52 protein-coding genes (1 of these 52 only partly in view) are annotated in these 56223 nt (G+C 64.9%); 26 read left to right on the top strand and 26 right to left on the bottom strand.

Annotated features, from left to right (window positions below):
- On the top strand, positions 1-809 hold the 3' portion of the coding sequence (locus tag V0R62_RS21585) for a FecR family protein (protein ID WP_330105163.1). Its footprint begins 163 nt before the window's first position; 809 of the gene's 972 nt are visible here — the last part of the coding sequence; its start codon lies off the left edge, out of view; its stop codon occupies positions 807-809.
- Between the two features lie 90 nt (positions 810-899).
- The gene (locus V0R62_RS21580) at positions 900-3296 is read left to right on the top strand and encodes a TonB-dependent siderophore receptor (RefSeq protein WP_330105162.1); all 2397 of its coding nucleotides are present in this window, start codon (positions 900-902) and stop codon (positions 3294-3296) included.
- Between the two features lie 32 nt (positions 3297-3328).
- On the opposite strand, the gene V0R62_RS21575 is transcribed toward V0R62_RS21580, so the two are convergent.
- Together V0R62_RS21575 and V0R62_RS21570 are read right to left on the bottom strand one after the other, a co-directional pair.
- A complete protein-coding gene (locus V0R62_RS21575) occupies positions 3329-3970 on the bottom strand; it encodes a DUF1109 domain-containing protein (RefSeq protein WP_330105161.1) in 642 nt (213 codons plus the stop codon).
- A complete protein-coding gene (locus V0R62_RS21570) occupies positions 3957-4544 on the bottom strand; it encodes a sigma-70 family RNA polymerase sigma factor (protein WP_330105160.1) in 588 nt (195 codons plus the stop codon). Before V0R62_RS21570 ends, V0R62_RS21575 begins: the two co-directional genes overlap by 14 nt.
- 214 nt (positions 4545-4758) lie before the next feature.
- Between V0R62_RS21570 and V0R62_RS21565 the strand changes: the two genes are divergently transcribed.
- Genes V0R62_RS21565 through V0R62_RS21550 form a run of 4 tightly spaced genes read left to right on the top strand, consistent with a single transcriptional unit; the run spans position 4759 to position 7114 of the window.
- Positions 4759-5034, top strand: a complete 276-nt coding sequence (locus V0R62_RS21565) for a BufA1 family periplasmic bufferin-type metallophore (RefSeq protein WP_186734545.1) — start codon at positions 4759-4761, stop codon at positions 5032-5034.
- 16 nt (positions 5035-5050) lie between these two features.
- Positions 5051-5884, top strand: coding sequence for an MNIO family bufferin maturase (gene bufB / locus V0R62_RS21560; RefSeq protein ID WP_330105159.1), 834 nt, complete (start codon positions 5051-5053; stop codon positions 5882-5884).
- The gene (locus tag V0R62_RS21555; RefSeq protein WP_330105158.1) at positions 5881-6636 is read left to right on the top strand and encodes an HvfC/BufC N-terminal domain-containing protein; all 756 of its coding nucleotides are present in this window, start codon (positions 5881-5883) and stop codon (positions 6634-6636) included. The genes bufB and V0R62_RS21555 overlap by 4 nt, the downstream gene beginning before the upstream one ends.
- A gap of 10 nt (positions 6637-6646) precedes the next feature.
- Positions 6647-7114, top strand: a complete 468-nt coding sequence (locus tag V0R62_RS21550; RefSeq protein ID WP_330105157.1) for a DoxX family protein — start codon at positions 6647-6649, stop codon at positions 7112-7114.
- A gap of 49 nt (positions 7115-7163) precedes the next feature.
- Here V0R62_RS21550 and V0R62_RS21545 read toward each other — a convergent pair whose 3' ends face one another.
- From V0R62_RS21545 to V0R62_RS21525, 5 genes are all read right to left on the bottom strand, one after another.
- Complete coding sequence (locus tag V0R62_RS21545) at positions 7164-9356, bottom strand: OsmC domain/YcaO domain-containing protein (RefSeq protein WP_330105156.1); 2193 nt, start codon at positions 9354-9356, stop codon at positions 7164-7166.
- A 345-nt stretch (positions 9357-9701) separates the two neighbouring features.
- Positions 9702-10892: a cysteine desulfurase family protein gene (locus V0R62_RS21540; protein ID WP_330105155.1), complete on the bottom strand. Its 1191-nt coding sequence runs from the start codon at positions 10890-10892 to the stop codon at positions 9702-9704.
- A gap of 50 nt (positions 10893-10942) precedes the next feature.
- Positions 10943-11704 (bottom strand): sulfite exporter TauE/SafE family protein, encoded by a 762-nt coding sequence (locus V0R62_RS21535; RefSeq protein WP_330105154.1) that lies wholly within the window; start codon positions 11702-11704, stop codon positions 10943-10945.
- A 9-nt stretch (positions 11705-11713) separates the two neighbouring features.
- A complete protein-coding gene (gene selD / locus V0R62_RS21530) occupies positions 11714-12763 on the bottom strand; it encodes a selenide, water dikinase SelD (RefSeq protein ID WP_330105153.1) in 1050 nt (349 codons plus the stop codon).
- Positions 12764-12970: 207 nt separating this feature from the next.
- Entirely contained in the window at positions 12971-13315 is a 345-nt protein-coding gene (locus tag V0R62_RS21525) for a hypothetical protein (RefSeq protein ID WP_050706379.1), read from the bottom strand.
- Positions 13316-13453: 138 nt separating this feature from the next.
- Here V0R62_RS21525 and V0R62_RS21520 point away from each other — a divergent pair, with 138 nt between their 5' ends.
- Entirely contained in the window at positions 13454-14158 is a 705-nt protein-coding gene (locus V0R62_RS21520; protein ID WP_330105152.1) for a phytanoyl-CoA dioxygenase family protein, read from the top strand.
- On the opposite strand, the gene V0R62_RS21515 is transcribed toward V0R62_RS21520, so the two are convergent.
- The 10 genes from V0R62_RS21515 to V0R62_RS21470 form a co-directional block, all read right to left on the bottom strand.
- A complete protein-coding gene (locus V0R62_RS21515; RefSeq protein WP_330105151.1) occupies positions 14121-14324 on the bottom strand; it encodes a DUF1289 domain-containing protein in 204 nt (67 codons plus the stop codon). The genes V0R62_RS21520 and V0R62_RS21515 overlap by 38 nt on opposite strands.
- A gap of 218 nt (positions 14325-14542) precedes the next feature.
- Positions 14543-15301, bottom strand: a complete 759-nt coding sequence (gene fabG, locus V0R62_RS21510) for a 3-oxoacyl-ACP reductase FabG (RefSeq protein ID WP_330105150.1) — start codon at positions 15299-15301, stop codon at positions 14543-14545.
- 20 nt (positions 15302-15321) lie between these two features.
- Positions 15322-16743, bottom strand: a complete 1422-nt coding sequence (locus tag V0R62_RS21505; protein WP_330105149.1) for an FAD-binding oxidoreductase — start codon at positions 16741-16743, stop codon at positions 15322-15324.
- A gap of 1 nt (position 16744) precedes the next feature.
- Positions 16745-17641 (bottom strand): fumarylacetoacetate hydrolase family protein, encoded by an 897-nt coding sequence (locus V0R62_RS21500; RefSeq protein WP_330105148.1) that lies wholly within the window; start codon positions 17639-17641, stop codon positions 16745-16747.
- Between the two features lie 13 nt (positions 17642-17654).
- Positions 17655-18134 carry an acyl-CoA thioesterase gene (locus tag V0R62_RS21495; protein ID WP_330105147.1) on the bottom strand — a complete coding sequence of 160 codons (480 nt, stop codon included), beginning with the start codon at positions 18132-18134 and terminating at the stop codon, positions 17655-17657.
- Positions 18124-19938 (bottom strand): acyl-CoA dehydrogenase family protein, encoded by a 1815-nt coding sequence (locus V0R62_RS21490; RefSeq protein WP_330105146.1) that lies wholly within the window; start codon positions 19936-19938, stop codon positions 18124-18126. Before V0R62_RS21490 ends, V0R62_RS21495 begins: the two co-directional genes overlap by 11 nt.
- Before the next feature lie 35 nt (positions 19939-19973).
- A complete protein-coding gene (locus V0R62_RS21485; protein WP_330105145.1) occupies positions 19974-21191 on the bottom strand; it encodes a beta-ketoacyl-[acyl-carrier-protein] synthase family protein in 1218 nt (405 codons plus the stop codon).
- Entirely contained in the window at positions 21191-21421 is a 231-nt protein-coding gene (locus V0R62_RS21480) for an acyl carrier protein (RefSeq protein WP_330105144.1), read from the bottom strand. The genes V0R62_RS21485 and V0R62_RS21480 overlap by 1 nt, the downstream gene beginning before the upstream one ends.
- 45 nt (positions 21422-21466) lie before the next feature.
- Entirely contained in the window at positions 21467-22495 is a 1029-nt protein-coding gene (locus V0R62_RS21475) for a beta-ketoacyl-ACP synthase III (RefSeq protein ID WP_330105143.1), read from the bottom strand.
- Between the two features lie 55 nt (positions 22496-22550).
- Positions 22551-23447, bottom strand: coding sequence for a DMT family transporter (locus V0R62_RS21470; RefSeq protein ID WP_330105142.1), 897 nt, complete (start codon positions 23445-23447; stop codon positions 22551-22553).
- Positions 23448-23605: 158 nt separating this feature from the next.
- Between V0R62_RS21470 and V0R62_RS21465 the strand changes: the two genes are divergently transcribed.
- The 3 genes from V0R62_RS21465 to V0R62_RS21455 all read left to right on the top strand — a co-directional run bounded on the left by V0R62_RS21465 (position 23606) and on the right by V0R62_RS21455 (position 25902).
- The gene (locus V0R62_RS21465) at positions 23606-24187 is read left to right on the top strand and encodes a helix-turn-helix domain-containing protein (RefSeq protein ID WP_330105141.1); all 582 of its coding nucleotides are present in this window, start codon (positions 23606-23608) and stop codon (positions 24185-24187) included.
- A 285-nt stretch (positions 24188-24472) separates the two neighbouring features.
- The gene (locus V0R62_RS21460; RefSeq protein WP_330105140.1) at positions 24473-24961 is read left to right on the top strand and encodes a sigma-70 family RNA polymerase sigma factor; all 489 of its coding nucleotides are present in this window, start codon (positions 24473-24475) and stop codon (positions 24959-24961) included.
- Positions 24958-25902 (top strand): FecR domain-containing protein, encoded by a 945-nt coding sequence (locus tag V0R62_RS21455; RefSeq protein ID WP_330105139.1) that lies wholly within the window; start codon positions 24958-24960, stop codon positions 25900-25902. The genes V0R62_RS21460 and V0R62_RS21455 overlap by 4 nt, the downstream gene beginning before the upstream one ends.
- Positions 25903-25921: 19 nt before the next feature.
- On the opposite strand, the gene V0R62_RS21450 is transcribed toward V0R62_RS21455, so the two are convergent.
- Genes V0R62_RS21450 through V0R62_RS21440 form a run of 3 tightly spaced genes read right to left on the bottom strand, consistent with a single transcriptional unit; the run spans position 25922 to position 33213 of the window.
- Positions 25922-28729, bottom strand: a complete 2808-nt coding sequence (locus V0R62_RS21450) for a M16 family metallopeptidase (protein ID WP_330105138.1) — start codon at positions 28727-28729, stop codon at positions 25922-25924.
- Positions 28719-30443, bottom strand: a complete 1725-nt coding sequence (locus V0R62_RS21445; RefSeq protein ID WP_330105137.1) for an ABC transporter ATP-binding protein/permease — start codon at positions 30441-30443, stop codon at positions 28719-28721. The genes V0R62_RS21450 and V0R62_RS21445 overlap by 11 nt, the downstream gene beginning before the upstream one ends.
- On the bottom strand, positions 30433-33213 hold the full coding sequence (locus tag V0R62_RS21440) for a TonB-dependent receptor plug domain-containing protein (protein WP_330105136.1): 2781 nt from the start codon (positions 33211-33213) through the stop codon (positions 30433-30435). Before V0R62_RS21440 ends, V0R62_RS21445 begins: the two co-directional genes overlap by 11 nt.
- Before the next feature lie 253 nt (positions 33214-33466).
- Between V0R62_RS21440 and V0R62_RS21435 the strand changes: the two genes are divergently transcribed.
- Genes V0R62_RS21435 through V0R62_RS21425 form a run of 3 tightly spaced genes read left to right on the top strand, consistent with a single transcriptional unit; the run spans position 33467 to position 35777 of the window.
- A complete protein-coding gene (locus V0R62_RS21435; protein ID WP_330105135.1) occupies positions 33467-34222 on the top strand; it encodes an ABC transporter permease in 756 nt (251 codons plus the stop codon).
- Positions 34223-34224: 2 nt separating this feature from the next.
- Positions 34225-34980: an ABC transporter permease gene (locus V0R62_RS21430; protein ID WP_330105134.1), complete on the top strand. Its 756-nt coding sequence runs from the start codon at positions 34225-34227 to the stop codon at positions 34978-34980.
- 11 nt (positions 34981-34991) lie between these two features.
- The gene (locus tag V0R62_RS21425) at positions 34992-35777 is read left to right on the top strand and encodes an ABC transporter ATP-binding protein (protein ID WP_330105133.1); all 786 of its coding nucleotides are present in this window, start codon (positions 34992-34994) and stop codon (positions 35775-35777) included.
- On the opposite strand, the gene V0R62_RS21420 is transcribed toward V0R62_RS21425, so the two are convergent.
- Positions 35764-35964, bottom strand: coding sequence for a hypothetical protein (locus V0R62_RS21420; RefSeq protein WP_330105132.1), 201 nt, complete (start codon positions 35962-35964; stop codon positions 35764-35766). The genes V0R62_RS21425 and V0R62_RS21420 overlap by 14 nt on opposite strands.
- Before the next feature lie 327 nt (positions 35965-36291).
- On the opposite strand from V0R62_RS21420, the gene nhaA reads away from it, so the two are divergent.
- A complete protein-coding gene (gene nhaA / locus V0R62_RS21415; protein ID WP_330105131.1) occupies positions 36292-37494 on the top strand; it encodes a Na+/H+ antiporter NhaA in 1203 nt (400 codons plus the stop codon).
- 32 nt (positions 37495-37526) lie between these two features.
- On the opposite strand, the gene V0R62_RS21410 is transcribed toward nhaA, so the two are convergent.
- On the bottom strand, positions 37527-38942 hold the full coding sequence (locus V0R62_RS21410; protein ID WP_330105130.1) for an aminotransferase-like domain-containing protein: 1416 nt from the start codon (positions 38940-38942) through the stop codon (positions 37527-37529).
- 148 nt (positions 38943-39090) lie between these two features.
- Here V0R62_RS21410 and V0R62_RS21405 point away from each other — a divergent pair, with 148 nt between their 5' ends.
- A complete protein-coding gene (locus tag V0R62_RS21405; RefSeq protein ID WP_330105129.1) occupies positions 39091-39561 on the top strand; it encodes a RidA family protein in 471 nt (156 codons plus the stop codon).
- A gap of 29 nt (positions 39562-39590) precedes the next feature.
- On the opposite strand, the gene V0R62_RS21400 is transcribed toward V0R62_RS21405, so the two are convergent.
- From V0R62_RS21400 to vasI, 4 genes are all read right to left on the bottom strand, one after another.
- Positions 39591-40355, bottom strand: a complete 765-nt coding sequence (locus tag V0R62_RS21400; RefSeq protein WP_330105128.1) for an SDR family oxidoreductase — start codon at positions 40353-40355, stop codon at positions 39591-39593.
- A gap of 102 nt (positions 40356-40457) precedes the next feature.
- Positions 40458-44048: a type VI secretion system membrane subunit TssM gene (tssM, locus tag V0R62_RS21395; protein WP_330105127.1), complete on the bottom strand. Its 3591-nt coding sequence runs from the start codon at positions 44046-44048 to the stop codon at positions 40458-40460.
- Positions 44049-44054: 6 nt separating this feature from the next.
- Positions 44055-45512, bottom strand: coding sequence for a type VI secretion system protein TssA (gene tssA, locus V0R62_RS21390; protein WP_330105126.1), 1458 nt, complete (start codon positions 45510-45512; stop codon positions 44055-44057).
- On the bottom strand, positions 45500-46120 hold the full coding sequence (gene vasI / locus V0R62_RS21385; RefSeq protein WP_330105125.1) for a type VI secretion system-associated protein VasI: 621 nt from the start codon (positions 46118-46120) through the stop codon (positions 45500-45502). Before vasI ends, tssA begins: the two co-directional genes overlap by 13 nt.
- Positions 46121-46480: 360 nt before the next feature.
- Between vasI and tssB the strand changes: the two genes are divergently transcribed.
- The 11 genes from tssB to V0R62_RS21330 form a co-directional block, all read left to right on the top strand.
- Complete coding sequence (gene tssB, locus V0R62_RS21380; protein ID WP_330105124.1) at positions 46481-46984, top strand: type VI secretion system contractile sheath small subunit; 504 nt, start codon at positions 46481-46483, stop codon at positions 46982-46984.
- Positions 46985-47034: 50 nt separating this feature from the next.
- Entirely contained in the window at positions 47035-48525 is a 1491-nt protein-coding gene (gene tssC / locus V0R62_RS21375) for a type VI secretion system contractile sheath large subunit (protein WP_330105123.1), read from the top strand.
- Positions 48522-48920 carry a type VI secretion system baseplate subunit TssE gene (tssE, locus tag V0R62_RS21370; protein ID WP_330105122.1) on the top strand — a complete coding sequence of 133 codons (399 nt, stop codon included), beginning with the start codon at positions 48522-48524 and terminating at the stop codon, positions 48918-48920. Before tssC ends, tssE begins: the two co-directional genes overlap by 4 nt.
- 3 nt (positions 48921-48923) lie before the next feature.
- Positions 48924-50690 (top strand): type VI secretion system baseplate subunit TssF, encoded by a 1767-nt coding sequence (gene tssF / locus V0R62_RS21365; RefSeq protein ID WP_330105121.1) that lies wholly within the window; start codon positions 48924-48926, stop codon positions 50688-50690.
- A complete protein-coding gene (tssG, locus tag V0R62_RS21360; protein WP_330105120.1) occupies positions 50654-51670 on the top strand; it encodes a type VI secretion system baseplate subunit TssG in 1017 nt (338 codons plus the stop codon). Before tssF ends, tssG begins: the two co-directional genes overlap by 37 nt.
- Positions 51667-52248, top strand: a complete 582-nt coding sequence (locus V0R62_RS21355) for an FHA domain-containing protein (RefSeq protein ID WP_330105119.1) — start codon at positions 51667-51669, stop codon at positions 52246-52248. The genes tssG and V0R62_RS21355 overlap by 4 nt, the downstream gene beginning before the upstream one ends.
- Positions 52245-53033: a type VI secretion system lipoprotein TssJ gene (gene tssJ / locus V0R62_RS21350; RefSeq protein WP_330105118.1), complete on the top strand. Its 789-nt coding sequence runs from the start codon at positions 52245-52247 to the stop codon at positions 53031-53033. Before V0R62_RS21355 ends, tssJ begins: the two co-directional genes overlap by 4 nt.
- A 46-nt stretch (positions 53034-53079) precedes the next feature.
- Positions 53080-54417, top strand: a complete 1338-nt coding sequence (gene tssK, locus V0R62_RS21345) for a type VI secretion system baseplate subunit TssK (protein ID WP_330105117.1) — start codon at positions 53080-53082, stop codon at positions 54415-54417.
- Between the two features lie 46 nt (positions 54418-54463).
- Complete coding sequence (icmH, locus tag V0R62_RS21340) at positions 54464-55255, top strand: type IVB secretion system protein IcmH/DotU (RefSeq protein WP_330105116.1); 792 nt, start codon at positions 54464-54466, stop codon at positions 55253-55255.
- 121 nt (positions 55256-55376) lie between these two features.
- Positions 55377-55892, top strand: a complete 516-nt coding sequence (locus V0R62_RS21335) for an Hcp family type VI secretion system effector (RefSeq protein WP_062574481.1) — start codon at positions 55377-55379, stop codon at positions 55890-55892.
- 74 nt (positions 55893-55966) lie between these two features.
- On the top strand, positions 55967-56223 hold a 257-nt coding region (locus tag V0R62_RS21330; RefSeq protein ID WP_330105115.1), incomplete at its 3' end, for a contractile injection system protein, VgrG/Pvc8 family.

Here is a 56223-nt window from a genome sequence, read left to right as displayed (position 1 = left end):
TCAGCCAGCGTTTCGAGCCCCTGCAACTGCAGGCCGATGCCTCGCTGCAGGCGCTGGGCAGTGTGCGGCGCGGCGAGCTCGGCCGCCGTCGTGCCCTGGGCATGCTCGCGCTGCTGTGCGGCAGTGGCGTGCTGGCCTGGGCCGGATGGCGCTTTCCGGCGACGCAAAAGCAACTGCTGGCCCTGGGCGCCGACCAGCACACCGCCACCGGAGAAATACGGGCGATGCGCCTGCCCGATGGCGGCCAGCTGTGGCTCAACGCCAATACCGCGTTGAACATCGACTACCGCGCCGACTTGCGCCGCCTGGAGTTGCTGACCGGGGAAGTGCTGGTGGCCACTGCCCAGGATACGCGCCCGTTTGTGATCGACACCCGCCAGGGCCGGCTGCAGGCCCTGGGGACCCGCTTCAGCGTCTGGCAGCGCGATGCCGATGCCCGCCTGAGCGTGTTCGACGGCGCGGTTCGCCTGCAGCCCAGTGACGGCACCCGCGACCTGGTGGTGCAAGCCGGTTGGCAGGCAGACTTCGACCGCCATCGCGCGCAGGCCCCGCAGCCGGTCGACGAAGCCCGCCAGGCCTGGCGCGACGGGCGCCTGCTGGCCAACAACATCACCCTCGAGGCCTTTGCCGAACAACTGCGCGCCAACCTGCCCGGCTACCTGGGCCTCTCCCCTGAGGTGAAGCAGCTACGGGTCATGGGCAGCTTCCCCGCCAACGACCCGGCCCGCACCCTGGCCATGCTCGAAAGCGCCCTGCCGATTCGCGTGCGCAGTCCCTTGCCCTGGTGGCACAGCATCGAGCCGCTCTAGGCGAAACAAGAATATTTTGCAGAGGTGTTCCGATTTTTCCGTCCTCGCTCGGATTAGCAGATGAACCATCTGCCCTCACAAGGAACCCCCATGCCTCTGCTTTCGCTCCCGGTGCGCCTGCGCCCCCTGCTGCTGGCCCTGCCCTTGCTGGCCGCCAGCCCCGCCATGGCCGACGAGGGCCCGCGCCGCTACGACCTGCCGGCCGGGCCGCTGGCGCAACAGCTCAATCGCCTGGCCAGCGTCGCCGGCATCTACATCGTCGGCGACGGCCACCTCAGCCAGGGCAAGACCAGCACCCCGCTGCAAGGCGACTTCACCCCTGACCAGGCCCTCGAACGCCTGTTGCAAGGCAGTGGCCTGGTCGCCGTGCCCAGTGGCGAGCGCCAGTACCGGCTGATGCCCCAGGCGCAAGGCGCCGCGCTGCAACTGGCCCCGACCGCCGTGGATGCCCGCACCGACAGCGCCTATGGCGCCGTGGACGGCTACCTGGCGACCCGCGCCAGCAGCGCCAGCAAGACCGACAGCGCGCTGATCGAGACGCCGGCGTCGGTCTCGGTGGTCACCCGCGAGCGCATCAGGGCGCAAGGCGCGCAGACCATCACCGAGGCCCTGGGCTACACCGCGGGCGTGCACACCAATGTGTCCGGCAACAACCCCACCGACAACACCCTGATGGTGCGCGGTTTCCAGCAGATCAACAGCGATGCCTACACCGACGGCCTGCGCAACAACAACACCGGCTACTACGCTCCCGAGCCCTACGGCCTGGAACGCATCGAAGTGCTCAAGGGCCCGGCCTCGGTGATCTACGGCCAGGGCGAACCCGGCGGCATGGTCAACCTGGTGTCGAAGAAGCCGCTGTTCACCGCCCACCGCGAAGTCGGCCTGTCATTGGGCAACCATGACCGCCAGCAGCTGAGCCTGGACGTTGGCGATACGCTGGACGACCAGCGCACCCTCGCCTATCGCCTGGTGATGCTCGGCCGCGACGCCGACAACGAGATCGACGGCATCAAGGATGACCGCCAGTACATCGCCCCCAGCCTGACCTGGGCACCCTCCGAGGACACCAGCCTGACCCTGCTGGCCTCCTACCAGAAGAACACCAACCTGTTCACCTCGAACATGGCCTATTCGCTGTTCGACGGCTCCAACCCCAACGGGCGCGTGCCGCGTCACCGCTCACTGAACGAACCCGGCTTCGACCGCGAGCAGTCGGAATTGAACAACCTGGGCTACGAGCTGACCCATCGTTTCAACGAGACGTTCAGCTTTCGCCAGAACTTGCGCTACAGCCACATGCACGGTTACCAGGACCAGCTGTTTCGCAACAGCGGCGTGATCAACGGCAACACCCTGGCCCGCTACTACGAGCTGCGCGATTACGACAGCGACAACTACACCCTCGACAACCAGCTGCTGGCCAACTTCGCCACCGGCCCCGTGCGCCACGACCTGCTGCTGGGCGCCGATTACCTGCGTGGCCATCGCAGCCAGGACGTGCGCCATGGCGACGCGCCGTCGATCAATATCTACGACCCTGCACGCGGGGTGAACATCGACACCTCGCGCTACACCTCGCTGCTGTCCAGCGCCCGGGATGACCGGCAGCTGGGGCTGTACCTGCAAGACCAGATCCACCTGGACAACTGGATCGCGACCCTTGGCGTGCGTCACGACTGGGCACGCCAGGACAGCACCAACCGCATCGCCGACAGCCACCAGGTGATCACCGACGAGGCCACCACCACCCGTGCCTCGCTGGGCTACAACTTCGACCTGGGGCTGTTCCCCTATGTCAGCTACAGCGAGTCGTTCAAGCTGGCCAGCGGCAACAGCTTCGATGGCTCCCCCTTCGAACCGGAGACCGCCAAGCAATACGAGGTCGGCATCAAGTACCAGCCTCCCGGCACAGAAAACTACGTCACGCTGGCGGCCTTCGACCTGCGCCGGCAGAACGTCGCCACCTCGGACGTCGCGCATCCGGGGTTCAGCGTGCAACAGGGTGAAGTCACCTCCCGCGGGATCGAGCTGGAAGGCGTGGCCAAGCCGGTCGATGGCCTGAACCTGATCGCCGCCTACACCTACAACGATGTCGAGGTGAGCAAGGACAATCCCAATGCGCAGGGCGTAAGCAACAAGGGCAACACGCCGGTGCGCGTACCCCGCCACCTGGCCTCGCTGTGGCTCGACTACACCCTGCAGGGCGGTCCGCTGGCCGGGCTGGGCGCGGGGCTCGGCGTGCGCTACACCGGCGCGACCTACGGCGATGCGCAGAACACCTTCGAGGTACCGGGCTATACCCTGGTCGATGCGATGCTGTCCTACGACTTCGGCAAGGCCGACCCAGGCCTGGAGGGGCTGTCGGCCCAGGTGAACGTGAAGAACCTTACCGACAAGTACTATGTGGCGGGTTGCTTCGCCACGGTAGCCTGCCTGCTCGGCGCCGGACGCACGGTGACTGCAGACCTGACCTATCGCTGGTGATGGCGCGTCCCGGCCTGCTCGGCCGGGGCCGTTCACCAACGCAGCAGTCGTGGCCCTGCCAACGCCCCGATTACGGTCGGCAACAACATCCCCAGCAGGTACCACAGCCCCCAGAACGGCACCGCCATTTCCGGGCAGTGCAGGCAGTACACGAGGGTCGCGGTGGAGCCGGCGAGCAACCCGCCGGCAGCGCCGGCCTGGCGCAGCCGGGTCGGCGCCAGGCCGCGCAGGGCCCAGAATACGGCGGCGAACACGGGTGCCGAGAGCAGGGCGATGTTCAACGCGCAGGTGCGCCAGGTGCGGCCGAAGATCAGGTCGGCGCGGGCCTCCACCGGCGCGCCGGCCAGGCTGACGGCTGCCCCCAGCCATACCAGCAGCAGCGGCAAGCCGAGCAATCCCCACAGTGCGCCACCGCGCACACCCGGCCTGGCCAGGCGCTGGGTCAGCCACAGGGCCAGCAACCCCAGGCTGGTGGGCAAGGCCAGCTTGGCCCAGAACAGCGGCGTGCGCGCCACCTCGGCCAGATCGCTGCGCACTCCGTAGATGGCCACGGTCATCAGCAACGCGCCCAACATGCCGGCCAGCAGCGCCAGCAGCAGGCGACGCACCAGCACGTGACGATCCACCGGCTCTGCGGCGGTCGCCAGAAGGCTGATCAGCTCATCGGTCTTCATGGTCGTCTTTACCTCGAATCAACCTTCCCAGGGCCTTGAGCCCCCGGTGTATGCCCACCTTCACCGCCGAACTGGACAGTCCGGTGATACGCGCGGTTTCCTCCACCGACAGCCCTTCCAGCTTGACGTGGACGATAGGCAGGCGCTGGCGGTCGGGCAACTGCCCGAGCAGCTTGTTCAGGTCCCGGCTGGCCTGGGCCGGCTCTTCATCAGCACAGGCGAACAGCTCGCTGTCGTCCTCCAGCGGCTCGTGGCGCGCCTCGCGCCGGGCCTGGCCGCGCCAGTGGTCGGCCAGCTTGTAGCGGGCGATCGCCTGCACCCAGGCGGTCAACGGTTGCTGCGCCTGGTAGGTGTGACGGGCATTGTGCACCGCCAGCAGCACCTCCTGCAGCAAATCCTCGACCTCAGCCGGCCGCCGCGCCAGGCGCCGACGCAAAAAACCGCGCAGGTGCACCGCCAACGCCGCGAGGAATTCGCGATAGGCCCCAGCGTCACCGGCCAGCCCAAGCAACAGCAGGGCCTGCAGCTGTGACTCGCGTGCGCTGAGCAAGTCCTGTGGGTTAGTTCGTTGCATCGGCCGCCGGGGTTACACCGTCTGTGGGTTTCTTTTTTATCCAACCATCGCCGCAACGCCCTGCGCAAGCACCGACGCTACCTCCTTACCTTAGGAGGCCGGCACAGGTGGCGAAAAATATTTTGCAGGCGCTGTAACCGCCTCGCCCATCGCCGCGAACTACTCCATGAGCCGCCGGTACCTCGCCACGGCCCCACCTTCTGGAGACGACACCATGAAAACCCTCGCCCTCGCCACCGCCGCCCTCGCCCTCGCCTCGCTGGCAGGCGCAGCCCTGGCCGACGACACCACCAAGGCGGCCACCATGGAGAAATGCTACGGCGTGGCCATGGCCGGCAAGAACGACTGCAAGGCCGGCGCCGGTACCACCTGCGCCGGCAGCGCGAAAAAGGACTACGACGGCATGCAGTGGAAAAACGTGCCTGCGGGTACCTGCACCTCGATCAAGACCCCCAACGGCATGGGTTCGCTGACCCCGATCAAATCCTGAGCAGAGGCCATCGACCATGAACGGGAATACGCCGATGGGCGCAGGGCTCGGCCTCAAGGCCGAGCACTATGACCAGGCCTGGGCCTGCCACGCCGAGGGGTTGTGGTTCGAAGTCCATCCGGAGAACTACATGGTCGGTGGCCCTCGCCTGGCCTGGCTGGCGCTGATGACCGAGCGCCATCCGCTGTCGCTGCACGGCGTGGCACTGTCACTGGCGGCGGATGCCGAACCTGACGCCACGCACCTGCGGCGCCTGCGTACCCTGATCGACCAGGTACACCCGGCCCTGGTGTCGGAACACCTGGCCTGGTCGACCTGGCGCGGCCAGTATCATCCGGACCTGCTGCCCTTTCCACGCAGCGACGAGGCCCTGATCCGCATCGCCGGCAACATCCAGCGCACCCAGGATGCCCTGGGGTGCCATATCTCCATCGAGAACCCCAGCCACTACCTGCACCTGCAGGGCCATGACCGGGACGAGATCGACTTCCTCGCCGAACTGGTGCGACGCACCGGCTGCGGCCTGTTGCTGGACGTCAACAATGTGTACGTCAGTGCCCACAATCTCGGCTTCGACGCCGCCGATTACCTCGCCCGTTTCCCGGCCCAAGCCATCACCGAGATCCACCTGGCCGGATACAGTCACGACGACCAGGGCGCACTGCTGGTCGATTCCCACGATGCCGCCATCGCCGCGCCGGTGTGGTCGCTGTACCAGCAGTTGATCGCCCGTATCGGTCCGCGCCCGACCTTGATAGAGCGCGACGGAAACATCCCCGCGTTCGACGAACTGCTCGCCGAACGCGCCCTCGCCCAGGCCACCCTCGACCTGGCAGGAGCCTTGCCATGAACCTCAGCCTCGGCCAGTTCCAGAACACCTTCATCGACGCGCTCCATCAGCGCCCCGCGCCTGAGCTGGCGGAACTGACGGCGCAGCCCGCGTTCGCGGTGTACCGCAACACAGTGCTGGCCGGTTGTGTCGAGGCCCTGCGCGCCAACTTCCCCAGCGTCGAAACCCTGGTCGGGCAGCAATGGATGCACGACGCCGCTGAGGAATATGCCCGGCAATCGCCGCCCTGTGATGTGCGACTGATCCGCTATGGCGCGGCGTTTCCGGCGTTTCTCGAGGCGTTGCAGCCCGTTCATGGGCTTTGCTACCTGGCGGATGTCGCACGGCTGGATTTCGCCTGGTGCGAAGCGTTCAGTGCCGTCGACGAACCCTGGCTGACATTGGCCGACCTGGCCGGCATGACCGCCTCGGACCTCGAACGCAGCTACTTAAGCCCGCGCTCCGGCGTACGCTGGCACTGGTTCGACCAGCATCCTGCCTACAGCCTCTGGCACCACAGCCGCGACGGCAGGGCCTGGCCCGAGGATCAGCCTTGGGTGGCCGAGGGCGCCCTGCTCAGCGGCGACCACGAAGGCGTCGTCCACCAGCCGTTGAGCCTGGGGGGATGCACCTTCCTCGATGCCTGTGCCGCCGGCTGCACATTGGACAAAGCCTCACAGCTCGCCCTGCACGCCCAACCCGACCTGGACTTCAGTGACCTGCTTGGCGGGCTGCTGAATGCCCGGGCCTTGCGCCCGCTCGCCTTCACCTGAGGAAAACGCCATGGACATCAGCCACGCCAACCCATCGCCCCACGGTCTGCGCCTTTACTGGAACCGCGTCGCCGAACAGCTGCAACGCCTGCTCGGCGACAGCGTCCTGTGCCTGGTCGCCCGCCTGGGCATCGCCTCGGTCTTCTTTCTGTCAGGTCGGACCAAGGTCGAAGGCCTGCTGAGCATCACCCCCGGTACCTACGAGCTGTTCCAGAGCGAGTACGCCTTGCCGTTGGTGTCTCCCTGGCTGGCGGCGCACCTGGCGACCTACGCCGAGCACCTGTTCCCGCTGTTGCTGGTGCTCGGCCTGTTTACCCGGCTGTCGGCTCTGGCCCTGCTGGGCATGACCCTGGTGATCGAGATCTTCGTCTACCCGGACGCCTGGCCCACCCACCTTTCCTGGGCCGGCCTGCTCCTGCTGCTGATCGCCCGGGGCGGCGGGACACTGTCCCTGGACCGGGTATTACGGTTGCGCTAAAGAAAAAGGGTCGCCAAGCGACCCTTTTCCCGACTCGAAACGGCTCGGCTCAGAGCCCTGCCGCCCGCGCCCGCGCCGCGTGCAGCTTCTTGTAGCTTTCCACCAGGCGCAGGTGGCGGTCCAGCCCTTCGAGCTGCAGGTTGGTTGGCGTCAGCCCATGGAACCGTACGCTGCCGTCCACCGAGCCCAGCACCGCGTCCATCCGCTCGTTGCCGAACATGCGACGGAAGTTGTGCTCGTAGTCGGCCATCTCCAGCTCATCGTCCAGCACCACCTCCAGCACCACGTTCAGTGCCTGGTAGAACAGCCCGCGCTCGACGGTGTTGTCGTTGAACTGCAGGAACATCTCGACCAGTTCCTTGGCCTCCTCGAAGCGCTGCAGCACCAGGTGGATCAGCAGCTTCAGCTCGAGGATGGTCAGCTGGCCCCATACCGTGTTGTCGTCGAACTCGACGCCGATCAGCGTGGTGATTGTGGTGTAGTCGTCCACCTCGGCATTATCCAGGCGCTTGAGCAGCAGCTTGAGCGAACGGTTGTCCAGCTTGTGCAGGTTGAGGATGTCGGCCCGGAAACCCAGCGCGCGGTTGGTGTTGTCCCAGATCAGGTCCTCGACCGGGTAGATCTCCGAATAGCCCGGCACCAGGATGCGGCAGGCGATGGCGCCAAGGTCGTCGTACACGGCCATGTACACTTCCTTGCCCAGGTCCTCGAGGATGCCGAACAGAGTCTGCGCCTCCTGCTGGTTGGAGTCCTCGCCGTGGCCCGAGAAGTCCCACTCGACGAACTCGAAGTCGGCCTTGGCGCCGAAGAAGCGCCACGACACCACGCCGCTGGAGTCGATGAAGTGCTCGACGAAGTTGTTCGGCTCGGTCAGCGCGAGGCTGTCGAAGGTCGGCTGCGGCAGGTCGTTCAGGCCCTCGAAGCTGCGGCCCTGGAGCAGTTCGGTAAGGCTGCGCTCCAGCGCCACCTCGAAGCTCGGGTGGGCGCCGAACGAGGCGAACACGCCGCCGGTGCGCGGGTTCATCAGGGTCACGCACATCACCGGGAACTCACCGCCCAGCGACGCGTCCTTGACCAGCACTGGGAAGCCCTGCTCCTCCAGCCCCTGGATGCCGGCGACGATGCCCGGGTACTTGGCCAGCACCTCCTGCGGCACGTCCGGCAGGCACAGCTCGCCTTCGAGGATCTCGCGCTTGACCGCCCGCTCGAAGATCTCCGACAGGCACTGCACCTGCGCCTCGGCCAGGGTGTTGCCGGCGCTCATGCCGTTGCTCAGGTACAGGTTCTCGATCAGGTTGGACGGGAAGTACACCGTCTCGCCGTCCGACTGGCGCACGAACGGCAGCGAGCAGATGCCACGCTCCTTGTTGCCCGAGTTGGTGTCGTACAGGTGCGAGCCGCGCAACTCGCCGTCGGGGTTGAAGATCGCCAGGCAGTGCTCGTCGAGAATCTCGGCCGGCAGCGCGTCCTTGGGGCCTGGCTTGAACCACTGCTCGTTGGGATAGTGCACGAACGCAGCGTTGGCGATGTCCTCGCCCCAGAACTGGTCGTTGTAGAAGAAGTTGCAGTTCAGCCGCTCGATGAACTCGCCCAGCGCCGAGGCCAGCGCCGCTTCCTTGGTCGCGCCCTTGCCGTTGGTGAAGCACATCGGCGACTGCGCATCGCGCACGTGCAGCGACCAGACGTTGGGCACGATGTTGCGCCACGAGGCGATCTCGATCTTCATCCCCAGGCCCGCGAGGATCGCCGACATGTTGGCGATGGTCTGCTCCAGCGGCAGGTCCTTGCCCGGGATGTAGGTACTGGTATCCGACACCGGCATCAGCAGCGCCTGGGCGTCGGCGTCGAGGTTGTCGACTTCCTCGATGATGAACTCGGGGCCGGTCTGCACCACCTTCTTCACGGTGCAGCGGTCGATGGAGCGCAGGATGCCCTGACGGTCCTTCTCGGAGATGTCCTCGGGCAGCTCGACCTGGATCTTGAAGATCTGGTTGTAGCGGTTCTCGGGGTCGACGATGTTGTTCTGCGACAGGCGGATGTTCTCGGTCGGAATATCGCGGGTCTGGCAGTACAGCTTGACGAAGTACGCCGCGCACAGGGCCGACGAGGCCAGGAAATAGTCGAACGGCCCCGGGGCCGAGCCGTCGCCCTTGTAGCGGATCGGCTGGTCGGCGATCACCGTGAAGTCGTCGAACTTGGCTTCGAGACGAAGGTTGTCGAGAAAATTGACCTTGATTTCCATGCGCAGGGGTACCAAAAGCGGGCGGGAACGGATAAATGGCGGGCATTATCCGGGATTTTTGCCGGGAAGTGTTGGCCAACGGGTGATGAGAGTTGGCGGCCGGCTTTGAATTGCCGGGGCTGCTTTGCAGCCCTTTCGCGGCACAAGGCCGCTCCTACAGGGGCACGCGGTCGCCTGTAGGAGCGGCCTCGTGCCGCGAAAGGGTCGCAAAGCGACCCCGGCAATCTTGAACTAGAGCGGCCATATCCCAAAATTCGCAAAACCCTTGAAAGGGATGAGCCTAAGCGACACTGCAGACGTAGGCATCGATATCCAGGTAAGCCGAGCCGGAAGTGACGGAGTTCATCAGGCCATCGCAACCCTTTCCACCTGCCCCGCCAGCGGCAGCCGCAACGCATGGGCAATGCCGGCCAGGATCCGCTGGTAGGCGAATGCACAGCGTTTCTCCTCGATGGAAATGCGCAACGTACTGCCGGCCACGTCGTCAGCAAAGCCCAGTTGGCTGACCGTATTGGAAAGGTTGGCCTTGCGATCCGAGCAGGCGGACCCGCCCGTAACATAGATCGCCTGTGCGTTCAACGCCACCTGGAGCTTTTTCGTGTTGATGCCCGGCAAGGCAAGGAAACTCACGCACGGAACGCGTGGCGCCCCAGCCCCGACCACAATGACCTTCCCCAGCATTGCCTGCAACGCCGACTCAAAGGACGCCCGACAACGCTCGGCTTCCAGGTTGTCTGTAACGAACCCTGCATGCTTCTCGGTCAGGGCGGTCTCAAGCGACAGGATGCCGGGATAGTTCTGCGTGCCGCCGCGCAGGCCGCCCTCCTGCCCCCCTCCGGCGATCATGGGCGTCAGGCCATGGCGGTTGCGCACATACAGGAACCCTGCGCCCGGCAATGCGCCGAACTTGTGGCCGGAGGCAATCGCGTAGTCGACAGCCGATCCGTGCAGGTCGACCGGGATCTTGCCTATGGCCTGGGTCATGTCGGAGTAGAGCAATCCGCCGTGGGTGTGGACCAGACGGGCAATGGCCTCGATGGGCTGTATCACGCCGGTCTCGTTGTGCACCGCCATCACGCATACCAACAGGGGACGGCCGGCGTGGGCCACCAGCAGTTGTTCGAGCTGATCAAGGTTGAGCAAGCCATCCGAGTCATGGGTGACCGGGCAGGCCTGCAACCCCTCAAGGCCGTAGCGCCTGATGTTCTGCAACGTGCAGGCGTGCTCGATGGACGAGTGCAGCACCACCGGACGCTCATGCCTGTACCGCTCGAAGAAGTCATGGAAGACCTGAGCACATCCCTCGCTGGAGCCACTGTTGAAGACCAGGCACTGCGCGTCCACGTTCAACAATGCCGCGATAGACCCTCGGGCACGTTCCAGCCGCTCGAGCAACTGGATGCCCAGTGCGTGGTTGGCATTGGGGTTGGCGCACTGTCGTGCCGAAAACAACGCCTGGAGCATGTCACTGACACCCTGGGTGACCGGCGCCGAACCACAGATATCCGCATAAACCGCGTTCATCGCAACTTCCATATTCGTTCATTCCTTCATTCGCCACGTTCAGGCGAATCGTCATGCGCCTGCTAGAAGAGCACGCGCGCCATGAGTTCCATCGAGCACAGCAGGATGAAGACATTCAATGCCTGCTTGAGATGCGCAGACTGCAACCGGAGAGAGAGCGCCGCGCCAAGGTAACCACCCAGGACAATGCCCAGCACCAGCTCGACGCTGTAACCGAGGAACGTGTCCATCGAGCCGAGCCTGCCAAGCAGCGCGCCACTCGCGCCGATGATGCCGATCAGCGCCGAAGTCGATATCGCCTGCTTGATCTGCAGGCCGAACAGACTGATCAGCACCGGCAGGTAGATGAATCCGCCTCCCTGCCCGACCAGCCCGCACAACGCCCCCAACAACAATCCGGTCAGCGGCAGCGACAAGGAGGGACGCTCAACCAGCACGGACACCGGCCTGCGGAATGCATAGGTCACGATCAGCGAAAGCAAGCCCAGCACGGCAAACACCAACAGGATGAACTGCTCACTGAACCTGCCCGCCTGCAACGAGGCCAGGAAGTTAGCCAGGGCCATTGGCAAAGCGAACTGTCGGATCACTCGCCAATCCGGCTGGAACCGCACCCGATGCAACGCAAAAGAGACCAGGGATGAAAAGAAGCCTTGTACCGAAGACAGTCCCGTGATCACTTCGATAGGCAGTTTCTGGCCGGACAGCATTGGGTAGAGCAGCACCAGCAACGGCGTCACGATGATGCCGCCACCGATACCAAACAGACCCGACAGGAAGCCGGCCATTACCCCCACACCGGCCATTACCGGATAGATCGTCATGGCCGCACCTCAGCGAATGTGGAGCCTGCCCGTCCCGTCGAGCACCCGGCCTATCACGTGCATATCCGGACTGTGGCCTGACCATGCCTCGCGATTGGCCGCGAACGCCGCCTCACTCACCGTGAACAGCAGGCCACCATTGGTTTGCGGATCGTGCAGCAGGAACTTCCTGGCCAGCGCCAGCTCGGCCTGGTAGCCGACGGACTGGGCGTACTTGCGGATATTGGCGAACACCCCACTGTCAGCGCCCGTGACGGCGACCGCCAGGGACTCGGCGCCCTCATAGAACGCCAGGGACTGGGTATCGAGCTCGATGTCCAGCTGGCCGAGACCGACCAGTTCGCAGGCATGGCCGACCAGGCCAAAACCGGTGATGTCGGTCAGGCTGCTGACCTCGTCGCACGCGCTCAGGACCCGGCCGAAGGCATTGTCGCCGGTGATCTGGGCCAGTGTCGCCGCGGCGATGTCCGCCTGATCGAGCACGCCGACCTTGAGTGCATTGGCCAGGATTCCCACGCCCAGCGGCCGGGTCATGACCACCAGGTCTCCCGCCCGGGCGGTGTTGTTTTGCTTGAGACGATGTTTTTCCACCTCGCCGATGATCGAGAAGCCATACAAGGGCTGGCTGTTCTTGATCGTGTGGCCGCCGACGATGGTCACATTGAACCGGTTCATTACCGACTGCGCCCCCAGGATCATCTGCGTGACCTGATCGACGGGAACCTGCTCAGGGTCGAACGCCATGATCGAGTTGGCAATCAGGGGTTTGCCACCGGAGGCGAAGATGTCACTCACCGCATTGCTGGCCGCAAGCTGACCGAAGACGAAAGGGTCGTTGACGATGGGTGAGAAGAAATCCGTGGTGAACAGCAGGTAATGATCGCCGGCATCATAGACCGCGCAATCATCGGAAGACTCGAAGCCCAGGACCACCTTGTCATTACTCGCCGTACTGGCCGCTGCGGTCTCCGAGAGGATCCTGGAAAGCACACTGGAAGGTATCTTGCAGCCGCAGCCACCACTTTCAGACGTATCCATGATCTGACAGGCCATCGACATGACATTTCCTTATCTTTTCTCTATGAATCAGGACGTTGTCGTCCCGGTATACCTGTAACTTCATGTTTCAGGCCGGGGCAAAATCGCACAGAGTGATGACGGAAATGTGACATTCAAGATGAAACAAGAAGTCTTTGATGTTTCTGAAACGATTACATTCAGAGACGGTGAGGTTGCCGCCAGGCTACAGCCACCTGCCGAATACCCCTACTCCGCCCGAAAGCTCCAGACGATCTCGACCACCCGCGACGCCAGGATCAGGTAGACCAGGCAGAGGATCACCTGCAGTACCGTGTGGTAGGGCAACTTCGCCAGGCGGTGCAAGGTATCGCTGACATTCAGCAGAAACAGCAGCGCCGACACCAGGATCAACCCCCAGCCGGTGAAACTGAACACCCACAGCCCCAGCAGGACCTGCTGGTTGCCATGGATAGCCTCGGTGCCCGCAGCGAACAGCAGCGCGCACACCAGCAGGTTCTTGAAATTGTCGAAGACCTTGGCACTGAGGTCGGCGTCGAGCAGTGCAAGGTACTTTTGCCAGAGTCTGCGCATGGGGCTCTCCCACAGATAGGGGTTATCTGCTTATCTGCGCAAGTCTAGAAGTGATTGACGGCAGTCTGCCTCGCCCTCCTCGCAAAAGTCAGCCGCGCTCACTAACCTTGGCCCATCGACAGGGACCGCGAGACGACCATGCCCCACCACGCGCAACTCCACCAGGCGGGCTATGTCCTGCTTCGCCAGGTAGTCCCGGAAAAATGGCTGGACGAACTGCGCCGTGACTTCGAGACCGGGATGAAACCCTCGGAGCAGTGGCCGGTGCCGCGCGCCAGCGACTGGCGCCACTCACATCTGGACTGCGCCAAGCGGGTCCAGGCGGTCTGCCGTCTACCGCAGTTACTGGCGGCGGTGGGCGCGCTGATCGGCGAACGCTTCTTTCTCTACCAGGTGGAAGGCCGTGCTCCCGTCGCGGGTGGTGGCCATCAGGCGCTGCACCGCGACCTGTCGACGCAACGCCCAGGTGACACGGTGGGTGTAATGGTTTACCTGGACGATTACGGCCCGGACAACGGCGCCACCCGTATTGTCCCTGGCAGTCACCGTCCCGTGGCGGGCGAGCCGCCCTTCGATTACAGCGACGAGTCCCGCAGCCTTCAGCTCGCGGGGCGAGCCGGTGACGCCCTGGTGTTCGATGTAGACCTGGTGCACGCCGCGAGCCTGAATGCCAGCGGCGCTCAGCGCCGTTCCCTGCTCATCGGCTATGCCGCCGAACCGCTGTTTCCAGCCCTTCAGCAAACTGCGCACCTGCGCAATGTGCAGATGGACACACAGGAACGCTTCGAACCCTCGGACTACGTCTTCACGACACCACGACCTGGCGCCTGGCATTTTTCTTGACGATGGCTTTCATCCGCGTCGCGGCCCGCTGCACGGTCGCCATCTTTTCCGGGCGTTTCATGCCCCGCCATTTGCGGATCTCGTCCCGGGTGCGACCGCAGCTCAGGCACAGCTCGCTGTTGAGCTGGCACAGCGAGACGCAGGGGTTGTCGATGTCTTTGGCCATGGGCGGCTCCGGTATGGGGCCCATATCATACCGGTTATGTGCAGCACTCCGTCACGCTTTCAGAACGGTCCGCAGTTGGCCCGCGGACACTGCTGCAACCCCAGGTGTGTAGCCACCAGCAATGTCCGCAGGTACTCCAGATCGAACGGCAGTGCCTGCCACAGTGCCCACACTCCGTGGCAGTAGAGTTGGAGCAATGCCAGGCTCACATGCCTGCCTCAGGTTACCAGGCCGCCGTCTACCACCATGACCTGCCCGGTGACGTAGGCTGCGTCGTCCGACAACAGGAACGCCACGACCTTCGCCACTTCCTGGGGCGTGCCAAAGCGGCGCATGGGAATACGATCGACCACCTGGGCCACCCGTCGCTCGCTGAGCTTGCGGGTCATGTCGGTATCGATAAAACCCGGTGCGACGGCGTTGAAACGTACTCCCCGGGAGGCGAACTCCACGGCCATCGAGCGAGTCATGCCGATCAACCCGGCCTTACTGGCGCAGTAGTTGGCCTGGCCTGGCACACCGATCAGACCCGACACCGAAGCCATGTTGACCACCGCACCATGGCCTTGCTCCATGAACAACGGCAGCACTGCCTTGCAGGCATGAAAGGCGCTGTCGAGATTGCCGCCGATCACCGCCTGCCATTGCTGCGTACTCATCGCCAACGCGCTACGGTCCTGGGTTATGCCGGCATTGTTGACCAAGCCTTCCAACGAACCAAAATGCCCCACGCAGTGTTTGACCGCCTGCTCGATGGCATGGGGATCGCATGCGTCGGCACGTAGCGCAAGCACCTTGTCGGAGCCCAACGATGCCACCAGTTCCTCGGCCTGGGCCTGACTATTGAGGTAGGTGAAGCCCACATTCAGGCCACGGGCTACCAGATCGGCGACCACCGACGCGCCCAGGCCTCGCGACCCACCGGTGACCAACACCGTGCGCAGGCTGACGCCTGCCTGGGATGGAGTGTCGTTCATTGCCATGCCTCCCTGGCCATTCAGTCAAAGGAAAAGATCTTTCCCGGGTTGAGTATGTTGTACGGATCCAGCGTGCGCTTGATCGCACGCATCATCGCCACGGCGCCCTCACCCGCCTCAGCCAGCAAATAGGCCTGTTTGTGCAGGCCGATGCCGTGCTCGCCCGTGCAGGTGCCGCCCAGGCGGATCGCCCGCGCCACCAGACGATCGTTGAGCGATTCGGCGAGCAGCCATTGGCGACGGTCATCAGGGTCGACCAGATAACCGAAGTGGAAGTTGCCATCACCGACATGACCGACCAGGAAATACGGCAAGCCTGCCGCATCAACCTCGGCGATGGACTCGAGCAGGCATTCAGCGAGACGGCTGATCGGCACGCAAGTGTCGGTGCTGATCGCCCGGCACCCCGGACGCGACTGGATCGCGGCGAAATAGGCATGGTGACGTGCCGTCCAAAGACGCCGACGCTCCTCGACACTGGCGGCCCACTGGAAGGCCTTGCCCCCCCAATCGACGGCGATGACTTCCACGGCCTGGGCCTGCTCACGCGCACCCGCCTCGCTGCCGTGGAACTCCATCAGCAGCATCGGTGCTTGAGGCAACTCAAGCTTGCTGTGGGTATTGACCATGCGCACCGTGTTGGCATCGATCAGCTCGATACGTGCCACCGAGATACCACACTGGATGACCTGGATCGCCGTGTTGACCGCCTGTTCGATACTGTCGAACGAGCACACGGCGGCACAGATGGATTCAGGCACCGGGTGCAGGCGCAGGGTGATCTCACTGATAATACCCAGGGTGCCCTCGCTGCCCACCATCAGGTGGGTAAGGTCGTAGCCGGCGCTGCTTTTCTTCGCCCGGGTGCCAGTACGGATCACCTCCCCCTGAGCGGTTACCACCTCCAGCGCCAGGACGTTCTCCTTCATGGTGCCGTAGCGTACCGCGTTGGTACCACTGGCGCCCGTGGCGCACATACCGCCCAGGGAAGCATCGGCCCCCGGATCGATGGGAAAGAACAGTCCTGTTCCCTTCAAGGCCTCTTCGAGCTGACAACGAGTGACGCCGGGTTGCACAGTGGCGGTCATGTCCTCTGGGTGGATCGCCAGGATACGGTCCATCTGACTGAGGTCGAGGCTGATTCCCCCCTGCACCGCCAGGAGATGGCCCTCAACCGACGATCCCGCGCCGTAGGCAATCAACGGCACACGATGGGCCGCGAGCAGTCGCACCGTATCGACGATATCAACAGTGCTTCGCGCGAACACCACAGCCTGAGGCAACGGCGCGTCGACATAGGCCGACTCGTCTCGCCCATGCTGCTCACGCACGGCGCGGGCAGTGGAGAAACGTTGGGCAAAGCGCGACTCGAGTGCTTCAAGCAGTGCGGCTGGCGCCTCGCGCAGCGCCGCATAGGTAAAGGCTTCGGCAGGCAGGGTCATTTCAACTCCTCGACGGATTGTCAGCGCCACTCATCATCGGCGGCTGAAACACGCGGCATACCTGGCGCTGCGCGCCCAGGCCGATTACCTCGGCCTCGACCACATCACCCTCGCGCAGGAACGGCTGGTCGGCCCTCCCAAGGGCCATGCCGCCCGGGCTGCCGGTTAGAATCACGTCGCCCGGGTGGAGCGTCATGAACTGACTGAGATAGTGAACGAGCTGGCGTACATCGAAAATCATGTCGGCGGTGCTGTCATGCTGCATTACCTGGCCATTGACTCGACACACGAGTTCAAGCGCCTGGGGCGCGGGCACCTCGTCGGCGGTGACCAGGTAAGGCCCCAATGGCGCGAAGCCGTCGAACGACTTGCCCTTGATCCATTGCCCACCGCGCTCGAGCAGCCAGCTGCGTTCGGACAAGTCGTTGGCGGTGCAGTAACCAAGGATGCAGGCATCCGCTGCCTCGAGCGTGGCCAGGTACCGTGCACGACAGCCGATGACGACCCCCAGCTCGACCTCCCAGTCGGTCTTGTCGCCCCGCAAAGGCAACATCAACTCATCGAAGGGACCACCCAAGGCATGTACCGACTTGCTCGACACAATCGGCTCGTCGGGCACCTGCATGCCGGCCTCGCGAGCATGCCGATGATAGTTGAGACCGATCGACAGAATCTGCCCCGGGCGCAACGCCGGGCCGATCCGCTCACGGCGTGCATCCACCACCGGCAGTGCCTGCCAATGCTCGGCAAAACGCCCGGCCACGTCATGCAGCAACGAACGCTCGAGCGTGGTCCCGGTCCAGTCTTGCACCCACCCCCCGAGATCGCGCACCGAGCCATCGGCGGCAACCGCGCAGGGGCGCTCGCGCCCAACGGCGCCAACCCTCAGCAAGCGCATGATGCGACTCCGTTCATGGGATAGCCCTGCGCGGATTGAAGAAGCGCTCGAAGAACGTGCTTTCCGCATCGGTCATGGTCCTTGGATAACGCCCTTCGTAGTTGAACGGCGCCATGGTGGTCGAGGCAAGGGCGCACAGGTTCTCTGCGTCGCGTACCTCGTACTCGATGGTGACCGCCGCAGCACGGATGTCCGATACCCACATGTGAATCGCCACCGGTTCATGGCGATGCACCAGCGGCCGCTTGTACTCGATGGCGTGTCGGACAACCACCGAACCACCGGCGAAGAAGGCATCGCCCTGCTCTGCCCCCAGTCGCCAGATGAAGTCCACCCGGGCCTCCTCCAGCAGGCGCAGGAACGAGACATTGTTGACCACGCCGTACACGTCCATGTCGGACCAGCGAACGGGGCATTGATACACATGCGTGGACATCGGTTTCTCTCCGCTGGCCTGGCGGGCGGCAAGCGCGCCGGCGATATCAGTCGACATTGGCACCCACTTGCCTGCAGAAGGCCTGGAGGTAGTCATCATGGGCGATCGGAGCACGCAGCAACTCCGGCGACAGGGCAAAGCCGTCGATCAGGATTGGCACATGCGCACGCAAGGCCACGCACTGCTGGTCGATCAACCCGGGCAACGAAAGCGCCTGGCCGCCATCGATCACTTCATGGGCAAGGAACCAGGCTGCGCTGCGATGCAGCAGGTTGAGCCCGTACAGTGCGGTCAGCAGCACGAGTGCGGCTTTTGCTTCATCCTGGCGCGCATGCAGCGAGGCGTTCCACATCTGCTCGAGGGCAATGCGTTCACCGCGCAGACGCGCCAGCTCCAGGCCAGGGTTCATGGCATCGTTCCACGTCTCGAAGTAGCCGCGTTCATCGGCATCCATCTCCTCGCGAATGGCCAGCCACAACTGATGCTCGCGATAGGCCAGGGCCGCAATCAGCCATTCCGGCTCGGCCAGGCGCGATGGCCGTCCTGGAGACGGCGGCTGGGCGCCCTGCCATGGCTGGGCGATGATCTGTCCGGCCACCGTGCCCAGCAATACCAGGTTGTCACCCTCGGCCGTGACCAGCCCCTGCAGCAGCGAGCCGTAGTCGGCGATACGGTTCGCACTGAAGATGCCCTGAGCCCCGCAACGCTCACGACACTCGGCAATCACCGCTGTAGCGTCCCAGGTGGCCAGCGCCTTGGTGATGTTGATCAGGCTCACCACATCGGCCGCGGGCTCCGCTTCACAGGCCAGATAACGCGCCTTGGCCTCGTTGAGCAGCAGCGTCATCGCATAGGCGCTCGCCAAGGCCGAGAACACCGGACGCTGGAAACTGCGGTATTCGATGACTGGCATGTCATTGGTACCCGGTGCATTGGTCAGCCGTTGCTGACCGTAGCGCAAGGTGATGTAGATACTGGCGCGGCTCGCTCCGAGAGCCGCGCTGGCCACGCACAACCGGCCAGGCACGATTCTCGACATGGCCCGCAGGAACCGGGCACGGGCGTTGCCGGCACCGACTTCGAAGCGACCATCCTCGGTGAAGTGGCCCATGTCGCCATGCAGCAGGCTGCTGCGCGGCAAGCGCACGTTGTCGAACCAAGTCAGGCCATTGTCCAGCCCTTGCACCGGCTTCTCCGGGCACAACGTCGCGCGAATGCCCGGGCACAGACCCGACTCGGTCGACAACCTGAGCAGGAACGGGTAGACACCGTGGTCCTTGCCGTCGATCTTCAGCCGAGCCATGACAGTGGCGACTTTCGGGATATCACCAAAGCCGCTGTAGGACATGTACTTCTGCGCCTGCACACCGGGGGTGTTGAGGGTGAAGGTCTGGCTATTCCTGTCGTAGACCGCCTCGGTTTCCAGCGCCGCGACATTGTTGCCATAGCCTAGTTCGGTGGCCATGTACGGACCGAACGACGTCAGCGAATCCAGGGCCTCGGTGAGCGCCTCCAGGTCCTCGCGCCCCTGGGCATGATCGAAGACCGTCCCCAGGCACAGGTTATAGTGGACCATCAGCAGCGAGAAACTGGCGACATCCAGGAGACTGGGCCATTCTGCCAGGGCGAACAGACGCCTAGGCTTGGCCAGGATCTGCAACGGACGCTCCAGGGCCGCGTGCACATGGCGGCTGCGGGCATAGGCCAGGCGACCGGCCTGCTCCATGTTGAGGCCTGGCACAGGGTCGAATATCGGGTCGAGCAAGACATCGCGAATCGTCTGATGATCGCTCTCGAAGGTGCTGGCGAACAGCAGGTCGCGCAGTTCATCGCGCGCCAGCGAAAAGCTTGGATGTGTCATGACAAGTCCTGTGCAATGCTGGGGGTGTTCGTTCCTCAGGCGCAGAACGCCAGTGAAACGTTCTGCCCGCCAAATCCGAATGAATTGGAAAGCGCCACCTTGATCGGTTGGCTGCGTGCCTCGCCACGAACCAGGTCGACCTTGATCGCAGGATCCGGCTCGCGAAGGTTGGCCGTCGGCGGCACTTGTCCATGCTCGAGCGCGAGCAGGGTATAGGCCGCCTCGATAGCGCCTGCGGCGCCCAGCAGATGCCCGGTAACCCCCTTGGTTGAACTGACCAGCACCTGATGGCCGAACAGTTCGGCGATCGCCCGCGACTCGACCACATCATTACCTGGAGTCGAAGTACCATGGGCGTTGACGTAGTCCACCGCCTGCGGGGCAAGCCCGGCATCACGCAGCGCTCCCTGCATCGCCAGGCGCGCACCCAGTCCGTCCGGGTGGGGCGTCGTGACATGGTGAGCGTCGGCAGAAGCACCATAGCCCAGCAGGCGCCCCCTGCTCCTGGCGCCACGGGCGCTGGCATGGGCCGCAGACTCGAGAACGAACACCCCTGCCCCTTCACCAATGACAAAACCGTCGCGCGCTGCATCGAACGGACGCGAAGCACAAGTGGCATCCGGGTTACGCGACAACGCGCGCATTCGGGCGAACGCCGCCACGTACAAGGGCGTGATCGGGGCCTCGGTGCCCCCGGCCACGACGATGTCGCAGACCCCGCGCTCGATCAGTTCCTTGGCCATGCCCAGCGCCGAGGCACCAGAAGCACAGGCCGAACAGGGGGCCAGGCACGGACCACGGGCTCCCAGCTCAATGGCCACCTGCCCTGCGGCCATGTTCAACAACCCCATGGGCAGGGTCAGCGAGGAGATCTCCTCGGCGCCTTCGCTGAGTAACAGCGCATGCTGCTGCTCCAGGGTAGCGGTGCCTCCCGCCCCCGAGCCAATGATCACCGCGACACGGCTCTCGTCGCGCCACTGCCGGGCTTCGAGCCCGGCATCCTGCAGGGCCTGGCGGGCGGCCAGCAGGGCGAACTGCGCATAGCGGTCCCACTGCCAGGGATTCTTCACCCCCAGCAGTGCGCTGTCGAAGCTTGGCACCCGGCAGGAGATACCCACCGGTAATGCCTCGAGGGTCTTGTCCGGCGCGGCGGTGGTCAGCCCCGCCAGCACACGCCGCCAGTTCGCCTCGATACCGATGCCCGCCGGCGTGACCAGGCCGATGCCGGTCACCACTACCGCATCGGCGCCCATTACGCTTTACCGTTGGCCAGCGCCAGGACATCACCGACCGTGGCGACCTCCGAGAGCTGCGCATCGCTGATCTGCACACCCAGCTTCTTTCTCAACAGTTGGGCCAGGTCGACTTGTGACAACGAGTCGAAACCCAGCTCCTCGAGGGAGGCTTGCGGAACGATGCGACTTTCGTCGATGTTGAAACGCGCGGAAATGGCCTTGGCGATAGCTTCATTGCTAACGGTCATCACATGACTCCTGTTGTGAGGTACTACGGGGTTGGGAAATCCGGGTCAGTCGTTCCACTCGCTGTCACGGGTGCTCAATTGTGGCCAGCGCAGCACCGTCGATCCCCAGGACAAGCCGGCACCGAAGGCACTGACCAGCACATGCTGGCCGGCCTTGAGATCGCCACGCAGGGCAAGATCGTTGAACAGCAGGGGAATCGACGCGGTCAGGGTATTGCCCAGGCGCTCGATGTTGACGGCTACCTTTTCGGTATCCAGGCCGAGTTCGAAGGCCACCGTCTGCAGAATGCGCACATTGGCCTGGTGACCGATGAACCAGTCGACCTGCTCCATCGACCATTGTGTGCGGTCCAGCACGCGCTGCGCCGAAGCCGACATACGCGCTACGGCCTGCTCGTAGACGGCGCGGCCGTCCATGTGCAGGTAGAACTCCCCGGTCGCCACAGTGGCGTGGCCGAGTCCGGCACTGGCCGAGCGCTGTCGCGAACCTCCGGCGGGAATCGCCAGCAGGTCCGAACGCGCACCGTCGCTGCCAAGGTCGAAGCAACCCAGCGCCCCCAGCTCGCCCGCCTCGCCACGGCGCAATACAACGGCGCCGGCGCCGTCACCGAAGATTGGCCTTGTACTGCGGTCACTGGGATCGACGAAGGTGGTGAAAGCCTCCGCGCCAATCAACAGTACCGTATCGACGATACCGGCGGCGATCAGCCCCGAGGCGGTGGCCAGGCCGTAGACGAAGCCGCTGCAGGCCGAGGTCATGTCATAGGCGGCAATATCGCCAAGCCCGAGAGCAGCGGCCACCTCAGGCGCGACGGCCGGACAAATGCGTTCCGGCGACGTGGTTGCCACTACCACCGCATCCACGCGTCGCCCACCGGCCGAAGCGATGGCCCTTGCCCCGGCCTTTATCGCCAGGTCTCGCATGCTCAGGCCTTCGCTGACCATGCGCCGTTCACGGATACCGGTACGCGACTCGATCCACTCCGGGGTGGTATCCAGCCCGCTGGAAATCTGCTGATTGTCGATTGCCCGAGGCGGTAGACAGCCTCCCAAGCCACACAGGATCACGGCCACGATCAACTCCCTTGACTAGACGATGGTTCACATAGCCCACGCATCGCGCCGGGCCCTAAGCAGTCTCCTGGCGCTTGGCCCGATTCAGCGACCAACCGAAATTCATTCCCGCAGCGGCCAGCAGGATCGCCGCGGCGCCGGCCACTTGCAGCACACCCAGCGGATGGGCGAAGGCGACCCAGTCGACCAGGATGGCAACAATCGGATAGATGAACGAAAGCGCCCCCACCAGTGCGGTGGGAATTTTCTGGATGGCGCTGTACAGGAGGGTAGACATGACCCCGGTGTGCACCACGCCGATGATGACCAGGTAGGTCCAGCTATCGCTGGTCAGCCCGCCGACATCGGAGAAATCCACGAACGGCGCAAGAACCAGCACACCTACCATCATCTGGATCAGCACGATCAGGTGGGCCGGCAGCGCTTTCAGGCGCTTGGTAATCGCCGCAGCGACGGCATAGAAGAAGGCCGAGGCGAGGGCCAGACACACACCCTGCACATAGTTGGAACCCACCGCCTGCCCGCTGCCTTTGGCGGAGACGATCAGCACCAGCCCGGCAAAGGCCAGCAGCAGCCAGCCAACCTTGGCCGCACTCAGCCGCTCGTCGAAGAACAGAACACCGAGCCCTACCAGCATGAACGGCTGGATATGGTAGACGACCGTGGCGATGGCAATCGAAGAATGGCCGTAGGCGCTGAACAACAACACCCAGTTGAGAATCAGTGCAACACCACCTACACAGGCCAGGACGAACTGCCGAGCCTCCATGCGGACCTGACGCAGAACACCCAGGGCAAGGCACGCTGCCAGCATCGCCAGCGCACCAAACAGGCAGCGCCAGAACACAACGGACTCGGGGGATTGCCCCGACATGACGACGAACCAGCCCACCGTGCCGGATATCACCATCGCCGAAATCATTTCAATGGCCCCGCGGGCCTGCGACTTCATCACTCGCTGCTTCCTTGCTGCGGTCATTGCCGTAACCTACGCCACACTTTCCGCTGGCTCATTAGTCGGCAAATCAAACTATATAATGAACGAACGACCACCATACTGAACAAAGGGGTCGAACGCGTCAACCCATTTAAGGACGATCTAAAGAACAAATGAACGACATAACGAACAATTCGGTTGCCGGCGCCTTGAGCCGCATCGATCTACTGGCTCTGGCCATCAAGCGTGAACGCCTGCAGGCCGGTCTCTCGGTGACGGAACTGGCCAAGCGCGCCGGGGTGGCGAAGTCGACGTTGTCCCAACTGGAATCCGGCATCGGCAACCCCAGCATCGAGACCCTCTGGTCTCTGGCCATCGCCATGGGTCTGCAGGTCACGCGCTTCTTCGAACAGCCTCGGCAGCACCTGCGGGTGATACGTGCCAACGAAGGCATGACCGCCTATGCCGAGGCATCCAATTATGCCGCGACTCTGCTCGCCGACTGCCCTGCCGGCGTACAGCGCGATATCTACCGCCTCAAGGTACAACCGGGTGAGGCACGACTGTCACAACCACATCTGCCCGGCACCATCGAGCATGTGGTGCTGTGCACCGGCAGCGCCACCATAGGTCCGGCCAGCGAACCGATGCTGCTGCGCGCTGGCGACTACATCAGCTATTCGGCGAACGTACCCCATGTATTCGAAGCGCTCGAGGCGAACACCACGGCAGTCATGGTGATAGAGCACCCCTGAAGTGCCCTGCCCTTGCAACAGCATCCATCCTGAACGGGGTCATGCCCACCGTTTGCGAAGGGGAAAGGCGGGGGCTTAGCAGCATGATGACAACCGCCGCGGCTCCGGTGCTCCCAAGACTGGGGGGTGATGGATGATACGAAGGCGCGATCGGATGCACTGAGACGGCTGTCGGGCTGGCGCTCCGAACCAGGCCGGCATCTGCAGCCTGGTTACAGCAAGATGATGGCAAAACAATTCACTAATAATTATCATTAGCGTTTTGAATGCCATAGCCGATCCACCATGAACTCCAACGATGTCGTCGCCGAGCTCTACCAGGCGCACAACGGCTGGCTCAAGGGCTGGCTGCAGCGGCGCCTGGGCTGTTCCAGCGAAGTCGCCGACCTGGCCCAGGACACCTTCGTCAAGGTGCTGGGCCGCAACCTCGATGGCCTACGCGAGCCCCGTGCCTTCCTGCGCACCATTGCCCATGGCCTGCTGGTGGACAAGGTGCGGCGCAAGGAGCTGGAGCGCGCCTACCTGGCCACCCTGCAGCAGTTGCCCGAAGCGCTGGCGCCCTCGCCGGAGCTGACCTGCTCGCTGCTCGAAAGCCTGTACGCCCTCGATCGCCTGCTTGCCAGCCTGCCGCCCAAGGTGCGCCAGGCGTTCCTGTTGTGCCAGCTGGACGGCTTGAAGTACGCCGAGGCCGCCGAACGCCTGGGCGTGACCGTGAGCTCGGTGAAAAAATACATGCGCACGGCCCTGCTGCACTGCCTGGAGCTGGAGGCATGAGCCGCGAGCCCAACGCACAGGCGTGCATCGATGCGGCACTGGACTGGTACATCGAACTGCGCGAGGCCCATGCCGAGGACCCGCGGCGCCAGCGCTGGCAGGCCTGGCTGGAGGCGTCCGAGGCGCACCGACAGGCCTGGCAACGGGTACAGGCGCTGCAGCAGCGCTTGTCGGGCGACGACGGCAAGCTGCTGCTCTCGGCCTGGCGGGCCACACCGCCGGCCACCTCCCGACGCGCCTTCGTCGGCAAGCTGTGCCTGCTGCTCGGTGGGGCCGGCGGCCTGGCCTACACCGGCCAGCAACTGGCCTGGCCTACCCTGGGGGCCGACCTGCGCACCGCCACGGGCGAACAGCGTCGGTTGACGCTGGACGAGCAGCTCACACTCGACCTGAACACCGCCACCGCCGTGGACATCCAGGCGCAAAACCACGGCAGGTTGATCGCCCTGCTGCGCGGCGAGATCATGGTCGACTCGCGCCATTCGCTCCCCTCCTCCGTGCAAGTGCGCAGCGGCCAGACGTTGATCCAGGCCGGCCAGGCCCGCTTCGCCGTGCGCGCCCTGGACGACCAGCCGACGCGCATCTCGGTGTACCAGGGCCAGGTCGGCGTGATGCTGGCCGATGGCGAGCACCGCGTGATGGCCGGTCAGCAGCTGCTGCTGAGCGCCCAGCACCTCGAGCGCAGGCCCTTACCGCTGGCCTCCGACGCCTGGACCCGCGGCCTGCTGATCAGCGAGGGCATGCCCCTGGGCGAGTTCGTTCAGGAGCTTGATCGCTACCGCCCGGGCATCCTGCGCTGCGATCCGCGCATCGCCCAATTGCGCATTTCCGGCTCCTTCGACCTGCACCAGCCCGAGCAGGTGCTGGCGACCGTGGGCCAGGTGCTGCCGGTGCAGGTACGCTACCGCAGTCGCTATTGGGCGACGCTGGTGCCGGCTTGATAGTCGTGCTCCTACAGGATCAACGCTGCATGTCCTGCGGCGCCAGGATGAACTGCTTGGGGTTGCGGCCCAGCCACTGCGTCGCCAGGCGATTGACCGCCTGCAGGTCGAGCGTCTGCAACTGCCCGGGCTCTGCGGCCAGGGCGGCGAAGTCGTCGTCGAGCATGGCCACCTGCATCAGCGCCTCGCTCCAGTACAAGGCACTGCGCCGCTGCTGGCGCTGGTCGTTGAGCAACGCCAGGCGTGCCTGGCGCAGCTCACTGGCCGTGATGCCTTCGTCGGCGATCTGCTGGATCACCGCCCGGGCCTGGACCGTCAACGCCTCGGCCCGCTCGGGGGCGGCGGTGAAGTTGAGCCGCGCCAGGTAATAGGGCGATGGCAAACGTGCCAACAGCTGGGAAAAGCCGATGGCATAGACCCCCGAGGCATCCTCGCGGATTGCCTGGCGCAGGCGCAGGCTGGCCACCTGGTCCAGCAACTGCAGGGCCAACACATCCTCGCGCCGCCAATCCGCCGGGCTGCTGTAGAGCACGCTGACCATGCTTTTCGGACTGCTCGACCAGGGGTAGACCTCGCTCATCGCCTGGTGCAGCGGCCGTACGCCACGGTCGCGCCAGTGCGGCCGGTCAGCGTCGGCGAGCGGCAGGCTGGCCAGCCAGGTCCGGCTGAGCGCACGCAGCTGCGCCACGTCGACGGGGCCGGAGACCACCAGGGTCATCCCCGGGCGCACGCCGAACAGCTCGCCGTGGACACGGGCCAGTTGCGCCGCATCGAAATGCCGCCACGGCCCCTGCGGATCGCTGACCAGGTGCTGGCCGTTGGCATAGGCGCCACGGTTGATCGCGTCCATGTAGCGCCGCTCGGCGGGTTGGCGCTGCAGGTCCTCGTTCATGCGCTGGCGCATCTCTTCCAGTGACCGTGCGTCGAACCGGGCAGCGCTCAGCTTGAGGTTCAGCAACTTGAACAAGGTCTCCACCTGGTCGGGCGGCGCGCTGCCACGCACGCCATGGAACAGGCTTTCGCTGAACGGCTGCACGCGCACGCTCCGGCTTTCGCCCAGGCGCGCCAGCTGCCGCGGCGAGTAGGCGCCGTAGCCACTGCGCTCGGCCAGCTGGATGGCCCAGTGCTGCTGCCCGGCCTCGCCTTCGGCTTCCCGCGAGCTGCCGCCGGCCTGGCGCAGCTCCAGGCGCACATTGTCCTGCAGGTCGGCATCGGCCTTGACGATGACCCGGATCCCGTTGCCCAGGCGCCATTGCACCGCGCCGACCTCTTCCAGCGCGGCCATGTCGCTCAGGCTGCCCGGCTGCGGCGTCACCAACTCCAGCATCTGCTTGCCGGCGTGCAGGGCGAAGGCCCCCGGCTGACCGGCCAGCGCCTGTTGCCACGCGACCTGGAAGCGGCTGTCGGTGAAACGGCCAGCGTCGCTGTCCGGGCCGATCACGGCCAGGCGCGGCGAGGCCTGCGCCAACAGCTCGGCCACCGCCGCACGCAGATGGTCGGCACCGATGCGCGGTAGCCAGGCCTCGGTCAAGGCCAGCTGCTGGCGCTTGTCGAACATCGGCATTCGGTATTCCAGGGCATCCGCCAGGCCGTCGGCAAGCACGGGGTGGGTAAAGCGCTCCTGGGCGCCGGCCTGGCCTTGCAGCTTCTCCAGCAGTCGGCGCTTGGCCGACACCAGTTCGTCGGCGCTCACCGGCTGGATGGCCAACCTGCGCAACTCGGTGAACAGGCGCTCGGCGGCGCCCGGCAGGTCGTCATCGCGCACGCGCAGCATGAACAGGTACTGGGCCCGCCGCGCATCGAGCAAGGTCGAGCGCTCGGCGGTACCGGCGCTGGCGAAGCCACCCTGCTCGACCAGCAGGTCGAGGCGCTCGTCGAGCACGCTCAGCCACAGGGCGTCGATCAGGTCCCGCCATTGACCGTTCTGGGTGTCGAGCGGCGCCGCCAGGTCACGCTGCAGGGCGAACTGCAGCAGGCGCTGGCCTTGCTCGGCATCGAACACCTGGGCAACCCGCAGCCCGGTGCCACCCTGGAACGCGGGCTGCGACGTGCCGCCGGCCTGGCCACGCGGCAGGCCGGAAAATGCCTGGTCAATCGCGGCGCGAACCTTGCCTTCGTCAAACCCGCCCACCAGCACCAGGGTCATGCGCTGTGGCTGGTAGCCCTCGCGATAGTAGGCCAGGGCCTGCTCCAACGGCGCGTGACGGATGACCTCCAGGTCGCCGATGGGGTCGCGCTGCTGGTAGTCGCTGTCGGCATAGCGCAGCGCGTCGAGCTGCTGGTTGATGCGCTGGCCGACACCCTGGCGCAAGCGCCACTCTTCGACGATCACCTCGCGCTCAGCCTCGAAGGCGGCCGGGTCGAAACTCACCTGTCCGGCCCAGTCAGCCATCACCCTCAAGGCCAGGTCGGTGTCACTGTCGGGCAAGGACAGCTTGTACAGCGTGCTGTTGAAGCGGGTCGCGGCATTGATGTCGGGCCCCAGGCTGATGCCTCCGCGCTCCAGCGCCTGCAGGCCGGACTTGCCGGGGAAGTGACGGCTGCCCTTGAAGGCCATGTGCTCGACGAAATGAGCCAGGCCGCGTTGCTGCGGAGTTTCCTGCATCGAACCGCTGGCCACCAGCAGGCGCAATTCGACGCCGGGCGCCTGACGCGGCAGCAGCAACACGCGCAGGCCGTTGTCCAGCCGGTAGTCGCGCAGGCCGGGGCGTATCGGCAGCTCGCCGGCCGCCTGCACGCTTTCGCCACGGCCGGCAGTATTGGATGGCGCGACAGCACAGGCCGCCAGGCCCAGCGAGCAGGCCAGCAACAAGGTTCTAGTGAACATCAACGCAGGATTCCTTGGCAGCGGATGGCAGGCCGCCCAGCTCGATCAGGTGATCGGCCAGGACAACCAGGTGGGGCTGGTGACTCACCAGCAGGATGGCGCTGTCGGGCAGGCGCTCGCGCAGCAAAGACAGGAGTTCGCGGGCGCTGTCCGGGTCGAGGGCCGAGGTGCTTTCATCCAGCAGCAGCAACCGCGGGCGGTTGAGCAGCAGGCGGGCAAACAGCAGGCGTTGCTGCTCGCCCCCCGACAACCGCTGGCGCCACTCGGCGCACAGCCACAGCCGGTCTGCCCACTCGCCCAGGCCGACCTCCGTCAGCGCCTGGCGCAGTTGCGCCTCGCTGAAGGTGCCCGCCGGCTTCGGGTAGGTCAGCAGCTCGGCAAGGGGCTCGTCCGCCAGATAGCCATGCTGGGGTACCCAGAAGGCCTGGGCACGACGCGTGACGGTGCCGTGAAAATGCGGCCAGAATCCGGCCAGGGCGCGCAGCAGGGTCGACTTGCCCAGGCCCGAGCGTCCGCGCAACAGGGTCAGGCTACCGGGCGAGAGGTGCAAGCTCAGCGGCGCCAGCAGCGCCAGGCCATCGGCATGGTTCACTTGCAGACGGGCCTCCAGCAAGGCCTTGGACGCGCTGCTCTCAGCCATGGGGGGCTCGGGGCTGGCGTCGAGCTGGCTGACGAATCCGTGCAGCCGCTCCACGCAGGCCGACCACAGGGCGATATCGCGATAGGCATGGATGAACCAGCTGAGCGAGCTGGATACCTGGCCGAACGCCGACTGGATGCGCATCAGCCCGCCCAGCTGCAACTGCCCGGCGAGAAACGCCGGCAGGGCGAAGAAGAATGGCGCGATGATCGTCACCTGCTTGTAACCCACGGTGAAGAACGCCAGGTTGCGCTCGGCGCGCATCAGCTGGTACCAGTTGCCCACCACCGCGGTGAAACGCCGGCCCAGCGCCTGACGCTCGCAAGCCTCGCCCTGCTGGCCGGCAATCGCCTCGGCGTGGCGCCGGCGCAGGATCAACGCGCCGCGGTAATCGGCCTCGCGTTGTTGCTGCTGGACGTTCAGGCGCTGCAACGCGCCGCCGATCCAGCGGGTCAGGCCGATGCCCACCACGGTATACAGCACGCAGGCCCAGACCATGTAGCCGGGTATCTGCAACTCACGGCCCCAGAGGCTGAAGCCGAAGCTGCCCGAGAGGGTCCAGAGAATCGAGATGAACGACACCAGGGTCACCAGCGCGCGGATAAACGACAGCAGCAGTTGCAGGGTCAACTCGATCATCTGCCGCACGTCGTCGGCAATGCGCTGGTCCGGGTTGTCCGGCTCGCGCCCCTGCAACTGCAGGCGGTAGTGGCAGGCATCGGCGGACAACCAGCGCCCGGCGATATGCTCGGTGAGCCAGGCGCGCCAGCGAATCAGCAGTTGCTTGCGCAGGTAGTCGGCATACACCACCGACAGGATCATCGCCGCCGCCAACCCGGCGAACTGGTACAACAGGCGGTACAGCGTGCCGCCGTCGACCGCCTGCAGGGCGTTGTAGAAGGCGCCGTTCCATTCGTTCAGGCGCACGTTCAGCCATACCCCGAACAGGGTCAGGCCAAGCACCGTGGCCAGCAGCCCCCAGGCCGGCCAGGCCTGGCGCGAACACCAGAATGGCCGGGAGATGGCCCAGAACTGGCGCAGCCGATTGATTGGCAGCCGACGCTCAGAAGTCATAGGACAGCCCCAGCCACAATTGGCGTCCCGGCTGGTACACCTTGTAGGTGTCGCCACGCCAGTTGAGGGTGTCGCTCTGATTGCGGGTATTGAACAGGTTGTTGACCTCGGCGGTGAAGCCCAACCCACCGGCAAACGCCGGCTTCCACTGCAGGCTGGTGTCCCAGCGCCACAGCGAACCGATCCGCGCCGAGCTGTACTTGCGCACCCGCAGGCCGCTGTCGGGCAAGGTGTAGTAGCCGTCGGCGTCGGTGTCGTGCTTGTAGACCTGGTCGCGGCTGCTCTCGAACGTCAGGCGGTTGAACAGCGATAGGCCCTGGGCCTGCCAGGTGGCCTGCCAATCCAGGTTGAGCTTCCAGGGCGCGTTGAAATCGGTGGCGGGCAAGTCCTTGGCGCTGATCACCTTGCCGTTGTACCAGGCCTTGTCCGGGTCGAGCTTCATGCTCAGGTCGATGTCGGTGTAGCCCAGCTCCAGCGCGGTGTCGCTGCGGGTACGCTGCCAGGCCAGCGAGGCGCCGAAGACGTGCTCGGCGCCCTGCCAGCGCAGCGGTTCGAGCATGCTCACGCTCAGGTAGACGTTGTCGCTGTCGGTCTTGCTGTCGTTGGTGAACTGCTTGACGCTGCGCTTGTCGCTGGCGCGGCTGTCGGGGTACTTGGGCCGACTGCGCACTTCGTCGCGGTGCTTGCGGTTGACGTACTGCAACGACCACAGGCTGTTGCCCCAGCGCTGGCTGAGACCGACCATCAGCTCGTCACTGTAGGGGGTCTTGAGACCGTCGAGTCCTTCGTAGTCGGGGGTGGCGTCCCAGCTGCCGTCGCCGTTGTCGTTCAAGGCCAGGCAGTCGCGCTCGACGTAGCAATGTTTAAGGCCGCCGTTCTGCGCGCCATACAAGGCGTAGGTGAGCATCGAGCTGCCGTAGTAGCGGTTGGCCCCGGCCTTGAGCACGGTGTCGCCATTGCCCTGAACGTCCCAGGAAACCGCCAGGCGAGGCGCCAGGTTGTTGCGCCCGACGAAGTCGTCGCGGTCAAGGCGCACACCCGGGCGCACGGTTACCCGGCCCCACTCCACGGCGTCCTCGAGGAACAGGTGGTAGCTGGTGTAGCGGGTGGACGACGAACCGGCGAAGAACGCATCGACCTGTTGCAGGTTGAACTCATCGTCCATGCCGGTGAAGGTCGCCGAGTAGTAGGTCTGGTCGCGCTTGAACTGGGCATCGACCTGATTGACGCCGGCCCCGACCGTCACCTGGTGGCCAAGCACCCCGGTGCGCAACTGGTCGAAGGCGAACTGGCCGGACAGCTCGACGGTGTCCTGGTAGCTCTCCAGGCTGCCGGGGCCACCGTACTGGTAGTTGCGCGGATCCTGCCAGTCGGTGAAGTCGCGCACCAGGATGCGGAAATCGGTATCACCTTCGCGTTCATCGGTCATGTGCCGGTAACTGGCCGAGAGATCCAGGCGTCCCAGGTCGGTCAACTGCTCGAGCTTGAGGATACTGCCCAGGCCATCGTGGCTGTTGCGGTAGCCGGAGTCGGCAATGGTGTTCTGGAACATCTGCTCTTCGTAGCCCGAGTACAGCACCGTCCAGTGCAACGTGGTCTCGGGCGTGGCGTACAGACTGAACTTGGCCGAGAGGTTGTCGGACTGCCGGCGTTGCTGGCGATTCCTCGCCGGGCTGTCGATAGGCACCAGTTCAGTGCCCTCGACCAGCAGCGCCTGCCCGCCCAGATCATGCATGGGGATCTTCGAATCACGCCGCGAGGCGCTGACCACCACGCCGAGGTTTTCCGCCAGCTGGGTCTCGGCCCAGGCGCCGTAGTCGCTCTTCTGGTACTTGGGCTGGAAGCGCGCCGGACGGTCGACGCTGTTGTTGGCGCTGTCGAAGTCCAGGCGGCTGTCGCTGAAGGTGTGGTTCCAGTCGGCGTCGCTGTGCCGGTAGTACACGCGCCCGCCCTGCCCGCCCCGCCAGCTGCGCGAAGTGGCCTCGACCACGCCGCCGGTGAAGCCGCTGTAGCGTGCCGAGATGTTCGAGTCGTGCACTTCGAGGCTTTCGATCAGGCGGCTGTCGAGGTAGAAGCCCTGCTCGCTGGAGGTGCCGGAGGCCAGGGTCACGCCATTGCCAGCGTCGACCGGATCGAGGTCGTTGTTCATGCGCATGCCGTCCAGGCTGAACAGGCCCTGGTAGGGGCGCGAGCCATGGATCGAAATCGAGTCGGGCTTGATCTCGCCCTGGTTCAGGCCGCTCTGGCTGCTGTTGGAGAACTGCACCACAGGATGGCTGCGCAACAGGTCGGTGAGGTTGCTGTTGGCCTGCGGGCGCTTTTCGATCTGCTCGGCGGTGAGCGCGAAGGGATTGGAAAAGCGCTGCTCGTCCTCGTTGTGCACGCTGTTGACGTTGGTCGGCTGCAGGCGCACCGCCTGTTCGTCGCCCGCCGTGTCGCGGCGGATCAGGTAGCCGGCGCCGGTGTCGAAGACCGTCAGGCCGCTGCCGGCCAGCAAGGCCTCAAGGGCGCCGGCAATGCTGTAGTGCCCCTCCAGACGCACGGCCTGATACCCATCCACCAGGCGCGAGTCGTACGCCAGGCGGGCGCCGCTGTGCTCGGCAAGGCGCGCCAGGCTCTGGCCCAGGGGGCCGGCGGGAATGGCGAAGTAGTGCCGCTGATCGGACTGCTCGCGGGAAGCCGGCAGCGTTTCGGCCAGGGCCGGGGGAACAGCCGTCAGAAGCAGTGAAGCGCAGAGCAGTACCGGGAAACGCGAAGTGTCGGAAGGCATCGAGGGTGATCCGTGCTAGGCAGAGTCGACCCCAGCGAACTGGGAATCATTATCGATCTGTAATGCCGAGCAGGATCGCAAAAGGGACAATCCCAGGTGAAAAAAACTGCCGACTGCTGATCGACTGCTGATCCAGCAACACCCTGCTGCTGTCCCACCACCACCTGTGCCCGCTGCCCCTGCAAAACCGCCAGCCCATCTCTGGCACAGCTCTTGCGATACCCCGCTGTCACCACCGCCACCAAGGTTCGCCATGCCCCCATTCAAAGCCCTCACCTGGCTGGTCTCGCCCCTGCTCCTGCTTGCCCTGTGGGCCGTGGTCGCCGAGGCCGGACTGTTCCCGGCCAACCTGCTGGTGCCGCCCCTGGAGGTGTGGCGCAGCTTCGGCGACCTGCTGGCCACAGGCGAGTTGCAGGAGCACCTGGCCGGTAGCCTGTCGCGCCTGTCGCTGGGCTTCGCCGCCGGCGCGCTGGCCGGCCTTGCGTTCGGCACGGCCATGGCCCTGTCGGACACGGTCGAGGCCTACTGCGCGCCGCTGTTCCATACCCTGCGGCAGATCCCCAGCATCGCCCTGATCCCGATGCTGGTGCTGCTATTGGGCATCGACGAGACCTTCAAGGTGGTGATCGTCGCCAAGACCGCGTTCTTCCCGGTGGCCCTGGCCACGGTTGAGGGCATCCGCGCCATCCCCCGCAGCCACTTCGAGGTGGCCGCTGTGTACCGCCTGCGCTGGCCGACCCTGGTCGCACGCATTGCCCTGCCCGCCGCGGTGCCGGCCATCGTCACCGGCGTGCGCGTGGCCCTGACCCGTGCCTGGGTGGTGCTGGTGGCCTGCGAGCTGCTGGCGGCCGACAGCGGCCTGGGGCAGATGATCGAGATGGGCCGGCAGATGCTGCGCATCGATGTGGTAATGGTGGGCGTGGCGATCACCGGGGTGATCGGCTTTGCCCTGGACTTCTCGCTGCGCCGTGTCGAACGGCGCCTGTCCGGCTGGCAAGCCGGGAGGTGATGATGAAACTGCGCAACTTGCGTGGCCTGCTGCTGCCACTGCTGCTGATCGGCGCCTGGGAACTGGCCTCGCGCCAGGACGCCGCCGGCGCCTATGCTTTCGTGCCACTGGCGACCATCGGCCAGGCCCTGCTGGAACTGCTGGGCAACGGCGAGCTGCTGGTCAACCTGCTGGCCAGCCTGGCCCGCACCTGTGCCGGCCTCGCCCTGGGCATCGTCGGTGGTGTCGCCCTGGGCGCGCTGATGGCCCTGTCGCCCCCGGCCAACCGCCTGGTGGCACCGTTGTTCCACGCCCTGCGCCAGGTGCCGATGCTCGGCTGGATCCCGCTGATCGCCCTGTGGCTGGGCAACGGCGAAGCGTCGAAGCTGCTGATCGTCAGCCTGGCGGCGCTGTACCCGATGGTGCTCAACACCTTCGAGGGCCTGCGCCAGGTCGATGTGCGCCATCGCGAAGTCGGCCAGGTACTGGCGCTCGGGCGTTGGCAGCAATTGCGCCTGGTCCTGCTGCCCGCCGCCCTGCCGAGCATCGCCACCGGCGTGCTGCAGGCCCTGGCCTTCGCCTGGGTCACGGCGGTCGGCAGCGAGCTGTTCCTCGCCTCCGGCGCCGGCCTGGGCAACCTGATGATGAACGCCGAGGCCGGCGCGCGCATGGAGATCATCGTGATCTGCGTGCTCTGCATCGGCCTGTGCGGCTACCTGATGACCTGGCTGTCTACCCTGCTCGCCCGCCGCCTGCTGCGCTGGCGTCCCACCCGTTGAAAGGCCCGACCATGAACGCCATCGCCCAATCCTTTCCCGCCCACGTGCAGACCGGCGCGCTGAGCATCCGCAACCTGAGCAAGAGCTACCCGCTCAAGGGCCGGCCCGTGCCGGTGCTGCAAGGCATCGACCTGGACATTCGCCCCGGCGAGTTCGTCAGCATCCTCGGCACCAGCGGCTGCGGCAAGTCCACCCTGCTACGCCTGATCGTCGGCCTGGACCCGGACTACCAGGGACAGATCCTGCTCGACGGCCAGCCGCTGAACGGCCCGGGCCTGGAGCGCGGCATCGTGTTCCAGGACCACCGCCTGTTCCCCTGGATGACGTTGCAGCAGAACATCGCCCTGGCCTTGAAGAACCATGACCTGAGCACGGCGCAGAAGCAGCGCCTGGTCGATGAGCACATCGCCCTGGTCGGCCTGCGGGGCTACGAGCAGGCCTATCCGCACCAGCTCTCCGGCGGCATGGCCCAGCGCGGCGCGATCGCCCGGGCGCTGGTGAACAAGCCCAAGGTGCTGCTGCTCGACGAACCCTTCGGCGCCCTCGACGCCCTGACCCGCGTGCGCCTGCAGCAGGAACTGCAGCGCATCTGGGTGCAGGAGCGCTGCACGGTGATCATGGTCACCCACGATATCGAGGAGGCGTTGTACCTGGGAGACCGGGTGATCGTGATGGAGGCCAACCCGGGGCGCATCGGCGAGCAGGTGCAACTGGAGCTGCCCCATCCGCGACAACGCGATACGGCGCTGTTGTTCCAGCACAAACAGCGCCTGCTGGCGCAACTCATCGGGCATTGACCTGCCCGGCGTGGGTAAAGCCGGCGAAGGTTATCAGCAGCGAGCCGAGCACATGGGCCAGCACCGGGGCCATCGCGCCACCGATGACGAAACCACCGACGTTAGACCGGGTGAGGGTCTCCAGGTGTTCGCTGCAACTCTGTCGTCGAACACGATGCCACGAAGCGACACCTTCGCTTGGCAACATTTCGATGCAAAAATGCAACACACACCTTCGCCCGCACCGTTAGAATGGCCGCCTGGCGTGTGCTGCGTGCGCCCGGGAGCCTTCCCGAATACGGAGAACATTCATTTGTTTTCCGTGAGATCCGTCCATGTTGCACGCATGCCTCCATTCCCCATGGCCCTTCCTGCCCCGTGTCTTCACGGCGTGGGTTGTTGCGCCGCATTCCCCATCCTTCTTCTCGCCCTTCGCCGCAGTGGCCCGTCTTGTCCGGAGCCAGCGTCCCGCCGTGCCCGTTGCCCGCCGCGCCACTGCCACCGCGAGGGTGATGCCATGAACGAGGAGCGTTACATGACCGCACCCCTTCCACCCGTCAAGCCGCGCTCGATGCTGCGGCACCTGCTGGCCACCGAGGCGGCCGGCGGCGTCTTGTTGATGTTCACCGCCGCGCTGGCCATCGTCATCGCCAACAGCCCCTGGGCCAGTGCCTACCAGCACCTGCTGCACCTACCCGTCGGCCCGGTGCTGACCGACAAGCTCGGCCCGATGACCGTGCACATGTGGATCAACGATGGCCTGATGGCGATCTTCTTCCTGCTGGTGGGCCTGGAGATCAAGCGCGAGCTGGTCGACGGCCGCCTGGCCAGCTGGGAGCAGCGCCGCCTGCCGGCCCTGCCGGCGCTGATGGGCATGGCCGTGCCGGCGCTCATCTACCTGGCGGTGTCCCGTGGCGAGCCGGGCCTGGCCGACGGCTGGGCGATCCCGGCCGCCACCGACATCGCCTTCGCCGTCGGCGCCCTGGCCCTGCTCGGCCGCCATGCGCCGCTGTCGCTCAAGGTGATGCTGGTCTCGGTGGCGATCATCGACGACATGGGCGCGGTGGCAATTATCGCCGTGTTCTACACCTCGTCGTTGAACCTGCTGGCCCTGGCCGGCGCCGCCGGCATCGTCGCCGTGCTGCTGGCCTGCAACCGCCTGCGCGTGGTCAGCCTGTGGCCCTACCTGATCGGCGTGGCCGCGCTGTGGTACGTGACCCTGCTGTCGGGCGTGCACGCCACCATCGCCGGCGTGGTCGGCGCCCTGCTGATCCCCTACAGCACCGGCGACAGCGAGGCCCGCGAAGCCAGCCCGCTGCTCAAGCTGGAGCATGGCCTGGCGCCCTGGGTCGGCTTCCTCATCGTGCCGGCCTTCGGCTTCGCCAACGCCGGTGTCTCGTTCGGTGACCTGGGCCTGAGCGACATCTTCGCCCCGTTGCCGCTGGCCATTGCCCTGGGCCTGCTGCTGGGCAAGCAGCTCGGCGTGTTCGCCGGCGTGCTGCTGGCGGTCAAGACCGGCCTGGCCAGCAAGCCCCACGGCGCCAGCTGGCTGCAGATCTACGGCGTGGCGATGCTGTGCGGCATAGGCTTCACCATGAGCCTGTTCATCGGTGAGCTGGCCTTCCCGGGCCAGGCCGAGAAGATCGACGCGGCCAAGATCGGCATCTTGTTGGGCTCGTTGCTGTCGGCGGTGATCGCCTGCCTGATCCTGCGATTTGCGCCCAAGCCGGCCGATTGAAGTAGCCTCGGGGCCCGCGCCTGCTCGACAGCTCAGTGGCTGTCGAGCAGGCGCAGAAAGGTGTCACGGACCTTCGCATTGTCACTGTGACCGACATTGAAACGCATGAACGCCCGGGCATCGGCCTGGGCGCTCAGCAAGGTGCCGGGTGACAGCACCAGATCATGCTGCAAGCCGCTCATGGCGATGGCCTCGCCATCGACACCGGCGGGTAGCCGGGTCCACAGGAACAGCCCCTCCCCTTGACACGACGCCACCTCGCACCCTGCCTCGCGCAACCAGCCAACCACCCGCCCGCTGGCCTCATACAGCCGGTCGACGACCCTTCGCGTATGCCGCTCATAGCTCCCTTCGGTCAGCAGGCGATGAATCACCTGCTCGGTCAGCTCAGACGTCACGCCGCCGCACTTCATCTTGAGCAGCGTCAGTTGCCCCGCCAATTCGGCGCCCACGGCCAGGTAGCTAACGCGACAATTGGCGGTAAGGGTCTTCGAGTAGCCACAGACATAGCTGACATTGTCCAGGCCACCCACCCCTGCCAGGCGGGGCGTGCATTTATGCTGGATATCGCAGTACAGATCATCTTCGATGACGTGCACGCCATAGCGCTGGCACAGCTCCAACAAGCGGTGGGCCTGCGATGCCGAAAAGGAATGCCCAGTTGGATTGTGCAAGGCACTGTTGGTCAGGTAGATCCGCGGGCGATGGGCAATCAGCAGTTGCTCGAAAGCCAGGAAATCGATGCCTTCCACCGATCGCGCCACGCAAACCGGGCGGGCGCCGTGGTAATGCAGGTTGTCGCGGAAGTTGAAATAGCACGGGTCGTCGACCAGGACGCTGTCCCCCCTGCGCAGGATCAGGCGCAACAGCATGTCCACGCCTTGCATGGTGTTGGCGGTGGTGACGATCTGCTCGACCGGGACATCGATGCCCAAGGTACCGAGCTTGAGACGCAGCCATTGACGCAGCGGCAGGTAGCCTGCCGCCAAGCCATACTCCCCCATGCGCAACTCGCTGGCCCGCAGGCATCCACGCATGGCTTTGAGCAGGGTATCCACGGGCATCCATGAGGGCGGCAGGAAACCGCAGCCGGGGCGCAACATGCCGTTGTCCGTCAGCAGTGCGTGACGGAGCACACTCACCGGGTCCTGGGGCAGCAGATTGCGTACAGCCTCGGTGCCCATGACCTGGGTCTCGCGTGCCACATAGTGGCCAGCGCCCTGGCGCGATACCACCAGCCCCGTGGCGCGCAGTCGGTCCAGGGCTTCCACCACCGTGGACTTGCTCACCCCCAACAGCTCGGTCAATTCACGAATGGGCGGCAACCGCCCCCCTGGGGCCAAAGCCCCATGCCCGATGGCTTTGGTAAAGCCCTCGGCAATCTGCTGCACCAGCGGTTGCCCCGGCTGGAGTTCGATGGCGGCGATCACGGCGCGCTGTCGCTGCATTGTACTGGTCGTCCCGGCAGTAAAGTTCAGTGGTTTCCATACGAAGTTGCCCTGCCCCTGCGGCCAGCGCCTTTCTACTATGCATCGGCATCCGGCTTGCGCCTAGCGCATACCACCCCAAGGCCATGAAGAGACCGAGAAGCGCCCTATGTCCCGTGAAGCACAGTTTGCCGCGATACTTGATCAGCTGGGTTACTCCTTCGAAGCAGGATTGAAACTCGGTGGCGACTACGCCGCCACCGTGCGCCATGAAGGTGTTGTGTACGTCAGCGGGCAGATCCCGCGTATTGACGAAGAGGTGATCCACCCCGGTCGGGTGGGGAGCGAAGTCAGCCTGAAGGATGCACGCACCGCAGCCATGGTCAGCGCCCTGCGCTGCCTGGCATTGGTGCGTGAACAGGTTGGCTCGCTGGATAACATCCGCGCCATCCTGCGCATGACCGTGTTCGTGCAGTCGGCCGAAGCGTTCACCCGGCAGAGCGAGGTGGCCAACGCTGCTTCGCAGGTCCTGTACAGTGTGTTTGGCGAAGCCGGCGCTCATACACGAACTTCGGTCGGCGTGCTCAGGCTGCCGAAGAATGCCCCCGTGGAAATCGACCTGATCGCTGCGGTGACGTGATACCCAGGCATGGCGTGCCACCGCCCGCCTCAGCCGCGCACCACCGATACCCCGCCATCCACCACCATCGCCGACCCGGTCATGAAACTTGATGCGTCCGAGGCCAGGAACAGTGCCGCCTCGGCGATTTCCTCCGGCCTGGCCAGGCGTTTGAGGGCGTGCAACCCTTCAACATGGGCCTGGGCCTCGGGGCTGCTCATCACACTGCGGCCCATCGGAGTGTCGGTACCGCCCGGCAGCAACGCATTGGCGCGTATACCCTGGGCCCCCTGCTCCGCCGCGATGACCTGGACCAGGCCGACCAGGCCCGCCTTGCTGGCCGCATAGGCAGCCATGCCCGGCATGCCCACCGCGTGGCCGACGAAGGTCGAGGTGAAAATCAGCGAGCCGCCGCCACGGGCCAGCAGCGCTGGAATCTGCGCCTGGGCGCAGAGGAAGGCGCTGGTGAGGTTGGTGTGCAGGGTGTGTTGCCAGCCCTCCAGGGACAGCTCGGGGACAGCGGCCAGTTCACCGAGGGTACCGGCATTGTTGAAGGCGATGTCCAGGCCACCGAAGCGCGCCACCGCCACGTCCACCAGCTCCCTGACCAACGCCGCATCGGTGATGTCACCGGCCACGGCCACAGCCCGGCCTTGCCCGGCCGCCGCGATGTCCGCCGTCAGCTGCTCGAGCTCGCCCTGGCGCCGGGCCGTGAGCACAAGGTTGGCGCCGTGCCGGGCGAACAATGTCGCCGCGGCTCGGCCGATACCGGAGCTGGCGCCGGTGATGATTGCCACTTTGCCTGCCAGTTGCATGATGAGTACCTCGTCCTGAAGTTGGGTGCAGGGTGCGCGAGGTACTATCGGGTCACGTAGTGCCGGGAAACTCTCCGTTTCTTGTGAACTATCAACCTTTGGTCATATGGCCTGCGGTGCATCTGCGGCGGGTTGCTGCAGCAAGGTGCGCGGCAGCTTGAAGCCCTTGAACGGCTGCTGGGTAATCGGGTTGAAGGCTTTCTCTGAACTGAGCCGATAGCGCATCACGCCGTCACCGGTCTTGAAGCTCAGGTCCACCGCGGTTGCGCTACGGCCATTCAAGGCGCCACGGCTGAGCAGACGGAACATCGACCAGGGGCCCCGGTATTCCAGGCTGCTGCTGTTGCCATTGAGCCTGAGCAGGGTGAGGTTGCTGCGTACCTGCTGGCCAAGCGTGTTGGGCCAGATCACCCCGGTGATCTGGCTGGGCCCATGGGTGTAGGAGACCAGTTGACCATCGAGGTCCAGCAGGCTGGTGCGCTGGTTGGCGCTCAGACCCAGGGGCTCGATGCTGAACTGCACGCCGAGGTTGCCGCGCGGGTCGAAGAAGGTTTCGCGGATGCGGTCTGCCAGGGCGAGTTGCTCGATGACTTCGTTGCGGATCAGGTAGCCCTCCTGGTTATCGGCGTGCAGCGCGTCGAGGTTGTCCTTGATGAATGCGTTCAGGTACCGGTCCTGGAACTGCTGCAGACGCCCCTTGGGACCGAAGAACGCCTCGAAATCATCGAGGGCGGCATCAGCCCCCCCGACCACAAAGGGATATCGTCCTGCCAGCCGCTGCTGGAAGAAGCTATAGACGTCGGCATCCCAGCGCCGCTCGAGCTCACGCAGCGCCTCGACGACCAGCACTTGCGCCGTCTGGTCCGCGACGGCCCTCACCTGCTGGCCGACCGGCTCTGGCAGCCCTGTCGCAACCCGCTGCAAGGTGGCAATCGGGTCCGCGCCGCTCATCGAAAAACGATGCAGCACCGCCTGCAGAGCCGCCTTGCCCCTGTCGGGGCTGTCCTGGACCCCTCTCGCCTGGTCGTGGACGGCGGCAATCGCGCTCAAGGTTTCATCGTAATAGCTGGGCCTCTCCCCTTTGGCCTGCAGCATGTTGTTCAAGCCCGAGAAGGCCCGGCGAATACCGACCAGATGCTGGTCGACAGCCGGCCCCGCCAGATTCGGGGCCTCTGCGTTGTCCGCCAGCGTGGACATCGCCGTATTGGCGCGCACGCTCTCCAGCAGTCGACGCAAGGGCTCTGCCGGACCTGTCAACTGCCCCAGCACCGAGACCCCATGATCCAGGTCGCGGAAATGAGCAATCGCCAGTGCATTCAGGGCTCGCCGCCAGCTGTCGATATAGTCCGCGCTGTAGAGATTGCGGATCCCCTCGATCAGTACTTCGCGATCAGCCGGTGAATAATCCAGTTGGCGACGCTCGCCCAGCGCCCACTGATCGACCATTGCCAGGTCGGTGACCTGCGCGCTACGGGGCATGAAGTACTCGCTGAAGCCCTTGGCCGTCAGCATGGGCGCCAGGAACAGGTCAACGGGCACCTGGGCGTCGCCGGACCGGAGCTGGAACACCGAATCGAAGGCAGGCCCGACCTCGTGGCGCAGGTCCAGGCCATTGTGCAACTGCTCCTGGGCCTGCTGCTTCAGGCTGACATACACCCGCTGCGCCAGTGGCACCTCACGCAGGCCTTGCTGGGCCTGGTCAAGCCGCTGGCGGAACTGTGGCAGCTCGGTATCGGCATAGGCCAGGGCGTATTGCAGGTGACGCATGAGGGCTTGCTGCAGTTGTCCCTGGCCAGGGAAGGCCGCCTGCCATTGCCGGGCCATCCACTGCTCGACCCATTCCGGCCGCCGGTTGTGGCGGTCCTCGATCATCCGGTACACCCTGAGCGCGGCCATCTGCTGCTCGCTGCCCGCAGGCGCGGCATCCATGGCATCGATCACTCCGCTGGCGACGGCCGGCAGGAAGCGCCTGGACAACAGGCTCAGGTAGGCCCCATCGACCCGCGGCCCCAGCAGGCGCCCCTGGTAGAGCCCCAGGTCCGCCACCACCGGCCAGGCCGATCGATAGTCGCCGAACACGGCCACTGCCTCGCGAATTTGCTCCAGTGGCGCCAGCAAGTTGCGCCCGGTAGGGTCCAGCCGCTGATCCAGTTCATGGCTGCCAAATGCCCGACTCATGTCCAGGACGCTGGCCACCTTGTCGCTGTTGGCCTCGAAGTAACGCTGCCAGGCACTGCCCATGACGACCAGCGCCAATGCCCCGACCCCCGAGCCGACCCACAGCAGGCGTCGCTTGCCAAGCGCCACCCTGATGTTGTCGCCGGCCAGCCCGGCCTCCGGATACACCACCAGCTGGAACAGGCGTTGGGCAAAATACGCCTGTTGCCGGCCCTGGGGCTTGCCCTCGCTGACCGGCGCATCGGCCTTGAAGGGATGGGCGACATTGCGTTGGAAGGCGTTGAGCACCTGGCCCTGCTGAAGCATCGAGGACAGGTACAGGCCCCGCACCAGTGCCGGCGTGGTGAAGCGATCACTCACCAACATCTCGCGCAGGAACGCCAGCAGTATCGGACGCAGGCCAAGCAACTGGCCCTGCAATGACACCAGCCGTTCACGCAGGTCGGTCTTGCCCAGCACACCCAGGTCGTTGAGCACCTGCTCCTCGGTCCGCCTCACCAGCCAGTCGTATTGCTCGGTCAGCTCATCCAGCCAGGCATCGAAGGCGCTGACAGCATCCAGCCTGAAGGTGAACCCGAGCAACCGCTCACGCTCGGCTTGCGTCAGGCGCGCAAACAACTGCTCGAACCCATCCAGCAAATCGAACTTGCTCAGCACCACATACACAGGCAAACGCGCGCCCAATTGGTTGCTCACTTCATGCAGGCGAGCCCGCAACACCTGTGCCAAGGCCATGCGCTGCTGCGGCGTGGCCAACTGCAACGCGGCAAGATCGACGACCAGCACGACGCCATTGAGGGCGTTGCGACTGCGCGTGCGGGCCAGCCAACCCAGCAGGTGCATCCATAACCGCGCCTGGGTGCCAGCCGGCAGTGCCGGCCTGGCCTTGTCGAGCGTTTCGGGCAGGTTGCCATCCGGGGCCTGCCGAGTCATGAGCGCCCCCGGCGGGTCGATGACCACCGCATCGTCGCTGATCCACCAATCCACGGGATAGGCCAACGCCTCGTCCTGACGCCCGTGTGCCTGGACCTTGCCGATCCGCGTCAGGGAAAAGCGCTGGTCCGAGCGCTCCATCAGGCTGGTCTTGCCCGCGCCCTCGTCACCCAGCAGCAGATACCAGGGCAACCGATACAACGCACCATACCCGCCGGCATGCTCCAGGTAGCTTGCCAGCCCTGCATCGAGGGCGCGCTGCTGAGCCAGGAGCACAGGCAATATCGGGTCGGCGCTCGCCTCGATATCCCGCTGGCGTTCGGCCTGCAGCCGTTGAAAGCGCGCACGCAGCACGAACAGCCAGATCAGCAACGGCAACAACACCAGCAGCAGCGTGGCAACGCTGCGATGCGCCAGGCTGGCCAACGGCTGCTGCCCGTGCCACTGCCATTGCGGCCCTAGCCACCAGATCAGTACCAGCAGCAACACCGCACCCAGTCCCAGCAACAGTGGCATGGCCAGATTGATTCGGGACGCCAGCGGCAGGCCCCAACGTTTGAAAAGCGCCCAGAGTTTGCTCATGGCGGTTCAAGACTCCCTGTTCCGATCGTTCAATCCTGATGTCGCGGCGAACTGCTGCAACTGCTGGTAGACCTCGGGCTCCCACGCCTCGGCAGTCATGCCACGCATGGTGCGGGCGACATTCGCGCACAGCTCCTGGGCGAGCCAGGACACGCCCCGTAAGGCCAGCAGGTCGGCGGCGATCACCGTGCTGTGGCAACGCTCACGTGGTGACCGGTAGTCCGCTTGCAGCCCTTGCAGCTTCAACAGCACCGGTTCCACGCCCTCGACCTCGAGCTGGCTGGCCAGCTCCTCGCGCAGGCCGATGAACGCCTGAGTGGCGCCATCCCCTGCCAGCGTTGCCTGACTGCCCCTGAGCCAGGCCAGGCACTGGTCATCGACAAACGCGGTGCCATCGCTGAAGCACAATTGCTCAAGCACCGGCAGGCGCCGTACGAACCTGGCGGTGGCACATCGAATGGCCTCGGCCACTTCATTCATTGCCAAGCGCGTGGCGATGCCCGCCGCCAGATAGCTGCCGCGAATCCAGTAAGGAGCGGCCGCGACACTTCGCTCGACTTTCATCAACAGGGTCGGGTCGAGCGCCGAAGCAGTCAGCGCGTCCTCGTACCCGCCGACAATGTCGGCAGGCACCGCCATCAACTCGGTGCGAAGCCCCTGACGCGTGGAGGGCAGCGTCTGGATATGCGCCCACAGGCCGAAGCGCCTCAGCTGGTAGCCCGTCGGATCGTAGATATCCTGCTGGTTGATGAACTCGGCCATACCCAGTACCGCACGGCGAGTCTCACGTTCATTACCCAGGGAAATACTGGTGCTGGCAGGTCGAAACACATCAGTCAGCGGTGCGACAGGCGTCTGCGGTGGTGAAGATTCCTTGCGAGTGGTTTGCGCCGTCCCCATCGCCTGCTCGGCCTGCTTGAGCAGTGCACGCTCCAGTTCGCTCAGCGCGGCAGGATCGAGCTGCGCCAGGGGCGCCTGCTGTTGCAGGCAGGCCAATGCCTGCTGGGCAGCCTGCTTGCAGGCCGGAGTGTAACTGAAGCGATCCAGCCCGGGCAGCGCCGCCGACAGGCGCCCGAGCAGCAGCCCGACCAGCTTGCGCTTGCCCAGGAAGCCCTTGGGGCCTGGCTTGGGATGGGCGCTTTCCCAATAGTGCTCGACCATGCCTGCCAGCAGCGCCAGCGTGCAACACCAGCGCTCCCAGCATCCCGTGCGCAGCCAGGCGACACTGAGGTGCCCGACGATGCGCAAGTGCTTGCACTGGCCGCTCAGGTACTGGCGAGAGGCTTCCTCGATGTAGGGCCAATCGATGGCGGCTTCATGCAGCCCTCCCAGCTTGACCATCTCCTGATCGATCGCCTGGTAGGTTTCGTCCTCGATATCGAAATAACCCGCTGGCGCAAGCGGGTCGACGGGCGCCAGCAACCTGGCGACCTCCTCGGTCGACACCGGTGCTACCAGCGACATGCTGTGCGCGCCTGGTCGATCAACGGGTCTAATCCCTGCGCGTCGAAACGCAAGCCATCGAGGGCCGGATGATCACTGACCACAAGGATGCGCTGGGCCCCCTGCAGTACCTTGATCTGCTCGATGGCGGGCAAACCGCGACCGGCATCCAGCACCTGGCCGTTTTCCAGCACCTGCCAGGCAAGCGAGCGGGTCGACCGGTGCTCCGTGCGCAGTTGCAGGGTCACCCGGTTTCCCTGGACGGGTTCGGCGGTGAGCAACTGCAGCCTGGAGATGTTCTGTACACAGCTGACGGCAAGATAGGGGCGCGGCTCGGAGGTCGCGATAGCTGGTGCGGAGATCACCACCTGCCGCCGCCCTGTCCGCTTGTCGTCCTCGGACCCCAGGATGAATGCCAGATTGTCGGGCGCTCGTCGGACCTCGTTGGCCATCACTCGGGCCACGCTCGGGGCATCGAGCTCCGGGGCCGACCATCCCCTGCCGATCGCCGGCACACGCGCCGGCGTTCCCGCCGCCTCGTCGAAACACGCCAGGCGCTCGACATTGGAAACAATCCCCGTGCAGTCCCGCACAGGGGCTGCAAAGGTCGGTTCCAGCAATGCGAACAATGCCAGACCAAGCACGCAACTATATGGATTGCACACCAGAATTAGACCTCACGGCTCGATGTAACTTCTTATTGGAAACATGCGAAGCAATAGAAAAAGGCCAATTAGCCATCGCTAAAAAAACAGACTTGACGCAAGCCTAAAACAACCTCACCACCACAAACAATCAAATATTTTCTTACATTTTTAGACTCGACTTTGACTACTTCATTTCAGCATCGTCTAAATGCAATTTACAGCACCGAAGCATTAACGCGTATATAAAAAAATAAATATGTAGGACCCCTCCTACAAAATTCTAAAAAACTTCCCACAAGCACAACATCCCACAAACCTCAGCATCAGGAATAAACTTATATAATGTCCAGAAACTCAAGTTCCGTTACGCCCAAAGAGCGCATCAACATCAAATATGTTCCCGCCACGGGGGATCAACAGGCCGAGGTTGAACTGCCCCACAAGATGCTGGTGCTGGGTGACTTCGGCCTGGTCGACAACCGCAACCTGGAGGACCGCACGCCCATGCGCATCGACAAGCACAGCTTCGACAGCGTGCTCAAGGACGCCGACGTCAAGCTGAGCCTCTCGGTCCCTTCGGCACTCAACCCTGTCGCCGACGCCGAGCTGGCGGTCGAACTGCAGTTCAGGACGATCAACGACTTCGGCCCCGACCAGATCGCCCGCCAGGTGCCGGAGCTGAACAAGCTGCTGGCGCTGCGCGAGGCCCTGGTCGCCCTGAAAGGCCCGCTGGGCAATGTCCCGGCATTTCGCCGGCACCTGCAGCACCTGCTGACGGACCAGCAGGCACGCAAGCAACTCGCGCAGGAGCTGGACCTGGTACTCGAAGCCCCGCCAGCGGAATGAAAACGCACTTCTGACAGATGGCATATGACATAGACAACGGAGCGTCTCGAATGTCCACCACCAACAACACCACAGTCACTGCCGATACCACGGCTGAAACCATCGGCAATTCGACACTGCTCGACCAGATCATGGTCGAAACCATGCTGGTACCCAGCCAGGAGGGATACCAGATTGCCAGGCAAGGCGTGGCTGCATTCATATCGGAAATGCTCAAGGACGATACCCCGGACCAGTTGGTCAACAAGCACCGGGTCGACCAGATGATTGCCGAAGTCGACCGACTTCTGGGCAAACAAATGGATGCCATTCTTCATCAATCCGAATTCCAGGCGCTGGAGTCCGCGTGGCGCGGACTTAAACTTCTGGTCGACCGTACCGACTTTCGCGAGAACATCAAGCTGGAAGTCCTGCATGTCAGCAAGAGCGACTTGCTCGATGACTTCGACAATGCCGCGGACATCACTTGCAGCGGGCTTTACAAACATGTCTACACCGCCGGTTACGGCCAGTTTGGCGGTGAGCCCGTGGCGGCCATGATCGGCAACTACAACTTCGGCCCTTCTTCGCCTGATATCAAGCTGCTGAGCTATGTCGCCTCCGTGGGCGCGATGTCCCATGCCCCCTTCATCACCGCTCCCGCTCCCGAGTTTTTCAACCTCAGCAGCTTCGAGGACCTGCCCGACCTCAAGGAGGTCAAGGACATCTTCGAAGGACCACGCTTCGCCAAGTGGCGGTCGTTGCGCGACAGTGAAGATGCCCGCCATATCGGCCTGGTGCTGCCGCGCTTCATGCTGCGCTCGGTCTATGACCGCCAGGAACACCCCATCAGCAGCTTCAGCTACGACGAAAACATCGACGCTCGACACCAGAACTACCTGTGGGGCAACGCCGCCTTCCTGATGGCCAGCTGCATCAACGACAGCTTTGCCCGTTATCGCTGGTGCCCGAACATCATCGGCCCACAATCCGGTGGCGCCGTGGACGACCTGCCGGTGCACCTGTACGAGGCCCTCGGGCAGTTGCAGGCAAAGATCCCGACCGAGGTGCTGGTCTCCGATCGCAAGGAGTTCGAGCTGGCCGAAGAGGGTTTCATCGCCCTGACCATGCGCAAGGACAGCGACAACGCCGCGTTCTTCTCGGCCAACTCGGTGCAGAAACCCAAGCAGTTCCCCAAGACTTCCGAAGGCTTGCAGGCACAGACCAACTACAAGCTCGGCACCCAGCTGCCCTATCTGTTCATCGTCAACCGGCTCGCCCACTACATCAAGGTGCTGCAACGCGAGCAGATCGGCAGCTGGAAGGAGCGCAACGACCTCGAGGGCGAGCTCAACCGCTGGCTCAAGCAGTACATCGCCGACCAGGAAAACCCCTCGGCCGACATCCGCAGTCGCCGCCCCCTGCGTGCCGCGCAGATCGAAGTCACCGACGTCGCGGGCGATCCGGGCTGGTACCAGGTCTCGCTCGCGGTGCGCCCGCACTTCAAGTACATGGGGGCGAACTTCGAGATCTCCCTGGTCGGCCGGCTCGACACCCAATGAGCAGCCTCTTCGACCGCCTGGCCAGCGACGCTCCCGCTGGCCGCCGAGAAAGCACCGGGCGCACCGTCGAGCGGATCAAACGCCACCTCGAGACGCTGCTCAACGCCCGTCGGGGCTGCTCGCAGAGCTGCCCCGACCTCGGCTTGCGCGACTTCAACGGCCATGACCAGGGCAACGGCGACCTGCTGCGCCAGGTGAGCTCGGACATCCAGCGCACGATCCGGCGCTACGAGCCGAGGATCCAAGTGCTGAACCTGCAGGGGCAGCCGGACGCGGACAACCCGCTGGAACTGCACTTTCGCCTGGATTGCCAGGTGCGGGTGGAAAACCACGCCGATCAGCTGCAGATCGAACTGCTGGTCAACGGCCACAACCGCAACACCCAGGTGAGGTAGGCCATGTCGTTGAAGGACCGCTTCGGCGAAGAATTGCGCTACCTGCGCGAACTGGGGGCGGACTTTGCGCGGGACAACCCCCAGCTCAGCCGCTATCTGGGCAAGGACAGTGGCGATCCCGGCGTCGAGCGCCTGCTGGAAGGCCTCGCTTTCCTGACCGCCAAGCTGCGCCTGAAACTCGAGGACGAAGTGCCGGAACTGACCCATGGTATGCTGCAGCTGCTGTGGCCGAATTACCTGCGTCCCCTGCCCAGCGCGACGATCATTCAGTTCTCGCCCCTGGACGCTTCGCTCAGCCAGGCCCAGATCGTTCCCAGAGGCTCTCGCCTGTTTTCCCGGCCGGTCGAAGGCGTGGATTGCGAGTTCCGCACCTGCACCGAGGTGAAGCTCTATCCCTTCACGCTCGGTGAGGTGAGCGCGACCCTGACGCCCGACAGCTCGGTCATTCACCTCCAGCTCGAGACCCAGGTGCAACGCCCGCTGAACACACTGGGCTGCGACAGCCTGGAGTTCCACCTCGGTGGCGAGCGCAGCAACGCCCAGACCCTTTACCTGTGGCTGGCGCAATACCTCGAGCACATCAACGTGACCATCGACGGCCAGGTGCGTCGCCTGCCGGCCAACAACCTGAGCTTCTCCGGCTTCGGCCCCGACGAGGCGTTGCTCCCCTACCCTCGCAATGTGTTCGATGGCTACCGGATCCTCCAGGAGTACCTGGTCTTCCCGCAACGCTTTCACTTCTTCAGCCTGACCGGCCTGGACAGGGTCTGGCCGGCGCACGCCAGCTCCACGATCCGCATCGAGTTCCACCTCGCGCGCCCACTGCCGGGCTCGACGCGGATCGGCCCCGATGACTTCAGGCTGTTCTGCGCCCCTGCCGTCAATCTGTTCGAGCACGGCGCCGAGCCCATCGACCTGTCCGGAACGGCTGACCAGCATCGCCTGGTACCCCATGGCCTGCGCCGCGACAGCCACGAGATCTTCAGCGTCGACCGGGTGATCAGCACCCGGACCAGCGCCGATGGCAGCCCTGGCGAGCAACTGCGGGTATTCCAGCCTTTCGAGTCGTTCGCCCACGAGATCGAGCATGTGCAGGGACGCACCGCGCTGTACTACCGCTGCCGGGTCGAGCAATCGCTGCTCGGTGACGGGCTGGATCACCAGATCGCCTTCGTGCGGGGCGACGAAAGCCAGTTCATCGGTCACATGGAAACCGCCTCGATCGAGCTGACCTGCACCAATCGGGACCTGCCGATGGCGCTGGGCCTGGGCGATATCGATGTCATCAACCAGGCCACCGCGCCGTTGATCCGCTACCGCAACATCTGCCTGCCGACCCGCCCGTACCGTCCGGTGCTGGATGGCCAGTTGCAGTGGACTCTCATCTCCAACCTCTCGCTCAACTACCTGTCGCTGCTCTCGGCCGCCCCGCTCAAGGCGGTGATCGGCGCCTACGATTTCGCCGCCCTGCACGACATCCAGCAGGCCAGGGCCACGCGCAAACGCCTGGACGGCATCGGCGAGGCGCACACCGAACCACTGGACTGGTTGATCAAGGGCCTGCCCATTCGCGGCCTGCGTACCCGCCTGCGGCTCGACCAGCAGGCCTTCCTCTGCGAAGGCGACCTGTACCTGTTCGGCTGCGTGCTGTCCCACTTCTTCGCCCTCTACGCGAGCACCAACTCCTTCCACCAGCTGGAAGTGATCAATACCACCAACAACGAGCACTACACATGGCCACTGCTGACCGGCAGACAACCGCTGATCTAGCCGAAACGCTGCTCGCCGAGGCCCACCGGCACAGCTTCTTCCAACTGCTGGAGCGGCTGCATGGCTTGCACGGTGACAACCTCGAGCCGCGCTGGCCAAACACCGCCACACGCCAGCGCGTGCACCTTGCCAGCGACCCGCGGCTGAGTTTTCCGGTGGCCGACGTGCTGGCCGCCGAGCGGATCGCCGAAGCGCCGTCGCGCTATCGCGTGCGCACCACTTTCCTGGGGCTGCACGGCACCGACTCGCCCCTGCCCAGCTACTACCTCGACGAACTGGCCTACGAATACGCCCAGGGCATTGGCGCGCGCCCCGCGCTGTTCGATTTCTTCAACCACTGCCTGCTCAGCCTGCTGCACCGCATCTGGCGCAAATACCGCTACTACGTGCGCTTCCAGACCGGGGCAAGCGATGACTTCTCGCGCTACGCCTTCGCCCTGATCGGTCTCGGCGACGAGCGCCTGCGTGGCGACACGCCGCTGCCCTGGAGCCGCCTGCTGAGTTTCGTCGGCGTCATTGCCAGCCGCAGCCGGGCACCCGGTGTGGTCGCCGGGATCATTGCCCACTGCTTCGATCTGCCGTCAGTGCAGATCCGCGAGTTCGATACCCGCACGGTGACCATTTCACACCGCCAGGTGGTGCGCCTGGGCCGCTGCAACGGGCAACTGGGCAAGAGCTTCATGCTCGGCGACCGCACGCGAACCCGCAGCAGCAAGTTCACCTTGCTGATCGGCGACCTCGACCTGGCACGCCTGCGCAGCCTGCTGCCCGGCGGCGTCGAATTCGAGCGACTGCGTGCACTGATCGACTTCCTGCTCCGCGACGGCCTGGCCTATGACCTCGAGCTGCGCCTGAAGCCCCGTGAACTGCCACCGTTCCGCCTGCACCACGAGCAGGGCGCGCACCTGGGCTGGACCAGCTTCATCGAAGACCGCAAGGGTGAAGTCAGCCCGGTCGTGCGGATACGGGGGCGCGCATGACCAGACTCGCCCTCAGCATCGACAATCTTGATTGCCTGCACCACGGCGTCGTCGCGGGCCATCTGTTCGATCGCGATGGCGGCATCATCGGCAGCCACAAGGCCGACTGGCTGCTGCTGGATCGCGAGCGGCGGATTCACCCCGCTCATTGTGCGATCCGCTGGCTGGAAGGCGGCTTCTGCGTGATCGACCTCTGTGGCCAGACCCTGCTCAACGACAGCCCGCTGCCTCCCGGCCCCGGCGTGCCAGTGCGCGTGGGCGAAGGCGACTGCCTGCAGGTCGGCCCCTATCAGCTGCACGCCCGCTATCAAGCCGGGCCAAGCGATCAAAGCTTTATCCGCGGCAACCTGGATGAACTGCTCAAGCCTGGCCGGCAGGCGCTCGAAGCGCTGCTGGACAGCTCGTTGGCCAACCCCTGGCATCCCGTGCCCCGTACAGCGAGTCTCCCGGTCGATATCTGCACGCTGTTCGATCGACTGCAGGCCCCGAATCCCCTGGCCGCACTGACTGCACCGCAGCAACCGGCCCAGCCTGGGGCAAGCGCCCTGCAGCGACTCATCGCCGGAGGGAAGCCATGACGCCTCATCCACTGAGGGTGGCCACGCTTCTGCTTGCCCTCGGGTCGGCCACAGGCTGCACGGCCCTCGGCAAGATCGGCCAGGTGGTGATGGACCCTTCCATCCCGGTGGGCGCGCTGTCGGACCAGCCCACCGAGGTCGCCTTCAGCCTGCACGCCAGCCCAACCATCAACACCAACCCCCACAGCCTCGATGCGAAGGTACCCGGTGAAGCGCTGGAGCCCACGCCTTATGCGGTCAGCCTCCGTGCAGGCGATCCGCTTGCGTTGACTGAGCAGGTCGCCGGTCTGCTGGAGCATCTTCAAGCGCTGTTTCCAGCCATGTCCCCCGTAGAGCCGAATGACGAACAGGCACCGGCCCATTCACCCACGGAGCATGAAGGCCCAGGCAGCTATGACGCCAAGGACGTCCGGTTCGACGTGGCCGCCCCCAGCCAGAAAGCGACGCCTGCGATCGCCACGCCCGTCGCGATCAAGATCCTGCAACTGCGTGACGACTCGCTGCTGCGCAACAGCCTGTATGCGCAACTCGACCAGGACCTCGCCAAGGCCCTGCGCAGCACCTACATCCGCGACGACGACTACCTGCTGGCACCGGGGCAGTTCAAGTTCGTGCGCTTCGAGCCCATCGCCGCCGACACGCGCTTCATCGCCGTGATCGCCAAGTTCAACGACATCACCAACGCCGACTGGCGGCAAGTGATACGCATCGCGCCACGCGGCCGCCAGGTCGTGCTCGCCGTGACCCTCGATGGCACGCAGATCCTGCTGCAGGAGGAAAGCTGATGCCCCGCCTGCAGGTCTCCACCCTCCCCCATTATTTGGAGCGCCCATGAGCTCACGCAATCCAGTTCTCTGGCCCGAAGGCATGTTCGTCAAGCCACAGCATTTCCAGCAACAGGCCAGGGCCAGCGACGCCGCGGTCCAGCAGCGCATCAGCAGCCTGAATGCGGCGTTCTACGGTTTCAGCGAACTGCAGCTGAACCAGGAGTACCTGAGCCTTGGCAAGGTGGCCATCACCCGGGCCCGCGGCATCATGCCGGACGGCACGGTATTCGACATTCCCGGCGACCTGCCGCCGCCGCCCGCCCTGGAAATCACCGACGACGGCACGCAACGCAACGAGGTGTCCCTGTGCCTGCCTTTGCGCACCGAAGGGGGACGCGAAGTCAGCTGGCCCGAGAGCGGCGGCAACTACCGCTACGGCGCCCAGCCCCTGGAGATCAAGGACACCCACAGCGCCGACGGCGACCTGGTGCAGGTGGACCTGGCGGTCCCCAATCTTCAACTCATGCGCGAGACCGAGGACAATAGCGCTTACTCCCGGCTGCCCCTTGCCTGGATCCTCGAGCGCCGGCCCGACGGCAGCCTGCTGCTGGACGACGATTTCTACCCCACCTGTGTCTCTATTCAGGCGGCCCCGGCACTCAAGCGCTTTCTCGACGAAGTCAGCAACACCTTGCGCGAGCGCGCGCGCAACCTCGCGGCGCGTATCGGCTCGCCCGGCCAGTCGGGGGTGGCCGATATCCGCGACTTCAATCTGCTGCAAGCCATGAACCGTTGGTGGCCGTGCTTCCAGCACCTGGCCCGTCAGCCCCATACCCACCCTGAGCAGCTGTACCTGAGCCTGAGCCAGGCGTGCGGCGAGCTGCTGACCTTCACCGACGACGAGCGCCTGCCGCCGGAGCCGCCAGCCTACCGGCACAACGCCCTGCGCCAGTCGTTCAAGCCGCTGGAGGATGCACTGCGCCGCACCCTGAGCATCGTCCGGCAACCGCGGGCCGTTTCCCTGCCATTGGTGGAGCAGCCATTCGGCGTGCTGACCGTGACCCTGGACGATCGCCGCCTGATCGACGAGGCAACGTTCATCCTCGCGGTGCATGCCGACCTGCCCGCCGAGACGTTCCAGCAGTCGTTCCTGCAGAAAACCAAGATCACCTCCCTCGAGGCACTGGCTGACCTGGTGCCACTGCAACTGCCCGGCATTGCGCTGCGACCGATGCCCGTGGCGCCGCGGGAGCTGCCGTTCCATGCCGGCTTCAGCTACTTCGAGCTCGACCGGCGCAGCCCGAACTGGGCCGCGATGAAGGACAGCAACGGCTTTGGCCTGCATGTCGCGGGGGAGTTCCCGGGGCTCCAGTTGCAGTTCTGGGCGATACGGAGCGAATGAAATGACCCAAGCTGCGAACAACCGGCAACTTGTATCAGGCGACAACATGCGAACCAAGCTCTCCGATAGGGGCCAGGTACAGCAATCCATACCGGCCCCCGCCAGCGAGATGGACCACCCGGACTACGTACCCGATCCGGACTTCCAGCTCCGTGGAGCCTTCAGCAACCAGATGATCGATGCGGCGATGCCCCTGTTCGGCCTGGTGATGCGTCTGCGCAAGCAGGAAAGCCACCGGGATATCCCGTTTCTCTACAACGCCGTCTACAACCAGGTCAACGCCATCGTCGAAGAGATGCGCCGGTACGACTACGAGCCGGCCCAGCTGCAGGCCCACTCCTACGCGCTGTGCCTGTATATCGACGAGGCCGTGATGTCCACGCCATGGGGCAAGAGCTCGCTGTGGAGCCAGAAACCCCTGCTCAGCGTCTTCCACCACGAGACCTGGGGCGGCGAGAAAATCTTCACCGTGCTGTCGCGCATGATGCAGGAGCCCAAGCGCTACCAGGACGTCCTGGAGTTCATCTACCTGTGCCTGGGCCTGGGCCTGCGCGGCAAGTACGGCATCGACCCCAAGGGCGACGAGGCGCTGCAGGCCCTCATTCTCAAACTGCGCGAAATCATCCTCGAACTGCGTGGCCCGCCCCCGGACCTCTTCGGCGACCCGCTGGCCAACGTCGCCCCGCGAGACGTGCGCCTGCGCCGCGAATGGCCCTGGTGGAGCCCACTGGTGGTTTCGGCGATCGCCCTGGCCGGGCTGTACGGCTACTACCGCTACCGCCTGGACCTGCTCACCCGCGAGGTGATCGAGGCGCTGAACACCCTTCCGCAGCCGTGAACGGCGCGCCCGAAGCAATGGATTTTCGGGGCCTGCGCCCCGTTGAAAAGCCCATCGAGTCCGATGGCCACGCCACTTCCCGTGTGCGTGCTTACCCACATGGATGCAGGAGATATCTGCCATGCCAACACCCGCTTACATCAAGATCGAAGGCAAGACCCAGGGCCTGCTCACCGCAGGCGCCTTCACCTCCGACTCCGTCGGCAACGTGTTTGTCGAAGGCCATGAAGACGAGATCCTGGTGCAGGAAATCAAGCACAAGGTGACCGTGCCCACCGACCCGCAAAGCGGCCAGCCGACCGGGCAGCGGGTACACAAGCCGTTCATCTTCACCAGTGCGCTGAACAAGGCGACCCCGCTGATGTACAACGCCCTGGCGTCCGGTGAAATGCTGCCCAAGGTCACGGTCAACTGGTACCGCACCTCGGTAGAGGGCAAGCAGGAGCACTTCTTCACCACCGAGCTCACCGACGCCACCATCGTCGACATCAACACCGTCATGCCCCATGCCCAGGACAAGGAGAACGCCGACTTCACGCAGTTGATCGAGGTGTCCCTGGCCTACCGCAAGATCACCTGGGATCACACCGTCGCGGGCACCGCGGGCTCCGACGACTGGCGCGCGCCCGTCGTCTGACCCGACCGCAGGGTTCCGGGCAGGCACGCCTGCCCGGGCTTCAGCCACCGTCAGAAGGCGGACAGGGACTTTCCATGCCTAATCAATCCGACCTGATCTACCGCTTCGAGCCCCTGGCCAGCCAGGACCCGTTCGAAGTGGTCTCCTTCACCCTCGACGAAGCCCTCAGTACCCCGTTCAGGCTGGTGCTCGAACTAGTCAGCTACGAAGACAACGTCGACTTCGCCCACCTGCTCGACAAGCCCGCGCTGTTCACCATCCTGCGCGGCCAGCGCCCGATGCGCTACGTACACGGCCTGATCAGCGCCTTCAGCCAGGGCGACACCGGCAA

The organism is Pseudomonas carassii (genome assembly GCF_036324045.1).
Classification (GTDB): domain Bacteria; phylum Pseudomonadota; class Gammaproteobacteria; order Pseudomonadales; family Pseudomonadaceae; genus Aquipseudomonas; species Aquipseudomonas peradeniyensis.
Note: the sequence above shows the minus strand (reverse complement) of the source record. Positions and strands in the feature narration are given on the sequence as shown.

Bases quoted from the DNA above. Each gene is read 5' to 3' on its own strand.
- V0R62_RS21430 (WP_330105134.1), top strand. From the start codon at position 34,225: ATGAAACTGCGCAACTTGCGTGGCCTGCTGCTGCCACTGCTGCTGATC.
- V0R62_RS21465 (WP_330105141.1), top strand. From the start codon at position 23,606: ATGAACGACATAACGAACAATTCGGTTGCCGGCGCCTTGAGCCGCATC.
- V0R62_RS21480 (WP_330105144.1), bottom strand. From the start codon at position 21,421: ATGACCGTTAGCAATGAAGCTATCGCCAAGGCCATTTCCGCGCGTTTC.
- V0R62_RS21400 (WP_330105128.1), bottom strand. From the start codon at position 40,355: ATGCAACTGGCAGGCAAAGTGGCAATCATCACCGGCGCCAGCTCCGGT.
- V0R62_RS21565 (WP_186734545.1), top strand. From the start codon at position 4,759: ATGAAAACCCTCGCCCTCGCCACCGCCGCCCTCGCCCTCGCCTCGCTG.
- tssK (WP_330105117.1), top strand. From the start codon at position 53,080: ATGAGCTCACGCAATCCAGTTCTCTGGCCCGAAGGCATGTTCGTCAAG.
- V0R62_RS21550 (WP_330105157.1), top strand. From the start codon at position 6,647: ATGGACATCAGCCACGCCAACCCATCGCCCCACGGTCTGCGCCTTTAC.
- V0R62_RS21540 (WP_330105155.1), bottom strand. From the start codon at position 10,892: ATGGAAGTTGCGATGAACGCGGTTTATGCGGATATCTGTGGTTCGGCG.
- V0R62_RS21405 (WP_330105129.1), top strand. From the start codon at position 39,091: ATGTCCCGTGAAGCACAGTTTGCCGCGATACTTGATCAGCTGGGTTAC.
- V0R62_RS21410 (WP_330105130.1), bottom strand. From the start codon at position 38,942: ATGCAGCGACAGCGCGCCGTGATCGCCGCCATCGAACTCCAGCCGGGG.
- V0R62_RS21460 (WP_330105140.1), top strand. From the start codon at position 24,473: ATGAACTCCAACGATGTCGTCGCCGAGCTCTACCAGGCGCACAACGGC.
- V0R62_RS21425 (WP_330105133.1), top strand. From the start codon at position 34,992: ATGAACGCCATCGCCCAATCCTTTCCCGCCCACGTGCAGACCGGCGCG.
- V0R62_RS21495 (WP_330105147.1), bottom strand. From the start codon at position 18,134: ATGTCGACTGATATCGCCGGCGCGCTTGCCGCCCGCCAGGCCAGCGGA.
- tssF (WP_330105121.1), top strand. From the start codon at position 48,924: ATGTCGTTGAAGGACCGCTTCGGCGAAGAATTGCGCTACCTGCGCGAA.
- V0R62_RS21455 (WP_330105139.1), top strand. From the start codon at position 24,958: ATGAGCCGCGAGCCCAACGCACAGGCGTGCATCGATGCGGCACTGGAC.
- V0R62_RS21450 (WP_330105138.1), bottom strand. From the start codon at position 28,729: ATGTTCACTAGAACCTTGTTGCTGGCCTGCTCGCTGGGCCTGGCGGCC.
- V0R62_RS21470 (WP_330105142.1), bottom strand. From the start codon at position 23,447: ATGAAGTCGCAGGCCCGCGGGGCCATTGAAATGATTTCGGCGATGGTG.
- V0R62_RS21335 (WP_062574481.1), top strand. From the start codon at position 55,377: ATGCCAACACCCGCTTACATCAAGATCGAAGGCAAGACCCAGGGCCTG.
- V0R62_RS21355 (WP_330105119.1), top strand. From the start codon at position 51,667: ATGACCAGACTCGCCCTCAGCATCGACAATCTTGATTGCCTGCACCAC.
- bufB (WP_330105159.1), top strand. From the start codon at position 5,051: ATGAACGGGAATACGCCGATGGGCGCAGGGCTCGGCCTCAAGGCCGAG.
- V0R62_RS21440 (WP_330105136.1), bottom strand. From the start codon at position 33,213: ATGCCTTCCGACACTTCGCGTTTCCCGGTACTGCTCTGCGCTTCACTG.
- fabG (WP_330105150.1), bottom strand. From the start codon at position 15,301: ATGAACGACACTCCATCCCAGGCAGGCGTCAGCCTGCGCACGGTGTTG.
- tssE (WP_330105122.1), top strand. From the start codon at position 48,522: ATGAGCAGCCTCTTCGACCGCCTGGCCAGCGACGCTCCCGCTGGCCGC.
- V0R62_RS21580 (WP_330105162.1), top strand. From the start codon at position 900: ATGCCTCTGCTTTCGCTCCCGGTGCGCCTGCGCCCCCTGCTGCTGGCC.
- tssA (WP_330105126.1), bottom strand. From the start codon at position 45,512: ATGTCGCTGGTAGCACCGGTGTCGACCGAGGAGGTCGCCAGGTTGCTG.
- V0R62_RS21545 (WP_330105156.1), bottom strand. From the start codon at position 9,356: ATGGAAATCAAGGTCAATTTTCTCGACAACCTTCGTCTCGAAGCCAAG.
- V0R62_RS21445 (WP_330105137.1), bottom strand. From the start codon at position 30,443: ATGACTTCTGAGCGTCGGCTGCCAATCAATCGGCTGCGCCAGTTCTGG.
- selD (WP_330105153.1), bottom strand. From the start codon at position 12,763: ATGTCGATGGCCTGTCAGATCATGGATACGTCTGAAAGTGGTGGCTGC.
- tssM (WP_330105127.1), bottom strand. From the start codon at position 44,048: ATGAGCAAACTCTGGGCGCTTTTCAAACGTTGGGGCCTGCCGCTGGCG.
- V0R62_RS21500 (WP_330105148.1), bottom strand. From the start codon at position 17,641: ATGCGCTTGCTGAGGGTTGGCGCCGTTGGGCGCGAGCGCCCCTGCGCG.
- V0R62_RS21520 (WP_330105152.1), top strand. From the start codon at position 13,454: ATGCCCCACCACGCGCAACTCCACCAGGCGGGCTATGTCCTGCTTCGC.
- V0R62_RS21490 (WP_330105146.1), bottom strand. From the start codon at position 19,938: ATGACACATCCAAGCTTTTCGCTGGCGCGCGATGAACTGCGCGACCTG.
- tssB (WP_330105124.1), top strand. From the start codon at position 46,481: ATGTCCAGAAACTCAAGTTCCGTTACGCCCAAAGAGCGCATCAACATC.
- V0R62_RS21535 (WP_330105154.1), bottom strand. From the start codon at position 11,704: ATGACGATCTATCCGGTAATGGCCGGTGTGGGGGTAATGGCCGGCTTC.
- tssG (WP_330105120.1), top strand. From the start codon at position 50,654: ATGGCCACTGCTGACCGGCAGACAACCGCTGATCTAGCCGAAACGCTG.
- V0R62_RS21505 (WP_330105149.1), bottom strand. From the start codon at position 16,743: ATGACCCTGCCTGCCGAAGCCTTTACCTATGCGGCGCTGCGCGAGGCG.
- V0R62_RS21575 (WP_330105161.1), bottom strand. From the start codon at position 3,970: ATGAAGACCGATGAGCTGATCAGCCTTCTGGCGACCGCCGCAGAGCCG.
- V0R62_RS21485 (WP_330105145.1), bottom strand. From the start codon at position 21,191: ATGGGCGCCGATGCGGTAGTGGTGACCGGCATCGGCCTGGTCACGCCG.
- V0R62_RS21555 (WP_330105158.1), top strand. From the start codon at position 5,881: ATGAACCTCAGCCTCGGCCAGTTCCAGAACACCTTCATCGACGCGCTC.
- V0R62_RS21570 (WP_330105160.1), bottom strand. From the start codon at position 4,544: ATGCAACGAACTAACCCACAGGACTTGCTCAGCGCACGCGAGTCACAG.
- nhaA (WP_330105131.1), top strand. From the start codon at position 36,292: ATGACCGCACCCCTTCCACCCGTCAAGCCGCGCTCGATGCTGCGGCAC.
- V0R62_RS21420 (WP_330105132.1), bottom strand. From the start codon at position 35,964: ATGTTGCCAAGCGAAGGTGTCGCTTCGTGGCATCGTGTTCGACGACAG.
- V0R62_RS21515 (WP_330105151.1), bottom strand. From the start codon at position 14,324: ATGGCCAAAGACATCGACAACCCCTGCGTCTCGCTGTGCCAGCTCAAC.
- V0R62_RS21525 (WP_050706379.1), bottom strand. From the start codon at position 13,315: ATGCGCAGACTCTGGCAAAAGTACCTTGCACTGCTCGACGCCGACCTC.
- V0R62_RS21435 (WP_330105135.1), top strand. From the start codon at position 33,467: ATGCCCCCATTCAAAGCCCTCACCTGGCTGGTCTCGCCCCTGCTCCTG.
- tssC (WP_330105123.1), top strand. From the start codon at position 47,035: ATGTCCACCACCAACAACACCACAGTCACTGCCGATACCACGGCTGAA.
- tssJ (WP_330105118.1), top strand. From the start codon at position 52,245: ATGACGCCTCATCCACTGAGGGTGGCCACGCTTCTGCTTGCCCTCGGG.
- icmH (WP_330105116.1), top strand. From the start codon at position 54,464: ATGCGAACCAAGCTCTCCGATAGGGGCCAGGTACAGCAATCCATACCG.